This is a genomic window from Candidatus Baltobacteraceae bacterium (assembly GCA_036489885.1).
Classification (GTDB): Bacteria; Vulcanimicrobiota; Vulcanimicrobiia; order Vulcanimicrobiales; family Vulcanimicrobiaceae; genus JAFAMS01.
Map to the genome: position 1 here is coordinate 921,629 of DASXEW010000003.1, position 57,671 is coordinate 979,299.

At 60.9% G+C, this 57,671-nt stretch carries 52 protein-coding genes and 1 tRNA gene (2 of these 53 running past the window's edge); 30 read left to right on the forward strand and 23 right to left on the reverse strand.

The window, feature by feature from the left end:
* Both VGG22_10340 and VGG22_10345 read left to right on the forward strand, forming a co-directional pair.
* Window positions 1-1,651, forward strand: partial view of a 3-hydroxyacyl-CoA dehydrogenase NAD-binding domain-containing protein gene (locus VGG22_10340; GenBank protein ID HEY1728762.1) — the 3' portion only. Its footprint begins 440 nt before the window's first position; 1,651 of the gene's 2,091 nt are visible here — the last part of the coding sequence; its start codon lies off the left edge, out of view; its stop codon occupies window positions 1,649-1,651.
* Window positions 1,644-2,831, forward strand: a complete 1,188-nt coding sequence (locus VGG22_10345) for an acetyl-CoA C-acyltransferase (GenBank protein HEY1728763.1) — start codon at window positions 1,644-1,646, stop codon at window positions 2,829-2,831. The genes VGG22_10340 and VGG22_10345 overlap by 8 nt, the downstream gene beginning before the upstream one ends.
* On the opposite strand, the gene VGG22_10350 is transcribed toward VGG22_10345, so the two are convergent.
* The 10 genes from VGG22_10350 to tsaE all read right to left on the reverse strand — a co-directional run bounded on the left by VGG22_10350 (window position 2,828) and on the right by tsaE (window position 9,794).
* Complete coding sequence (locus tag VGG22_10350; GenBank protein HEY1728764.1) at window positions 2,828-3,493, reverse strand: GntR family transcriptional regulator; 666 nt, start codon at window positions 3,491-3,493, stop codon at window positions 2,828-2,830. The genes VGG22_10345 and VGG22_10350 overlap by 4 nt on opposite strands.
* Window positions 3,494-3,495: 2 nt before the next feature.
* A complete protein-coding gene (locus tag VGG22_10355) occupies window positions 3,496-4,398 on the reverse strand; it encodes a DUF5996 family protein (protein HEY1728765.1) in 903 nt (300 codons plus the stop codon).
* The gene (locus tag VGG22_10360) at window positions 4,398-5,135 is read right to left on the reverse strand and encodes a hypothetical protein (GenBank protein HEY1728766.1); all 738 of its coding nucleotides are present in this window, start codon (window positions 5,133-5,135) and stop codon (window positions 4,398-4,400) included. Before VGG22_10360 ends, VGG22_10355 begins: the two co-directional genes overlap by 1 nt.
* Before the next feature lie 74 nt (window positions 5,136-5,209).
* Entirely contained in the window at window positions 5,210-6,199 is a 990-nt protein-coding gene (locus VGG22_10365; GenBank protein HEY1728767.1) for a TPM domain-containing protein, read from the reverse strand.
* Window positions 6,200-6,376: 177 nt separating this feature from the next.
* A complete protein-coding gene (gene rsfS / locus VGG22_10370; protein ID HEY1728768.1) occupies window positions 6,377-6,712 on the reverse strand; it encodes a ribosome silencing factor in 336 nt (111 codons plus the stop codon).
* A gap of 1 nt (window position 6,713) precedes the next feature.
* Entirely contained in the window at window positions 6,714-7,361 is a 648-nt protein-coding gene (gene yqeK, locus VGG22_10375) for a bis(5'-nucleosyl)-tetraphosphatase (symmetrical) YqeK (GenBank protein HEY1728769.1), read from the reverse strand.
* Window positions 7,298-8,032, reverse strand: a complete 735-nt coding sequence (locus tag VGG22_10380; GenBank protein ID HEY1728770.1) for a hypothetical protein — start codon at window positions 8,030-8,032, stop codon at window positions 7,298-7,300. The genes yqeK and VGG22_10380 overlap by 64 nt, the downstream gene beginning before the upstream one ends.
* Window positions 8,029-8,544: a ribosomal protein S18-alanine N-acetyltransferase gene (gene rimI, locus VGG22_10385; protein HEY1728771.1), complete on the reverse strand. Its 516-nt coding sequence runs from the start codon at window positions 8,542-8,544 to the stop codon at window positions 8,029-8,031. Before rimI ends, VGG22_10380 begins: the two co-directional genes overlap by 4 nt.
* A gap of 97 nt (window positions 8,545-8,641) precedes the next feature.
* On the reverse strand, window positions 8,642-9,292 hold the full coding sequence (tsaB, locus tag VGG22_10390; protein HEY1728772.1) for a tRNA (adenosine(37)-N6)-threonylcarbamoyltransferase complex dimerization subunit type 1 TsaB: 651 nt from the start codon (window positions 9,290-9,292) through the stop codon (window positions 8,642-8,644).
* Complete coding sequence (tsaE, locus tag VGG22_10395) at window positions 9,285-9,794, reverse strand: tRNA (adenosine(37)-N6)-threonylcarbamoyltransferase complex ATPase subunit type 1 TsaE (GenBank protein HEY1728773.1); 510 nt, start codon at window positions 9,792-9,794, stop codon at window positions 9,285-9,287. Before tsaE ends, tsaB begins: the two co-directional genes overlap by 8 nt.
* Before the next feature lie 170 nt (window positions 9,795-9,964).
* Here tsaE and VGG22_10400 point away from each other — a divergent pair, with 170 nt between their 5' ends.
* Together VGG22_10400 and gyrA are read left to right on the forward strand one after the other, a co-directional pair.
* Complete coding sequence (locus tag VGG22_10400) at window positions 9,965-10,309, forward strand: hypothetical protein (GenBank protein ID HEY1728774.1); 345 nt, start codon at window positions 9,965-9,967, stop codon at window positions 10,307-10,309.
* 57 nt (window positions 10,310-10,366) lie between these two features.
* On the forward strand, window positions 10,367-12,868 hold the full coding sequence (gene gyrA, locus VGG22_10405) for a DNA gyrase subunit A (GenBank protein ID HEY1728775.1): 2,502 nt from the start codon (window positions 10,367-10,369) through the stop codon (window positions 12,866-12,868).
* Here the strand turns inward: gyrA and VGG22_10410 are convergent.
* A complete protein-coding gene (locus VGG22_10410) occupies window positions 12,865-14,337 on the reverse strand; it encodes a HAMP domain-containing sensor histidine kinase (protein HEY1728776.1) in 1,473 nt (490 codons plus the stop codon). The genes gyrA and VGG22_10410 overlap by 4 nt on opposite strands.
* Window positions 14,337-15,020, reverse strand: a complete 684-nt coding sequence (locus tag VGG22_10415; GenBank protein HEY1728777.1) for a response regulator transcription factor — start codon at window positions 15,018-15,020, stop codon at window positions 14,337-14,339. Before VGG22_10415 ends, VGG22_10410 begins: the two co-directional genes overlap by 1 nt.
* Before the next feature lie 139 nt (window positions 15,021-15,159).
* Between VGG22_10415 and VGG22_10420 the strand changes: the two genes are divergently transcribed.
* The 6 genes from VGG22_10420 to clpB all read left to right on the forward strand — a co-directional run bounded on the left by VGG22_10420 (window position 15,160) and on the right by clpB (window position 23,732).
* A complete protein-coding gene (locus VGG22_10420) occupies window positions 15,160-15,519 on the forward strand; it encodes a hypothetical protein (GenBank protein HEY1728778.1) in 360 nt (119 codons plus the stop codon).
* A 71-nt stretch (window positions 15,520-15,590) separates the two neighbouring features.
* Window positions 15,591-15,920: a thioredoxin gene (gene trxA / locus VGG22_10425; protein ID HEY1728779.1), complete on the forward strand. Its 330-nt coding sequence runs from the start codon at window positions 15,591-15,593 to the stop codon at window positions 15,918-15,920.
* A 19-nt stretch (window positions 15,921-15,939) separates the two neighbouring features.
* The gene (gene selA / locus VGG22_10430; GenBank protein ID HEY1728780.1) at window positions 15,940-17,283 is read left to right on the forward strand and encodes an L-seryl-tRNA(Sec) selenium transferase; all 1,344 of its coding nucleotides are present in this window, start codon (window positions 15,940-15,942) and stop codon (window positions 17,281-17,283) included.
* A 12-nt stretch (window positions 17,284-17,295) separates the two neighbouring features.
* On the forward strand, window positions 17,296-19,155 hold the full coding sequence (selB, locus tag VGG22_10435) for a selenocysteine-specific translation elongation factor (protein ID HEY1728781.1): 1,860 nt from the start codon (window positions 17,296-17,298) through the stop codon (window positions 19,153-19,155).
* A complete protein-coding gene (locus tag VGG22_10440) occupies window positions 19,155-21,020 on the forward strand; it encodes a hypothetical protein (GenBank protein ID HEY1728782.1) in 1,866 nt (621 codons plus the stop codon). The genes selB and VGG22_10440 overlap by 1 nt, the downstream gene beginning before the upstream one ends.
* A gap of 81 nt (window positions 21,021-21,101) precedes the next feature.
* Entirely contained in the window at window positions 21,102-23,732 is a 2,631-nt protein-coding gene (gene clpB / locus VGG22_10445; GenBank protein HEY1728783.1) for an ATP-dependent chaperone ClpB, read from the forward strand.
* Here clpB and VGG22_10450 read toward each other — a convergent pair.
* Window positions 23,729-24,865 (reverse strand): mandelate racemase/muconate lactonizing enzyme family protein, encoded by a 1,137-nt coding sequence (locus VGG22_10450; GenBank protein HEY1728784.1) that lies wholly within the window; start codon window positions 24,863-24,865, stop codon window positions 23,729-23,731. The genes clpB and VGG22_10450 overlap by 4 nt on opposite strands.
* Window positions 24,866-24,909: 44 nt before the next feature.
* Here VGG22_10450 and VGG22_10455 point away from each other — a divergent pair, with 44 nt between their 5' ends.
* The 9 genes from VGG22_10455 to VGG22_10495 all read left to right on the forward strand — a co-directional run bounded on the left by VGG22_10455 (window position 24,910) and on the right by VGG22_10495 (window position 33,576).
* A complete protein-coding gene (locus VGG22_10455; GenBank protein HEY1728785.1) occupies window positions 24,910-25,626 on the forward strand; it encodes an ABC transporter permease in 717 nt (238 codons plus the stop codon).
* A complete protein-coding gene (locus VGG22_10460) occupies window positions 25,623-26,438 on the forward strand; it encodes an ABC transporter ATP-binding protein (GenBank protein HEY1728786.1) in 816 nt (271 codons plus the stop codon). The genes VGG22_10455 and VGG22_10460 overlap by 4 nt, the downstream gene beginning before the upstream one ends.
* The gene (locus VGG22_10465) at window positions 26,435-27,427 is read left to right on the forward strand and encodes an ABC transporter substrate-binding protein (protein ID HEY1728787.1); all 993 of its coding nucleotides are present in this window, start codon (window positions 26,435-26,437) and stop codon (window positions 27,425-27,427) included. Before VGG22_10460 ends, VGG22_10465 begins: the two co-directional genes overlap by 4 nt.
* On the forward strand, window positions 27,427-28,095 hold the full coding sequence (pcaH, locus tag VGG22_10470; protein HEY1728788.1) for a protocatechuate 3,4-dioxygenase subunit beta: 669 nt from the start codon (window positions 27,427-27,429) through the stop codon (window positions 28,093-28,095). Before VGG22_10465 ends, pcaH begins: the two co-directional genes overlap by 1 nt.
* Window position 28,096: 1 nt before the next feature.
* Window positions 28,097-28,627 carry a protocatechuate 3,4-dioxygenase subunit alpha gene (gene pcaG, locus VGG22_10475; GenBank protein HEY1728789.1) on the forward strand — a complete coding sequence of 177 codons (531 nt, stop codon included), beginning with the start codon at window positions 28,097-28,099 and terminating at the stop codon, window positions 28,625-28,627.
* 192 nt (window positions 28,628-28,819) lie between these two features.
* A complete protein-coding gene (gene ilvB / locus VGG22_10480) occupies window positions 28,820-30,523 on the forward strand; it encodes a biosynthetic-type acetolactate synthase large subunit (GenBank protein ID HEY1728790.1) in 1,704 nt (567 codons plus the stop codon).
* A 115-nt stretch (window positions 30,524-30,638) separates the two neighbouring features.
* Window positions 30,639-30,866: a hypothetical protein gene (locus VGG22_10485; GenBank protein ID HEY1728791.1), complete on the forward strand. Its 228-nt coding sequence runs from the start codon at window positions 30,639-30,641 to the stop codon at window positions 30,864-30,866.
* Between the two features lie 49 nt (window positions 30,867-30,915).
* Entirely contained in the window at window positions 30,916-31,923 is a 1,008-nt protein-coding gene (locus VGG22_10490) for a TRAP transporter substrate-binding protein (protein ID HEY1728792.1), read from the forward strand.
* A gap of 63 nt (window positions 31,924-31,986) precedes the next feature.
* Window positions 31,987-33,576, forward strand: a complete 1,590-nt coding sequence (locus tag VGG22_10495) for a DHA2 family efflux MFS transporter permease subunit (GenBank protein ID HEY1728793.1) — start codon at window positions 31,987-31,989, stop codon at window positions 33,574-33,576.
* On the opposite strand, the gene typA is transcribed toward VGG22_10495, so the two are convergent.
* The 4 genes from typA to VGG22_10515 form a co-directional block, all read right to left on the reverse strand.
* On the reverse strand, window positions 33,577-35,403 hold the full coding sequence (gene typA, locus VGG22_10500; GenBank protein HEY1728794.1) for a translational GTPase TypA: 1,827 nt from the start codon (window positions 35,401-35,403) through the stop codon (window positions 33,577-33,579).
* Entirely contained in the window at window positions 35,393-35,968 is a 576-nt protein-coding gene (locus VGG22_10505) for a DNA-3-methyladenine glycosylase I (GenBank protein ID HEY1728795.1), read from the reverse strand. Before VGG22_10505 ends, typA begins: the two co-directional genes overlap by 11 nt.
* Before the next feature lie 15 nt (window positions 35,969-35,983).
* Window positions 35,984-36,736, reverse strand: coding sequence for a hypothetical protein (locus VGG22_10510; GenBank protein HEY1728796.1), 753 nt, complete (start codon window positions 36,734-36,736; stop codon window positions 35,984-35,986).
* Window positions 36,737-36,876: 140 nt separating this feature from the next.
* On the reverse strand, window positions 36,877-38,754 hold the full coding sequence (locus VGG22_10515) for a hypothetical protein (GenBank protein ID HEY1728797.1): 1,878 nt from the start codon (window positions 38,752-38,754) through the stop codon (window positions 36,877-36,879).
* A gap of 333 nt (window positions 38,755-39,087) precedes the next feature.
* Between VGG22_10515 and VGG22_10520 the strand changes: the two genes are divergently transcribed.
* Entirely contained in the window at window positions 39,088-40,335 is a 1,248-nt protein-coding gene (locus VGG22_10520; GenBank protein HEY1728798.1) for an adenylate/guanylate cyclase domain-containing protein, read from the forward strand.
* Here VGG22_10520 and VGG22_10525 read toward each other — a convergent pair.
* Window positions 40,328-41,056: a hypothetical protein gene (locus VGG22_10525; GenBank protein HEY1728799.1), complete on the reverse strand. Its 729-nt coding sequence runs from the start codon at window positions 41,054-41,056 to the stop codon at window positions 40,328-40,330. The two genes, VGG22_10520 and VGG22_10525, sit on opposite strands and share 8 nt — an antisense overlap.
* Before the next feature lie 19 nt (window positions 41,057-41,075).
* Here VGG22_10525 and VGG22_10530 point away from each other — a divergent pair, with 19 nt between their 5' ends.
* Window positions 41,076-41,918, forward strand: coding sequence for a class I SAM-dependent methyltransferase (locus VGG22_10530; protein ID HEY1728800.1), 843 nt, complete (start codon window positions 41,076-41,078; stop codon window positions 41,916-41,918).
* 294 nt (window positions 41,919-42,212) lie between these two features.
* Window positions 42,213-42,306 (forward strand) — tRNA-Sec (locus tag VGG22_10535).
* A gap of 230 nt (window positions 42,307-42,536) precedes the next feature.
* On the opposite strand, the gene VGG22_10540 is transcribed toward VGG22_10535, so the two are convergent.
* Both VGG22_10540 and VGG22_10545 read right to left on the reverse strand, forming a co-directional pair.
* Window positions 42,537-44,018: a sulfotransferase gene (locus VGG22_10540; GenBank protein HEY1728801.1), complete on the reverse strand. Its 1,482-nt coding sequence runs from the start codon at window positions 44,016-44,018 to the stop codon at window positions 42,537-42,539.
* Between the two features lie 563 nt (window positions 44,019-44,581).
* Entirely contained in the window at window positions 44,582-45,355 is a 774-nt protein-coding gene (locus VGG22_10545; protein HEY1728802.1) for a short-chain dehydrogenase/reductase, read from the reverse strand.
* On the opposite strand from VGG22_10545, the gene VGG22_10550 reads away from it, so the two are divergent.
* Genes VGG22_10550 through VGG22_10575 form a run of 6 tightly spaced genes read left to right on the forward strand, consistent with a single transcriptional unit; the run spans window position 45,321 to window position 53,231 of the window.
* Window positions 45,321-46,298: an ABC transporter substrate-binding protein gene (locus VGG22_10550; GenBank protein HEY1728803.1), complete on the forward strand. Its 978-nt coding sequence runs from the start codon at window positions 45,321-45,323 to the stop codon at window positions 46,296-46,298. The two genes, VGG22_10545 and VGG22_10550, sit on opposite strands and share 35 nt — an antisense overlap.
* Window positions 46,299-46,301: 3 nt before the next feature.
* Window positions 46,302-47,828, forward strand: coding sequence for a histidine ammonia-lyase (gene hutH / locus VGG22_10555; protein HEY1728804.1), 1,527 nt, complete (start codon window positions 46,302-46,304; stop codon window positions 47,826-47,828).
* On the forward strand, window positions 47,825-49,003 hold the full coding sequence (locus VGG22_10560; GenBank protein HEY1728805.1) for an aminotransferase class III-fold pyridoxal phosphate-dependent enzyme: 1,179 nt from the start codon (window positions 47,825-47,827) through the stop codon (window positions 49,001-49,003). Before hutH ends, VGG22_10560 begins: the two co-directional genes overlap by 4 nt.
* Before the next feature lie 5 nt (window positions 49,004-49,008).
* Window positions 49,009-50,238: an imidazolonepropionase gene (gene hutI / locus VGG22_10565; protein HEY1728806.1), complete on the forward strand. Its 1,230-nt coding sequence runs from the start codon at window positions 49,009-49,011 to the stop codon at window positions 50,236-50,238.
* Entirely contained in the window at window positions 50,235-51,896 is a 1,662-nt protein-coding gene (gene hutU, locus VGG22_10570; protein ID HEY1728807.1) for a urocanate hydratase, read from the forward strand. Before hutI ends, hutU begins: the two co-directional genes overlap by 4 nt.
* Before the next feature lie 3 nt (window positions 51,897-51,899).
* Window positions 51,900-53,231, forward strand: a complete 1,332-nt coding sequence (locus VGG22_10575) for a formimidoylglutamate deiminase (protein HEY1728808.1) — start codon at window positions 51,900-51,902, stop codon at window positions 53,229-53,231.
* Here the strand turns inward: VGG22_10575 and VGG22_10580 are convergent.
* Window positions 53,228-54,937, reverse strand: a complete 1,710-nt coding sequence (locus tag VGG22_10580) for a hypothetical protein (protein HEY1728809.1) — start codon at window positions 54,935-54,937, stop codon at window positions 53,228-53,230. The two genes, VGG22_10575 and VGG22_10580, sit on opposite strands and share 4 nt — an antisense overlap.
* A gap of 53 nt (window positions 54,938-54,990) precedes the next feature.
* Here VGG22_10580 and VGG22_10585 point away from each other — a divergent pair, with 53 nt between their 5' ends.
* Window positions 54,991-55,350, forward strand: coding sequence for a hypothetical protein (locus VGG22_10585; protein HEY1728810.1), 360 nt, complete (start codon window positions 54,991-54,993; stop codon window positions 55,348-55,350).
* A 1-nt stretch (window position 55,351) separates the two neighbouring features.
* Here the strand turns inward: VGG22_10585 and VGG22_10590 are convergent, their stop codons facing one another.
* Complete coding sequence (locus VGG22_10590; protein HEY1728811.1) at window positions 55,352-56,176, reverse strand: GNAT family N-acetyltransferase; 825 nt, start codon at window positions 56,174-56,176, stop codon at window positions 55,352-55,354.
* 48 nt (window positions 56,177-56,224) lie between these two features.
* Here VGG22_10590 and VGG22_10595 point away from each other — a divergent pair, with 48 nt between their 5' ends.
* Complete coding sequence (locus VGG22_10595) at window positions 56,225-56,944, forward strand: NAD-dependent deacylase (GenBank protein ID HEY1728812.1); 720 nt, start codon at window positions 56,225-56,227, stop codon at window positions 56,942-56,944.
* On the opposite strand, the gene VGG22_10600 is transcribed toward VGG22_10595, so the two are convergent.
* Window positions 56,928-57,671, reverse strand: the 3' portion of a protein-coding gene (locus tag VGG22_10600; protein ID HEY1728813.1) for an adenylate/guanylate cyclase domain-containing protein. The gene runs 375 nt beyond the window's last position; 744 of the gene's 1,119 nt are visible here — the last part of the coding sequence; its start codon lies beyond the right edge, outside the window — the gene reads right to left on this strand; its stop codon occupies window positions 56,928-56,930. The two genes, VGG22_10595 and VGG22_10600, sit on opposite strands and share 17 nt — an antisense overlap.

Sequence of the window (57,671 nt, forward strand, 5' to 3'; positions counted from 1 at the left end):
GCAATCGGCGCTCGAGATAATGCTCAAAGGCGATCTGATCGACGCAGCGCGCGCCCGTGAACTCGGCATTTTCGATGCGCTTGCGGAGGGTGACCTAATCGAAACCGCGATGCAGTTCGCGCGCTCGCCGCGCAAGCGCATATCGGCGCGCCGCGCCGAGCTCGGCGCAAAGGGCGGTTTGTTCGCCGGCCCGTTTGCCCTCGCGCTGGCGCACAAGTCGGTTCCATCTGAAGAGCGTGGCGGATTTGCCGCGCACAAGCTCATCGATGCCGTCGAAGCCGCGCTCGAGTTTGATTTCCAGCGCGGTCTCGCGCGCGAGTTCCGACTGTTCGACGAGTTAGTTGATTCGGCAGAAGCCCACGCGCTGATGCATGTGTTCTTCGCCGAGCGTGAGCTCGGAAAAATTCCCGGCCTGCCGGCTGCGCAGCCGCTCGAAATCAAGACGGCCGCCGTCATCGGCGGCGGTACTATGGGAACCGGTATCGGGCTCACGTTCGCGAGTGCCGGTATTCCCGTAACGATTGTCGAGCCCAGCGGCGAGCAGATCGAGCGCAGCAAGCAAACGGTGCTCGACACGTTCGCGTATCAGGTAAAACGCGGGCGCATGACCGAGGAAGAGGCGAAGCTTCGGACTGCGTCGATCGACTTCGAGCGCGATCTCTCGGCGGTCAAGAATGCCGACATCGTCGTCGAAGCCGTCTTCGAGAACATGGACGTCAAGAAAGAGGTCTTCGCAAAGCTCGACAGCCTCGCAAAGCCGGGCGCAATTTTGGCCAGCAACACGTCGACGCTCGACATCGACACGATGGCTGCGCAAACAAAACGCCCCGAGTACGTGATCGGAACGCACTTCTTCGCGCCGGCCAACATCATGAAGCTGCTCGAGATCGTGCGTGGGAAGACGGCGTCGCCGCAAACGATCACGACCGCGATGGCGCTGGGCAAGAAATTGCGTAAGGTCGGCGTGCTTTCCGGCAATGCCTTCGGGTTCATCGGGAACCGAATGTTTTTCGATTACTCGCGCGAAGCGATTGCGCTTGCCGAAGAAGGCGTGCCGCCGCATCGCGTTGATGCAGTCATGAAAAAGTTCGGCATGGCGATGGGTCCGTTCGCGACTTTCGATCTTTCAGGAATCGACGTGTTCTGGCGCATTCAACAAGATCGCAAAGATGCGGTCGGGAGGCGCACCAACATCATCGATCGTCTTTACCAACTCGGGAGATACGGTCAGAAAACCGGCGCCGGAATCTACAAATATGAAAAGGGACAGCGCGAGCCGATCCCCGATCCTGAAGTTGAGAACATCTTCGCCGAAGAAGCCAAAGCTGCGGGCATCGCGCCGCGAGCCGTCAATGACGAAGAGATCGTCAAACGCCTCGTCTACGCGCTCGTGAACGTCGGTGCGGAACTGCTTAGGACCGGCATAGCCCTGCGCGCCGGCGACGAAGACATAGTCTACATCTACGGCTACGGTTTCCCACCCCGCACCGGCGGCCCAATGTGGTACGCGGATCAAGCCGGCATCGCCAAGGTCTACGCCGACATCAAAGGGTTCGGATGGGAAGGTTCGCCGCTGTTGGCGGAGCTGGCGCAAAGCGGCGGAAAGCTTGCGGACCATCGTCCCACGTCAAAGGAGCTTGCTCATGCGTGAAGCTGCGATCGTCTCGGCTGCGCGGACGCCGATCGGCCGTGCATTCCGCGGTGCATTCAATCAAACGCACGGCGCGACGATGGCGGGTCACGTCGTCAAACACGCCGTTGAACGAGCAAAAGTCGATCCGGCCGAAGTCGAGGACGTCGTTCTCGGCGTCGGACTACCAGAGGGCGCAACCGGACACAATCTTGGGCGCGTTGCAGCGCTGCGCGCCGGCCTTCCGCTGCGTGTCCCCGGGACGACGATCAATCGCTATTGCGCATCGGGCCTGCAGTCGGTTTCGCTGGCTTCGCAACGCGTCATCGTCGACGGTGCGCAAGTCGTCGTCGCCGGCGGTTGTGAGTCGATCAGCATGGTGCAGCAGGTCGTCAACCGTCACAACTTCACAGAAGAGTGGATTTTGCGGAACGAGCCCGACATTTACATGCCGATGCTGCAGACCGCCGACAACGTCGCGAACCACTATAAGATTACGCGCGAACAGCAAGATCAGTTTTCGCTGCAGAGCCAGCAGCGAACGGCCGCCGCGCAAGCAGCGGGCCGGTTCGATCAGGAGATCGTCCCGCTCGAGACCTGGAAGGTTCTCGAAGATAAAGACAGTGGTTCTTTTCGCGAGGAGCGCGCGTTCCTGAAAAGGGACGAAGGCAATCGCACCGACACGACGCTCGAAGGTCTGGCTGCGCTCAAAGGCGTGATCGATGCAAAATCGACGATCACGGCCGGCAATTCATCGCAACTTTCCGACGGCGCCGCTGCCGTCGTCGTGATGGATGCGAAGCTTGCCGAGCAGCGCAATCTGCAGCCGCTCGGATTCTATCGCGGCATGGTGGTGGTTGGATGCGATCCCGGCGAGATGGGAATCGGTCCCGTCTTCGCAGTCCCCGAGCTGCTCAAACGCCACAATCTGCGGATTGACGATATCGGTTTGTGGGAGCTCAACGAAGCCTTCGCCGTGCAAGCACTGTATTGCCGCGACAAGCTGGGTCTACCGAACGAGATCTTCAATGTCGATGGCGGCGCGATCGCCGTCGGTCATCCGTACGGCGTGAGCGGAACGCGGCTCGTCATGCACGCACTGATCGAAGGCAAGCGGCGCAAAGCGAAGTACGTCGTCGTCACGATGTGCGTCGGTGGCGGTCAAGGCGCCGCGGGTCTGTTCGAAGTCGCTCTAAACTAACCGAGCTTGGCGTCGGCCGGCGCTTTGTCCGAAAGACGAATCTCGAGCGACTTCGAGACCAGATCGCGTCCGGCGTGCTCGGCGCGTGCCGCATCTTGTTTCGCGATCGCGTCGATCAAACTGCGATGACGCGCAGAAAGTTGATCGCGCCATTCCGGGTGCGTCACTGATAGGGCTCGATAGCGAAAGAGATCCGTAAGACGGCTGAGCATCTTGCGCAACGACTCGTTTCCGCTTGCCGCGGCCAGCGCGTGGTAGAACGCGCGAACGCGATTGTCGGCATCTTCACTCTCACTAAAAGCACAGGCGCGATCGATCGCATCGTTTTCTTCCTCGAGATGCGCGATATCGATGCGCGTCCGGTTTTGAGCCGCGAGACGCGCTGCGAGTCCGACTAGCACTTCGCGTACCTGATAGATGTCGATGAGCTCTTTGCGTCCGAGCTCACTGGCGACGAATCCGCCGGCCGTCGTGCGCCGTATCAAACCCTCGCCCTCGAGACGATGCAGCGCCTCGCGCACGGGGGTGCGGCTCATCTGGAAATTTCGGACGAGGTCGATCTCACGAATGACCTCGCTCGGCGGGTAGTGGCCTTCCGTGATCATCGTGCGCACACGCTCGTATGCTTGCTGGCTGAGATGATCTAGGCCGCCGCGTCGCATGGTTAGCGGCGCTCGAGCGCGGCGCGATCCCACTTTCCGAGATTGGCTGCCGCATCGTAGGTGGACTCGAAGAAGTCGAGCACGGCGCGATTAGGGTCCCTGGAAGTGCGTACGGCTTCGTAGGGCAACACGAATTCTTTGAGATTCGGATTCCACGATGCGGTACTAGGTTTGATCTTCGCCTCGGCAAAGCCCGCGGGCTCGGGATATGCGTACGCGTAGAACAGCGCGTCTAGTCCGGGCATTCCCGGCCAGAAGCCCACGCTCTGTTCTTCGTGCGAGTATGCCTCGCGGGTCGCCGAGTCCGGAAGATTCGGAATACCGCCGGGATGCGGCGGTGCGATGCGCCCGGAGAAGCGTGTCTCCGCGAGATCGAAACTTCCCCAAAAGAAGTGCACGGGACTCGCTTTGCCGAGAAAGCTCGCACGAAACTGCTTGCACAACTGGTCGGCTTGCTCGAGCACGCGCCAAAATCGCGTCGCGTATTCCTTATCGTACGAAGCGTGCTGCGTGTCCTGATCGAACCGTATCGCGTCGGCCACTTCGTTCGGCTTCATGTTAATGCGCACCGGCATCCCGAGCGCGTCCAGCTCGGACATGAGACGCTTGTAAAATTCGGCGACGCTCATCGGCTCGAGCGGGATCGAACGCACGGCGCCGTCACAATCACGGATGTATAGCGTATGATCGAGAAAATCAAACGTGATTTCGAAATCGTGCCCTTGGCTATAGGGCATGATCGAGGTCGTAAGTCCGCGTGGTGTGACGTAAAGCGTAACGTTCCACCAGTGATTGACGAGTGGTTGCTGTCGCAGACGTATCTTGCCGACGATCTGCGTCCACAATTGGAGCGTTAACTGCGTGTCATGCCAGTCGTCGTGCCGCAGACTGGGCCAGACCTCCACTAGCGCGCCGTGGAGTCGACGCCGATGTGTTTGGTGGCTTTTTCCGTGAAGACCGAATCGTCGATGGCGACGTTGATCTTGTACTGCGTATAATGTGCGTCGGCACGTGCGTGCGGAAACGGTGGCATCGCAATCAGTGCGTGCTCGTCGGAGAGCACTGCGAAGCCTTCCTCGTAACCGTAGATTTTGTCGACCGTGATGCGTCCGCCGCTGTAATAATAGTAGACGATTTCGTCGATCACCCAGTGGCGCGGATCGACCAGGACGGTTTCGTGATCGAGTGAACCGCGAACGCGCTCAACGAGGCGCAGGGCGATATCTTTTGTTCCATTGCGGTCTTGCTCGCCGTCGATCGTGCAGATGAATTTCTTGTCCCACACCGCGGGATCACTGACATCGCTATAGAGCTGTTCAAAACCCTTGGCGTACGAGGGCGATTTCGTGAAGATGACTTCGTGACGGTCGGGCTGCTTGAAATATGTCGTTCCCTCGAAGGTAGGATTGAGGAACGGAATGCCGGTGTGAAGACGGATATCGACATGCGCTTGGAATGTCGATAGCGCGGCGTTGCGTGCCGACAGATTCGAGACGACGTCGAGCGCCGTGACCGGGTCGCTGACGATCTGGTGCGTCCCCAAGGCGGGATGAGCGGCCACTCGTAGGCCGAGCGCCGTGAACATCGCCACAATGAGAAACGCTGAAACGAGTCGCTGTCTGACTTGGCGGACGCTAACCATGCTGCAGTATCCTAGGCCGTGGGGCTTAAACCGTGCTGAGACCTAGCTTTTCAACAATCTCTTAATCGAGTTGGTTACCAGCCGCCACCGCCGTCGCCACCACCGCCACCGCCGAAGCCGCCACCATCGCCGCCGCCCCAACCGCCGCTGTCGCCGCCGCCACCCCAGTCGCCCGAGCTGGCATTGCCCATGTCGATTTGCCCCGGATCGGACTGAAAGCCTGACTGGTCGCCGCCGGCGCCAGGATCGGTGCCGCCGAAGCCGGCGCTGCCGATGTTACCGCCAAAATTGTTGTGTTGGCCGAAGATCTCGTTTCCGAGCCAAGCGCCCCCCAGACCGCCCAGCAGGCCGCTCCAGAAGCCCCCGCCGCCGCCAAAACCGCCGCCGCCGTAACCGTAGCCGGGACCGGGCCCATAGCCCGTCGCGCCGGGACTCATCGGATAGGGGCCGCTGGTCGGGCCGACGACGCGCGGTGCGAAGAGTGCACGGTAGAGCGCACGCAGCACCAAAAACGCGACGACGATGATCAAAAAGAAGAATATCCAGCCCATACTAAAGCCCCCGGTTTGATGCCGAACGACCACTGCATTCGGATTGTACGAAGTACGCGCCGGCAGATGGCTGCGATAATAACTCATCGTCAGCGATACGCCGTTCTGCAAGCCCTCGTCGAAATTTCCCGAGTTGAATCCAGCGGCAATCGCGTCGCGAATTGCTGACGTCGTCCCCGCCGGGAAAAACGCATGCGAGGCGCGATCCGGATACACGCCGATCTTCTTGGGATCTTTCGAAATGAAGATCATGACGCCGTTGACTTGCTGCTGCGCGAAGATGCGCTCCGCGGCGCTATCGACGGTCGCACCATCGAGCGACGGCGTCGTATAGACGAGAATCTCTTTGCCGGTGGTCGCAGCAAAATCGTTGATTCGTGTGTTTGCCGCTTGGACTGCCTGCGTGGAGAACAAGTGCGCGTTGTCGACGACGTATTGGTCGCGCGCAACGGCGGGTGCGAGGTTGAGGGCAAGGACGACGAGCGCCGTGCCCAGAGCAGTCAAAATCTTCATTCTCGAGGTCTCCGGCTGCTGATACCCCCGGCCATGCGGGGGAGTTTCAGCGCGCTCGAACCGTTACGATGGCGACGCCGACAATGCTTGCAACGAAGAGCAAGAGGAACACCCAAATGCCCATTCGGATGAGCGACTGGCGAAACGCCCGACGGCTTCGCGTCTGGTAGCCGGGCACTAGGATTCGATCGCGCGTGCCGCGCGAGTGCCCGGACCCCACAACCGCTCGAGATTGTAGAACGCACGGCTCTCCGGTGTAAAAACGTGCGCAACGACGGACCCAAGGTCGATCAGAATCCAATTCCCGTCGGAATAGCCCTCGGTGCGCGCTACGCCGAACCCCTCAGCTTTCGACTTCTCGATGATCGCGTCAGCGATCGCTCGCGTTTGGACGTTCGAGCGGCCGGTGACGATCACGAACGTGTCGGCGACGATGGTTCGCCCGTCCAAATCCAGGACGGTGATGTCCTCGCCTTTCTTGTCTTCTGCGGCGGCCCGCACGGTCTCGATCAATTCAGGCAGTTTTCTTCTCCTCTGATGAAAACAGTTCGATGGCGGCGGCAGTTTCCGGTGCGATAGATTTTCCGGACGCGCCGTGAAAAGCTGTCGTGGCGAGCAGCGTCTCACGCATCGCTGCGTTCAGATTGTGGAACGAAAGCCGTTCGAGGTCGGCGCGTTCGTCGAAATCGCGGCCCGGTTCGAGAGAATCGGCCAAGTACACGATGGCATCGAGGGTATTCATCGAACCCGCGCCGAGCGTATGATAGCGGATCGCCGAGAGAATCCGCTCGTCATCGATTCCAAACTCTTCCCGAGCGAGCTCGGCGCCGATACGCGCGTGCAGAACCCGTGGGTGCGTTTCTTCGAAGGCGCCGATCGCAAGTCCGCGCGCGCGAGATTCCTCGAGCAGACGCTCCGGCGTGTACAAGCGCGCAAGATCGTGCAGCATGCCGGCCAGCATTGCACGCTCGACATTCTCACGGTACCGTCGCGCAAGCCGAACCGCCATGCGCGCGACGCGTAACGTGTGCGCGTAGCGATGCTGCTGGCCGATGTGCGCGTGCACGCGTTTGCCGAGCCGGACGAACTCGACGCCGGTCACCGCACCATCCAGAACGCGATCGACTTCACGGGGACGTTGTCGAATTTCGCCGGCGTCCATGACGTGTTGCGTACGTATGTGACTATGCGTACACGTTGCGCGGGAGTGAGAGAGCCGGCGACGATCGAGACCGCGTCGACGTGGCCGTCTTTGCCGATTTCGCAGCGCGCGACCGACATCGGCGCGACCGCGAGCACTGCGGGCGTGCGACGAATCTTCGGCGCGCTATACTGCAGCACGCGCAGCATCTCGCGGTCGGCCGGAACGAATCCGAGGCGCGCAACGTACCCGCGGTCTCCGAACACGGCGTGCGTCAGTTTTCCGGCGTCATCGAAGAAGAGCTCGAGGACGTGTTCGTTGCCGAGATCGTAGGTGCGAAAATCCGGACCTGAAAGGTCGGCCGTCCCCCGTTCAGCGTCGGCGCGCGCTTTCGTGTATCCGAACAGGTCGACATGCGCAAGTCGTTCGCCCGGTGCAAGCGGATGATCGTCGACGGCTTTAACGTTCATCGCGTCATCCGTTATGAAGCGCAAGAAAGCGTGCGGCGTGTGCCAAATCCAGGTGTGACCGCTATCGAGCGATTGGACGTCTTGCGGCATCCCGAAAGCGTCCACGGCGGACATCACGCTGTGGCCGAGCATCACGTCCGCCGGCATATCTTGCGCTTCGATCGCGGTATGGGACGCGAGTGCGAAGCCGGTGAGGGTTGCGAGCGCCGTCGCCCGCCTCACCCGTAGAGTGCAGCGCGCAATGCACGCAGCCGGTTTCGATAGAGCTCACCGCGGAGATTCCCGGCCCACATGACGACGGCATTCTCGTTGTTGTCGCTGTAGTATGCGCGCCGTACGCTAACGTTCGTGAATCCGTACTTGCGATACAATCGCTGCGCAACGTCATTGCTCTCGCGAACTTCGAGCGTGATCCACGATGCGCCGCGCTCCATCGCCTCATCGAGCAAGTGAATCAGCATTTGCTCGCCCAAACCTCGTCCGCGATGTCCCGGTTCGACGGCGATCGTCGTGATGTGAGAATCTTCGAGAATCACCCAGATGCCGCCGTAAGCGACGATCTTTCCGTCGATGCGTCCGGCGAAATAGTGTGCGAGCTTGTTTTCGCTCAATTCGTTCGAGAATGCGTTCGCAGGCCACGCCGTCGTAAATGAGACGGATTCGATTTGCAGGACCGCGGGAACGTCTTCCGTGCGCATCGCTTCGATCTGCAGGCGCTGCCCGATGAGTTTCATTATAACGGCGCTCCGCCCCAGGCTGCGCGCCCCCCATCTTTCGAGCCCATCATCATTGCGATAACGTTTACATTCCCCGAGGGAGCTCGTAACAACATTACCGTTGCTTCACCGCGGGGAGCTCACCATAATCGGGTGCGACCTCATGAACGCTGGTCGCAGGTGGACGCGTGCGTGCGATGCGGGCAAGGGTCGCAGCAGGGAGCTCGGTACCGACCGGGATGAGATGCACGGACAGACCGCGTTCGAGAGCCGCGCTCTGCACGTCCTCCGTGGCGCCGACGATTGCGATTTCTTCACCTTCGGAGGTGACCCGCGCAAGCGTCGCCGCAATCGGCCCGCACGCGACGCGTGTTCCCTCGTGTGCGGTGCGTCGCATGCACGCGATGCCCGGTCTGCCGTAGATCACGGTCACGCGCGGCAGCCGCGACTCGGCGGCTGCGCTGCCGTCCAATATATCGAAGGAAGAGATGCCCACGAGCGGGAGCTTCGCACCGAAGGCGAGCGATTTCGCAAACGCGATCGTGATACGCAGACCCGTGAATCCGCCCGGCCCGGTTCCAACTGCGATCCCGCCGAGATCGGCGAGCCGAAGCTTTCCCCCTTCGAGGCGCGCGCGTACCAAGCGCAGGCCTTCCTCGAGTGCCGCTTGCTTCGAAAGCGATTCCGCAAGGATTTCGCCGTCGCGCAAGAGCGCGACCGAAAACGAATCGAGCGCGCCTTCGAGTGCCAAGATCGGTTCACGCACCCGCGCGAATCGTGACCTCGCGTGGGGAATCGCCGCTGCCGCTGATCTGTACGCGCCATTTCGCGGTTCCGACCAAACTCGGAGCGCGTTCGGGCCATTCGACGATGGTGATCGAGTCAGTTGAGAAGGCTTCTTCGAGTCCAAGCTCGGCCAAGTCGGCTTCCTCCTCGATGCGATAGAGATCGAGGTGTTCGAGCTTGACCTTGGCGTCGCCGTAGCGATGCCAGAACGTGAAGGTAGGACTCGTGACCGGGTCGCCACCGACGAGCGCGGCCGCAAGGCCGGCGGCAAAAACCGTCTTTCCGCTGCCCAGCGGGCCCTCGACGGCGATGACGTCACCTCGGCGAACGTGACGCGCGAGCTCCGCAGCCAGCGCGCGCATCGCCTCTAGGGAAGAAACCGTAAGACGTGCGGGGAACGCCTCCAAAGTGTATTGGCGGCTGGGCGACATCGTAATTGGCATTATCTCCGGTGCGGTGTGTTCGGTTTTGGCAGCTTTCATCGAAGGCTTCATTGCGACCGTTCGTGTCTTTTCGTTTGGTCGCATCGGAGCATTCGGCGGGGAACTACTCATGGTAGCTTTAGCGGGCGGCTTGCTCGGCGGAATAATCGGACTCTTCTTCGGTAGAGTGGTAAAACCACACGAAGGACTCAGAACTGAGCGCCGCTAGCATGAGTACTGAGGATCAAGCTGCGCAAGCACTCGCCGACCTTGAAAGCAAGGTGGAAGCGAGCGTCGCTGCAGTTCGCGCGCGAGCGGCCGAAGCCAAATCGAAGCTCGAACGCGGCGTGCTGAATTTGCAGTCGCATTCCGAGACCTCGGCGGTCGCTGCCGAAGCGGCTGACGGAGCCGAACTGAATTGGGATTTGGAAGAAAGTTCGGCAGAAGCGCCACCGCTCGAAGAAGCGCCGCCGCCGCTTGATGACTTCTCGCTTGCCGCTCCTGAGCCGCCGCTCTCGTTCAAAGACGAGCTCGACGTCGCGACCGACGAAGACGGCATCCCACTTGGGGACTAATGGGTTCTATTTTCTGGGAGTAAGTAACAAATAGAGAACGAGCGTATTTCGACCGTCATGGTCAAAGACGAGATGGAGCGTTCCTACCTCGCCTACGCCATGTCGGTTATCGCCTCGCGTGCGCTTCCGGATGTACGCGACGGCCTCAAACCTGTGCAGCGTCGCATCCTATTCGCAATGCGCGAGATGGGCTTCACCCCGGACAAGCAGCATCGGAAGTGCGCCGGTATCGTCGGCGAGGTGCTCAAGTCGTACCATCCGCACGGCGACTCGTCGGTTTACGACGCGCTCGTGCGCATGGCTCAGGATTTCACGCTGCGCTATCCGCTCGTCGACGGACACGGAAACTTCGGCTCGATCGACGGCGACCCGCCGGCCGCATATCGCTACACCGAAGCACGTCTCGCGCGTGCCGCGCTCGATATGCTTGCCGAAATCGATCGCGAGACGGTCGATTTCATTCCGAACTTCGACAATCAAACGACGGAACCGACCGTTCTGCCGTCGCGCTTACCGAATCTGCTCGTCAACGGTTCGAGCGGCATCGCCGTCGGCATGGCTACGAACATCCCGCCGCACAACGTCGGCGAGATCTGCGATGCGATCGCGCTCTTACTCGAGAATCCGCAAGCGACCGACGACGAGCTGGCCGCAATCGTTCAAGGTCCCGATTTTCCGACCGCCGGCGTGATCATGGGACGCGAAGCGATTCGCGAAGCCTACAAGACCGGGCGCGGTTCGGTCGTCATCCGCGGTAAAGCCGAGATCGTCGAAGAGCGCGGCAAGTACAAGATCATCATCACCGAGGTGCCGTTCCAAGTTACGAAGTCGCGCATTGTCGAGGCGATAGCCGAAGCGTATTCCGACAAACGCATCGCCGGTATCACTGCGTGCCACGACGAGAGCAACCGCAAAGGCATGCGCATCGCAGTCGAGCTTGCGCGCAATGCCACGCCGAACGTCGTCTTGAACCAGCTCTACAAGCACACGCCGCTCCAAACGAGCTTCGGTTTCAATATGCTCGCGCTCGTGCCGGCCCAGACCGAGAGCGGCCAGCTGACGCTCGAGCCTCAAGTTCTTCCGCTCAAAGAGATGCTCGCGCACTTCATTACGCATCGTCGCGTTGTCGTTCGCCGGCGCACCGAATACGATCTCAAGAAGGCCGAAGAGCGCGCGCATCTGCTCGAGGGCTTCCGGATCGCGCTCGACCACATCGACGAGGTCATCAAGATCATCCGCGGCAGCCAAACGGTCGACGTCGCACGCGCGAGTTTGATGGATCGCTTCAAGCTCACCGAGATCCAAGCCAACGCCATCGTCGACATGCGTCTGCGCACGCTCACCGGCCTCGAGCGTCAGAAGATCGAAGACGAGTACAACGAGCTCAAGAAAAAGATCATCGACTACAAAGACATTCTCGCCAAGCCAAAGCGCATCGATGCTATCGTCAAGGCGGAAGGCGAGGACGTCAAAAAGCGTTTCGCCGACGAGCGCCGCACGCAAATCGTCGCGGCCGAGGGCGAAGTCTCGATCGAAGACATCATTGCCAACGTCCCCGTCGTCATCACCGTGACGGCCGGCGGCTACATCAAGCGTGTCTCGGTCGACACATTCCGCCAACAGAATCGTGGCGGTCGTGGCGTGATGGGAATCGGCAACCTCAAGAGCGAGGACGTCGTTCGCAATTTCTTCATTGCGAACACGCACGAAACGGTCTTGTTCTTCACGAACAAGGGCCGCGTTTTCCGGCTGAAGGCCTACGAAGTTCCGGAAACATCACGCCAAGCTCGCGGCACCAATCTCGTCAACTTGCTCACGCTTCCGCCGGGCGAGGTTGCTACGGCCGTGCTGCCGGTTCGCGCGTTCGATGACGACAAGTATCTCGTCATGGTGACGCGTCACGGCGTCATCAAGAAGACGCGGCTCGAAGATTTTGCAAATGTTCGCCGCAGTGGCTTGATCGCCATCAACCTCGACGAGGACGACGAGCTGCTCGCAGTCGATCTATCCGACGGGAAACGCGACATCATTCTTGCCTCGAGCGGCGGTATGGCGGTGCACTTCAATGAAACCGACGTGCGCGCAATGGGCCGGCCGGCGCGCGGCGTCAAGGCAATGACGCTCGGTCCGGGCGATGAGATCATGGCTATGGACGTGGTCGAGGACGACCGGCGCGAAGTTCTGATCGTCACCTCGCACGGCTTCGGCAAACGAACGCCGATCGACGAATACCGTCATACGTCGCGCGGCGGCAAAGGCGTCAAAGCATTTGCCCGTGAGCGCGCGATCGGCAACGTCGTCGATCAGATTCTCGTGCGCGAGAGCGACGAGCTGCTCATCATCACGAGCGCGAACAACGTCACGCGCATTCCGGTCAAGCAGATCCGGCGCGCCGGCCGCTCGACCAAGGGCGTACGGCTCGTGCGGCTCGCAGAAGGCGACGAAGTGCTCGCGGTTGCGAATCTCACGCAGCAAAGCAAAGAGATCGCCGAGATCACGGGCGAGCCGGCGCCCGTCCTCGCGCAACAAGCGGCAGACCTGCCGGCGGACGAAGACTAGACCAGCGCTTCTTCCCGGATTTGCGGCGCCGCCGGTAGCTTGATCTCGAAAACGGTCCGGCCCGGACGGCTTTCGAGCAATCGCAACGTGCCGTGTGCGCGGCTTACTGCGTGCACGGCAATTGCCAGGCCCAGCCCCGAGCCTTCGATCTCGCCGCGCGCCGCGCCGCGGAAAAAGCGATCGAAGATGTGTGACTGTTCGTCGTCCGGGATACCAGGGCCGGCGTCGACGACTCGTGCGATAACGAACGAGCCTTCGCGCTTCACCTGAAGCTCGATCGGCGCGCCGGCGCCATACTTGCGCGCGTTGTCCAAAAGATTGGCCAGCGCTTCGTGCAGCTCGGATTCTTCCGCGAGCACGTGCGCACCGTCGTCGAGCACGAGCGCGACCGGCGGATGTCCCGGAACGTCGCGTACCGCCTCTGCAAGATTGCGCGCGACTGCGGCGACGTCGACGCGCGCGAGCTGCGAGGGTTGGGGCCGTTCGAGCCGTGCCAGAACCACCAGCTTGTCGATCAGCGCGCGCATCCGCGCGCTTTCCGTATCGAGCGTCGCAAAGGCACGATCGCGCTTAATCGGATCGGCGAGCGCGCCGCGCTTGAGGACGTCGAGATATCCGCGAATGACGGTCAGCGGCGTGCGCAGCTCGTGACTCGCGTCCGCCACGAATTGACGAATGTATTCCTCAACGCGGCGGCGCTCGTCGAACGCGGCGGAAACTTGCGAAGCGGCGCCGTTGAATGCACTCGCCAGCTCGCCGACTTCGGTACGGTCCTGGGTGTCGATGCGTTGCGGCGTGAAATCACCGTCCGCAAAACGCTGCAGCGCGCCGGTCACCGCGATCATCGGCGCTAGGGCTTGATCGGCAAGATAGCGTCCGATCAGAAATCCGATCAAGCCGCACACGATCAGGCCGCCGAACGCGATCATCGCGTACGACGTCAGCAACGAACGGAAGACGTCGGGATCGGGGCTGACAAAGAATGTCGCAATCTTCGTGTCGATGCGCTCCGGATGAATCCCGATCAGATTCGAGATCGAGAAAAGCGTTCGATTGCCGGGATTGCGATCGCCGTCAGGGGGAGGTGGTCCACCCGGTGGCGATCCCGGTGGTGCCGGGCGCAGTCGGGGCTGCTGCGAAATCGGGACGTACACGGCGCGCCTGTGCGTTCCGAAGTGTAGCGGGGGACGGCCGACGGTCACGCCTTCGGGATGCTCGAATCCGATGATGTGCAAGCCTGGCCGCTCGACCATCTGATGCACGTTGCCGGCCAGCGACGTGAAGCCGGCGTTCGGGTTCTGCGCGACGATCTGGCGAATTTGGTTCGCGGCCGCCGCTATCGCATCGTTCGTCGCACGTGAATAGAACATCACTGCTTCGCGCGCGAGAACCGCGGCGACAAACAGAAACAGAATCATCACGAATGCCGTGTACGAAAACGTGATGCGACCACGAAGGGTCCGGAGCATTACTCCTCGCGCAAGACGTAGCCGACGCCGCGGACCGTGTGAATCAACTTCTTACGCGGCGGCGTGTCGATTTTCGCCCGAAGGTACGAGATGTACGTCTCAACAGTTCCGGTGCCGACTTCGCGGTCGCTGCCCCAAACCATGTCGAGGAGCTGCTCGCGCGTAAACACGCGGTTGGGTGAACGAATCAATGCGACGAGCAGGTCATACTCGCGCATCGAAAGATCGATTCGGCGGTTGTCCCGCATCACGCGGCGCGCGTCGAGATCGACAGTGAGGTCGGCGAAACGAAGCGTGTGAGGCTTTGCGAGCCGCGGCCGCCGCAGCGCCGTTTCCAGGCGCGCGAGCAGCTCGGCGAATTCGAAGGGTTTGGCCAGATAGTCATCAGCGCCGCTGCGCAGGCCCTCGATACGATCTGCGACTTCGCCTTTGGCGCTCAGCATGATGACGGGGACTTCCGTCAACTTGCGCACCATCGGCAAAAGTGCAATGCCGTCGACCTTGGGCATCATCACGTCCAGCACAATAATGTCGGGCGGCCATTCACGAATAAGCGCGAGGGCTTGTTGCCCATCGGCTGCAGTGCGAACAGCGTACCCTTCTTGCGTGAGACCGACTTCCAGCAGTTCCCGGACGTTGCGCTCGTCGTCAACGACCGCAATCCGGGCTGACTCCGGGTCCATGGACCGAGTATTGCGCGTCGACCTGGGAGGTTTCTGGGACAGGCTGCTTTGGGGCGGTTGCTCGGCGGCCTTTCCTTCTCAGGCAATTCGGAGAGACGAGGCGTAAGGTGGTTTCGTTACTGTCGGTGCGGAGGTTTTTGTGAAAGCGAATGCACGACGCGAGATCGTCCTTATCGATCTCGTCGGCGAACTCGATTCGACGATGAGTAAGATGCTCGATCGCAGCATTCGAACGCTGGATCAAACGATCTGCGCGACGATCGTCGTGCGATTGGAGCGTCTCGAGTCGACGCAGTGGTCGGGTTTGTGCGATCTCGGATCGATGATTGCAACGCACCGCCGCAACGGTCTCGACGTGCGCGCGGCTTCGCGTTTGCAACGCGTGCGTGCGGTGCTCGACGAGTTTGCGATTCCAACGGACGTCCCGCGCGACGATGCGCCCTTCATGCGCCGCCGGATGATCATCGCACGTACGCCCGCGCACGCCGTCGTCGCCTAGGGAGGCTGCTGCCAGGCCGCAACCGGGCACCCCCCGGAGGGGTTGGTGCTGACGGAGGTTTTCTGCCAACGATGAGTGCGCTTTCCGACGTAACACAGAGCACGTTTCAAGCTGAGGTGCTCGATTCCGACAAGCCCGTCTTAGTCGACTTTTGGGCGCCGTGGTGTGGGCCGTGTCGAATGCTGAGCCCGATCGTCGAGAAGGTCGCAGCGAAGACCGAATCGGTGAAGTTCGTCAAAATGAACACTGACGAGAATCCGTCAATCGCGGGCCAGTATCACGTCTCCGGCATTCCGTGCCTCATCCTCTTCAAGGGTGGCCAAGCGGTTGACCGGATCGTCGGTTACGTCCCCGAAAACGCGATCACATCGATGATCGCGAAGCACGCCGTCGCCGCGTAACTCGACGGCAGCACGTGCGCTGCCGGCCGTCCACCGCCTAACCGCGGATCCGCTTCTGGCGCGATATGCCGCGTCGCTCGGCGCGGGAACGGTGAAGCGTGCGATCGAGCGCGAGCTCGATTCGAGCCGGACGCTCGCTTTGCGCGAAGATCAAGCTCCGTCCTACGATGCAATTCGTGACGCTGTGGCGCGGATGCTCGCGCACCAGGCTTTGGAGGGACTCGTCCCCGTTCTCAACGGAACGGGGATCGTTCTTCATACGAACCTCGGACGTGCACCGCTTGCGCCCGAAGCGCTCGACGCGATCGCGCAGATCGCCGGCGGCTACAGCAATCTCGAATTCGACCTGGAGAGCGGACACCGTGGTTCGCGATACGCGCGTTCGCGGGATCTGATTCGCGAAACGACGGGCGCCGAAGACGGACTCGTCGTCAATAATTGTGCCGCTGCGATGCTGCTGATCTTGCAAACGCTGGCCTGCGGACGCGAAGTGATCGTGGCGCGCAATGGGCTCGTCGAGATCGGCGGCGGATTCAGGTTGCCTGAAGTTCTGGAACGCAGCGGCGCAACGCTGGTCGAAGTCGGGACCACGAACCGCGTGCGGCTTTCGGACTACGAGCATGCGGTCTCCCCGCGAACGGCGATGTTCTTGCGCTCACACGCTTCGAACTTTCGCATCGAAGGCTTCGTCGAAGACGTCGCGGTTAACGAGCTCGCGAATCTTGGGCGCCGCGTCGGCGTTCCGGTCGTTGAAGATCTTGGCAGCGGCGCGCTCGTTGATTTGCGCGGATTCGGCCTCGCGCACGAGCGGACCGTCCCCGAAGCGATTGCGGACGGCTGCGCCCTCGTAGCGTTTTCAGGCGACAAGCTGTTGGGTGGACCGCAAGCCGGAATCATCGTCGGCCGGAGCGCGATGCTCGCGCGCCTGCGCGCCGATCCGTTGATGCGCGCGCTGCGCGTCGATAAAGGGACGCTGGCGGCTCTGGGCGCGACGCTGCGACTGTACCTCTCGCCGCAAACCGTAACCCGCGTGCCGATCTACGGCATGCTTGCGGCCACACTCGATGAGCTGCGTACGCGCGCTTCGGCCCTTGCGAAGCGCATTGATTCGTCCCTCAAACCTCGGGTCGTCGACTCGGAAGCCTACGCCGGCGGCGGCTCGTTGCCGGGAGAGACGATTCCGTCGGTCGCGCTCGAGCTTGCGCCCGCGGATCTCGACGGGTTTGCACGGCGTGCGCGTACTGGGACGCCGTCGCTGGTTGCGCGTACTGAAGCTGCGCGCTACTTGATCGATCTGCGTACGATCCCCGCGAGCGGCGACGAAGACGTGCTTGCGGCAGTGGAGCGCAGCCGAGCGTCGTAACCCAAGCGAACCATGCACATTCTCGGGACGGCGGGTCACGTCGACCACGGAAAATCTGCGCTCGTCCGCGCGCTGACGGGAACCGATCCCGACCGCTGGCGCGAGGAACAGCTGCGTGGTATGACGCTCGATCTCGGATTTGCGCATCTTCGTTACGATGACGGCGTCGAAGCCGGAATCGTCGACGTCCCGGGCCACGAACGCTTTCTGCACAACATGCTTGCGGGTGCCGCGGGCATGGAGATTCTTTTGCTCGTCGTTGCAGCGAACGAGGGCCCGCGTCCGCAAACGCTCGAGCACCTCGCCATTCTCACGTATCTCAACGTGCGCAAAACGCTGCTCGTGCTCACCAAGCGCGATCTCGTCGATGCCGACGAGCTTGGGTTTGCGGAAGAGCTGACGCGCGAAGCGCTGCGCGGTACGGTCGCCGAGGGTGCAGAAGCGTATGCTGTCTCGACGCTCACCGGCGAGGGCATGAACGAGCTGCGAGCGGCGATTCACGCGGCGCTCGTCGCGTTGCCCGCACGCAAACCCGATGCGCCGGCGTTCTTGCCGATCGATCGCGTCTTCGCGCTTCCCGGTCACGGTACGATCGTAACCGGAACGCTGATGCAAGGGACGCTCGGCGCCGGCGACACGTTGCGATTGCAGCCGAGCGGGCGCGACGTTCGCATTCGAAGTTTGCATGTCTTCGGTCAGAAACAGCAAGAAGTCCGCGGCGGCTCGCGTGTCGCTGCCAATTTGCCGCAGGTCGACGTTGCGGAAATCGAGCGCGGGGAGGTACTTGCCAGCTCAGAGTTCAGCGTGCAGCGCCAGTTTGAGGTTACGTTCACGCCGCTCGAGGGCGCGCTGCCGCTGCTGCGCCGAAGAAATCAGGTGCGCGCATATCTCGGCTCGGCAGAAATTCTCGGCACGCTTTCGTTCGAGGAGACGCCGCGCGAAGCGACGCCAACATCCGGGCTGCTTTCGTTGCGCCGTGCGGCAGCTACGTATCCCGGCGAAGCTTTTGTCGTGCGGCGGCTCTCACCAAAGGACTTGCTCGGCGGCGGAACCGTCGGCGCCGGCGTCATCGCGGCGCAAGCCGATGAAGACGGTGCGCTCGATCCCGAAGAGCAGAATGTTCTTGCCGTACTCGCGTCGCTCGGGATCGCATCCGGGATCGCGACGACGATTGCGGCGCGCGCAAATCTGCGCGAGGAACGGACGCTCGTGATCCTCAATAGTCTCGTCGAGCGCGGCGTCGCACGCAAGCTCGCCAAACCCGTGGCATTCGTTGAAGGCCCTGCATCGGACGATTTGTACGCACGCGCGCTTTCGCTGCTCAACGTCTCGCATCGCGAACTGCCGTGGAAGATGGGTTTGACGTCGATCGCGCTTGCGAAAGCGCTCAGCGCGCAAGAAACGATCGTGGTTCGCGTTCTTGCGACCTATGTGGATGAAGGCCGGCTCGAATATCGCAACGGTTATTACGCCGCTCCTGGATTCACACCGGAGCTTACGTCCGAACAGCGCCAATTCTTCGACGTGACGGTTCAGCTCGATTCTCAAAATCCGCTCGTCCCAATTGCGTTTGACGATTTGACCTCGGCGCTGCGAACGACCAAGATTCGCGGTGCGCAAGAAGCATATGAGACGCTCCTTGCAACCGGTGCGCTCGTAAAAGTGCACGATGCCGTCTATCGCGGCACGCAAGTTGCCGACGTCCGCGCGCGCGTCGAGGGGATGCTGCGCAAGGAAGGCTCGATGACGATGGCCCGCTTCCGCGATCTCATCGGAACATCTCGCAAGTATGCGGTTCCGTTACTCGAGTGGTTCGACGCGGCCGGGATCACGATTCGCAACGGCGACGTGCGCACGTTACGCGCCGGTTGATGAAAGCGCTTTTTGCGGCGCTGCTGTTGATCGTTGTCTGTGCGCCGGCATCCGCGGACCCCTCCCCTTCACCCTCGCCGAGTCCGCGTGGATTCGCGATTAGCGTTGATGCGCACACGACATTTATTACGGACGGGACGCGGGGTCCGGGAGTCTCGCCGCCGGAAGGCCTCGGATTTGCTGCGGGCGCACCGCTCTCGCCACTGACGCCCTACGATGTGTTTTCGAGCGCGCCTCTGACGCCCGGCAACGCCTCGGAATCCGCCGCATATTTTCGTCCGTCGTTTACGACGCCGGGACTCGTCTTCTCCGCGACGCTCGGGGCGGGCTATGTTACCGGCAGTACGACGGCGGCTGCATATTGGGGCGAACCGCTTTTTGATACGCTCAATCCGCATTTGGGTTTTCAGCAGCTCGGCTTTCGTATCGCGTTCCCAACGCACGCCGGTCAAGATGACGGTACCGGCTTCGCTGTATCAGTTCTTTCGGGTTCTGTCGCAACGACTGACGGACGCATGCTGTTGCGCGGCGGCTGGTTCGATTTGCAGCAGAGCGATGGTTTTGTGTTCACGCAACCGGCAGTCACGAACTTTGCTCCGGCGATCGCGTTTGCGACGCCGGAAACGCTCGGCAACGGTTTACCGAATCTCGATTGGTGGCAAGCTTCCGACGGCGTTCTGCCCCTGCACGGCGTCGACGGCCTTTTCAAGGAAGGCTTGGGAACGCTCGAGCTGACCGACGCGGCGTTACCGTCACTGCCGGGAACCGGCGCACAACTGGAAATGGCGTCGTTCGTGATCGATCACGGAGAGGGAACGCGCTACTCCGCGGATGTGCTGCACGTTTCGACGGGCGGGACCTTGGTTGCGACAACCGTCCTCTACGGTAGCAATGCTACGCTCGCGTTTACGCCGCAAGGTGCATTGCCGTCGAGCCTGATCGGCGGTCAGGAGCAAACGATCTTCGGTGTGCGCGCCGCGTTTCACGCGACGAAATCAATCGACGGTGTTGCGGAATATGGTCATTCGACATACGCGGCAACCAATGTCGCGGAACCCGGTACCGGACAGCCCGGCAATTACTATCACGTCGGCTTCACGCAAAACCTTGCGCACGCGAACTTCGGGATCGACGCCTATCGTAACGAGCCGTACTATGCGCAGGCGCTCTTGCCATACGGCACGCCGGAAAACGTGTGGAGCGTCGCGTGGTCGTGGCCCGGCCAATGGCTCAAGTCGAACTATCAGCTGATCAACGATTTTCCGGTGAACATCAATCGCGAAGGCTATCGTGCGCACGCTGCGATGACGGGTGGACCGGTCGAAGTAAAGGTTGTCTACGGGAATTTTGGACAGATCACGCCGATCACGACAGCCAACGCGCTGCAGACCGGGTTCGTCGACGGCTTCTTCTTGCCGCAGAGCAATTTGTTCCCGACGCTCGGACGTCAGCATCAATATGGTCTTTGGAGCGCGTGGCATTCGAGCGCCGGCGATCTAACACTCGATTACGACGAAGACACGATGCGGCGGCTGGCAGGCCCGTTCAACGGGATCGACTCGGTCTCGTACGACGCGCCCTCGTACGTGCTGGGCTTCACGCACCATTTCAATCATCGATTGCTCGGATCGATCTCGTACGGACGCTACGCCATGCGTGGCAGCTTCGGCCAGGCGATCACCAACCTCGACTACGCCCAGCGCGTCGGGATGTCGGGCTTGGAATATGAGGAAGGCCCGACGACCGGAACTCTGATCTCGGTGCGCTGGTCGGGGCTGAACGGCATCCCCTCGGTCCCACCCACTGGCCCATCCCCCGCCTTCAGCGGTACGATGTTCGTCCTGGAGCAACGTTTGAAGATCTAGGCCGCTGAAGATCTAGCTGGCGCCTGCTTGCGTCGCTAGCGCAACTCAGCGCGTTAGCACTCGGTCATGGAGAGTGATAACATGAACGCAGACCGCATGACCCAACGCGTCCAGGAAGCGCTGAACTCGGCGTACACCAGGGCGCTGGCGGAACACAACCCGCAGACAACCCCCGAGCATCTGCTCGCAGCCTTACTCGACCAAGACGAGGGCGTCGCTCCGGCGATCCTCGAGAAGGCTAACGTCGACGTAGCCGCGCTCCGGCGCGCCGTCGATGCCGCGATTGGTCGTCTGCCCCGGTTGTCCGGCTCCAACGCCGACAACGCCCAGGTTACGGTCGCGCCAGCGATTCCGCGTGTGTTCACGCAGGCGGAATCCGAAGCCAAGCAGCTCGGCGACGAGTACACCTCCGTCGAGCACTTGCTCCTGGCATTGGTCGATGCAAACACGGACGCTGCAAAAGTGCTCCGTGATGCCGGCGTAACGCGCGACAAGCTGCTCGTCGCTTTGCGTACGATTCGCGGCAACCAGCGTGTTACCACGCAAAACCCTGAGGGCACATATCAGACCCTCGAGCGCTACGGTCGCGATCTCACGAAGGCCGCAGCGCAGGGGAAGCTCGATCCTGTTATCGGACGCGACGATGAGATCCGTCGCGTCGTTCAAGTTCTCTCGCGCCGGACGAAAAACAATCCGGTACTGATCGGCGAGCCGGGTGTGGGCAAAACGGCGATCGTCGAGGGACTCGCACAGCGCATCATACGCGGCGACGTCCCCGAAGGGCTCAAAGACAAGAAGATCATCACGATCGATATGGGCTCGCTTATCGCCGGCGCAAAGTATCGTGGCGAATTCGAAGAGCGCCTCAAAGCAGTTCTCAAAGAAATCACGAGCGCGAACGGCCAGGTCGTTCCGTTCATCGACGAGCTGCACACGGTCGTTGGCGCCGGCAAAGCCGAGGGCTCGATGGACGCCGGCAATCTGCTCAAGCCGATGCTGGCGCGCGGCGAGCTGCACATGATCGGCGCCACGACGCTCGACGAGTACCGCAAGTACATCGAAAAGGACGCTGCGCTCGAACGGCGATTCCAGATGGTGATGGTCGATCAACCCTCGGTTGACGATACAATCTCGATCTTGCGCGGACTCAAGGAACGTTACGAAGTGCACCACGGCGTGCGCATCAAGGATTCCGCTCTGGTTGCAGCCGCGATTCTTTCGAATCGCTACATCTCCGACCGCTTCTTGCCGGATAAGGCAATCGATCTCGTCGATGAATCCGCAGCCAAGCTGCGCACCGAGATTGATTCGCTGCCGCAAGAGATCGATGAGATTTCGCGCCGCCAGATGCAGCTCGAGATCGAACGTGAGGCGCTCAAACGCGAAACGGACGACGGAAGTAAAGCGCGTCTTGGGAAGATAGAAACCGAGATCGCTGCGCTCCGCGCCGAAGGCGACGAGATGCGCGCGCATTGGAACAATGAGAAGACCCAAGTCGTCAAGCTACGCGAGCTGCGCGAACGAATCGACGTTGCCAAGCGTGAGATCGAGCAAGCCGAACGCGCCTACGATCTGAACAAGGCGGCAGAGCTTCGATATGGGACGTTGGCGTCGCTCGAGAAGCAGCTGAAGAGCGAGGAAAGCACGCTCGACGGTAAGCCGCGCCTACTCAAAGAAGAAGTCGACGAAGAAGACATCGCCGAGATCGTCAGCAAGTGGACCGGAATTCCGGTGAGCAAGCTGCTCGAGGGCGAGATTCAAAAGCTGCTCAAGCTCGATGAAGAGCTGCACAAGCGCGTCATCGGTCAAGACGAAGCGGTCACTGCCGTTGCGGAAGCGATCGTTCGTGCGCGCTCCGGTCTTTCAGATCCGAATCGCCCGATCGGCTCGTTCATCTTCCTCGGACCGACCGGGGTCGGAAAAACCGAGCTTGCACGTGCCCTAGCTGAGTATTTATTTGATGACGAACGCTCGATGGTTCGCATCGACATGTCGGAGTACGGCGAGCGTCATTCGGTCGCACGTATGATCGGTGCGCCGCCGGGTTATGTCGGTTACGACGAGGGTGGACAGTTAACCGAAGCCGTGCGGCGCAAGCCGTTCTCGGTCGTGCTCTTCGACGAGATCGAAAAAGCGCACGCGGACGTCTTCAATGTCTTCTTGCAGATTTTGGACGAAGGCCGTCTCACGGACGGGCAAGGCCGGCTGGTCGATTTCCGCAACACGATTCTGATCATGACCTCGAATATCGGAAGCCATCGCATTCTCGATTATCACGGCGGGGTCGACGATGCCGCGTATGCAGTCATGCGCGCAACCGTGCTGGATGAATTGCGTCAGCACTTTCGTCCGGAGTTTCTCAATCGCGTCGATGAGACCGTGGTGTTCCACGCGCTGACAGAAGACGAGCTCAAGACGATCGTCGACATTCAGATCGTGCGCGTGCAGAAGCGTTTGGACGACCGGCGCATCAAGCTCGAAGTCTCCGATGCGGCGAAGCGGCATCTCGTCAAAGTCGGATACGATCCGGCCTACGGTGCGCGTCCGCTCAAGCGGACGATTCAAAAAGAGCTGGAGACGCCACTCGGCCGGAAGATTCTGGCAGGCGAAATACGCGACGGGCAAAGCGTGAGCGTTGGGTTCGACGAGAATCGCGGAGACCTAACCTTTATGGTCATCCCGACGACTGTCGCGGAAATCGTTCGCGCCTAGAGCTTCGCGCTGACCTCGAGCGTTCGGTAATGCGCCAGCGCGTCGAAATCCGGTTCGAGCGATAGTCCGGGACGGTCGTCGAGAACGGCAGTTCCGTCGACGATTGTATCGAGCGGTCCGGAGAAGATCGTTCGAAGCGGATTAGGATTCGCATCGATTTCGAGCCGGCCGTCGCCACCAACCGCTGCAAGGAAATGCGCAGACGCGGCGAGTCCGATTGCTCCGCCGAGAAAGTGCGGGCAAAAGCGCTTGCCCGCGCGCCGCGCTTGGATTGCAATCGGTAGGCATGCGGAGAGGCCTCCCCACTTGCTGACATCGGGTTGAATCACCGCCGCGCTAGTGCCGCCGATGGCTTCATCAAACGCGGAACGGGAAGTTAGATTCTCGCCGAGCGCGAGTGGAGTTTCGGTACGCTGCGCAAGAGTTTCCCATTCCTGGCGTGGTGCATCGGCGCGCAGCGGCTCCTCGAGCCATTCGAGCTCGAACTCCGCGAGTGCTCGGACGGCATCCGACGCCTCAGCCAGATTCCAACCTTGATTCGCATCCGCCATCAAAGCGCACGAACTTCCGACGGTGGTCCGAATCGCGCGAAGGTTCGCTGAGTCTCGCTCGAGGCCGAAGGCTACCTTGAGCTTGAACGCGCGGTAGCCGGCGTCAAACATCTTCCGGGCCAACACCTCGGGCTTATCGGGATTGAGACCGCTTGCATAGACGCGAATTGCCGGCTCAGCACCACCGAGGAGTTTATAGAGCGGTTTGCGTTCTTTGCGCGCCTTGAGATCCCAAAGCGCGACGTCGATCCCCGAGATGCATTGCGCGATCGGTCCCGCTTCACCCGATTGAATGGCGAGCACGCGCGTGCGCGCGGTGAGCATCTCGAAGAGCGCGGCCGGATCTCCGGCGTCTGCGCCGTTCAGCAGCCCGGAAAAGACCGAATCGAGGAGACGTGCGCGATGCTCGGCGCCGACCGAGGGAAAATTGCACCAGATTTCACCCCAGCCCATAACTCCGTCGATGTCTTTGAGACGTACGACGAGCATCGGACGATCATTCATCACGCCGAACGACGTGCGAACCGGAGCTTCTATCGGCGCTCGAAGGACGAGCGCACGTAACTCACGCAGCTTCGCCATAAGCTATGTCGCGCTTTGGTGTTTGGCTGCTCCCCTGGGTAGGCTTGATCGTTCTTTGGTACGCCCTGCGAATGTCGGGAGTCGTGCGTCCCGGCCTGATTCCCGCGCCCGACGAAGTCGCAACGACGCTCATTACGCTCTTTGCCACCAAGGGCTTGTGGTTCGACGTGCTGATTTCGTCGGCACGCGTGCTGGCAGGTCTGGTCCTCGGCATCATCCTCGCGGTTCCTGTCGGCTTCTTGCTGGGTTGGTATCACCCCGTCGGCCGTCTTTTCGATCCCGTCATCAATTTCTTCCGTGCACTTCCACCGATCGCGCTGATTCCGCTTGTCATCGTTTATTTTGGAATCGGCGAGCCGGCGAAGGTAATCATCCTTTTCTATGCGGCGTTCTTCTCGGGCGTTATCGTAATGTACGAAGGGATCGCGCAGCTCAATCCGCTTTTCGTCCGAGTATCGCGCACGCTGGGCGCTCGTGACGCGGAAATATTTCGCTACGTCATCATCCCGCTTTCGATACCGCATGTGCTAACTGCACTACGTGTCGCTCTGGGTGTCACCTGGGCGACGCTCGTCGCTTCCGAGCTCGTTGCTGCTCAACGCGGGCTTGGCGCGGTGATTCAGAACGCATCCAACTACTTTCAGATCAAAGTGATCTATGCCGGCATCATTTGCATCGGCCTCGTCGCGCTCCTGATGGATGCCGCCTTGCGTGCGATCTCGCGCCGCCTTCTCGCATGGCAAGAGCGCATCGCCACATGACCGTCCGCTTGATTCTCGAGCATGTCTCGAAAACGTTCGATGAGGGTCCACGTCATGTCGCGGCCGTCGATGACGTCGATCTGCAGATCGCCGACGGGGAGTTCATCTCGATCGTGGGACCCTCGGGCTGTGGAAAGACGACGCTTCTCAACATGATAGGCGGCTTCGTGATGCCGACGACGGGCCGCGTGCTTTTGGATGGCGCACCGATCGCCGGGCCCGGCTCCGACCGGGGCTTCGTCTTTCAAGACTATGGCGTCTTCCCGTGGCTAAGCGTCCGCGACAACATCGTTTTCGGACTCAAGCTGGGCGCGAATTTTGTCGCGCCGGGCGAACGCGCTGCGATCGCAGACCGTTATCTCGACGTGATGGGCCTGCGCGATTTTCGCGACGCATATCCCAAGGCGTTGTCGGGTGGGATGAAGCAGCGCGTCGCATTGGCGCGTAGCTACGCCGTTCGACCGCAGTTTCTGCTCATGGACGAACCCTTCGGAGCGCTCGATGCGCAAACGCGGTACGCCATGCAAGATCTGCTTCTCGACCTACAAGCACGCGAAGGGAAGACGATTCTCTTCGTCACGCACTCTGTTGAGGAAGCGCTTTACCTATCGTCACGCGTAATCGCCGTGACTGCGCGTCCAACGCGCATCCGCCGCGTTCTCGAGGTCCCGTTCGCATATCCTCGAAACGACACGCTTCGGCACGCTACTGAATTTCAAGCTCTGGTTGCCGAGCTGGAATCGGTCGTGATGAGCGAGTATGCGGCGCAACAACGCCAAACCGCAACATTAGCCAAAGAGGGGAATACATGAAGAAACTTGCCCGTCGTTCGGCGCTGAGCTTGCTCGCCGCAGGCTCTGCCTCGGTGTATTTTTCGGTACCGGCCCGCGCCGCAACATCGGTTCGAGTCGGCTACTTGCACACGCTCGCCGTTGATGGCCAGATGTGGCTCGCGCAGTCGCTCGGCTCGTGGCAACGTGAAGGCATCGATCTGCAGCTCACACGCTTCGATACAGGCATCGGGTTATTTCAAGCGCTTGTCGGCGGCAGCATCGACGTGCTTTCGACCGGTGCCGTGATCTCGAACTTTCCCGCACGGGGCCAGGGCAAGGTCTTCTTGATCAATGACGTCGAGTGGGCGACGGCGCAGTTGTGGGCGCGTCCGGACAGCGGCATCAAATCGTTCGCGGACTTGAAAGGCAAGAAGATCGCGACGACCGCGGGTACCACCGCCAACGTCTTTCTCTACGAGGCGTTGCGTGCAAACGGTCTCGATATCGCAAAAGACGTGGAAGTCGTCAACCAGCCGATGCCGCAAGCCGTCACTGCCTTCATCGCAGGTGCCGTGCCGGCCGTCGCGCTGTGGGTTCCCTTTAATCTCCAAGTCGAGCAGCAGGTGCCCGGCGCGAAGATGCTGGTCGATGCGTCAAAATATTATCCGCAGGCGGCGATCGTCGACGGGTGGGCAACCCGCGACGACTATTATGGCGCGAACAAAGATTTGCTGCGCCGCTTCGTTCACGGCTGGATCGTTGCCAACGATACGCTGATCAAAGATCCGGAACGCTCGCTCGCGACGATCGGCAAGCAGTACGACGGCATACCAAGCGCGCAGCTTGAGACGATGTATAAGGCCGAGAAGGTGTTCGCGGCCAAAGACTGGGCCGCACGCTACAAAGACGGAACCGTAACGAAGTGGCTGCAGCATGTCACCGATGTCTACGTCGCGCTCGGCGCAATGCAGAATCCGACACCGGCGGCACAGTACTTCGATCCGAGTCTGTTTCTTTCAAGTACCTGATGCAGCCGCCCTACGATCATCCGGGCTACCGCAGCACGGAAAAGCGCGCGCCTAAACAGCCGCTCTTAAAATTTCCGCATACCGCATCGGAAATCACAGGTCCCGGGTTCGATGAGAAATCGATCGGCCGGCCGCTGACCGATCTCACGCAGGCGCTCGGTGGTGAAGCGCAAGGCGAACGCATCATCGTTGCGGGACGTGTGCTCGACGATCGTGGCGCGCCGCTGCGGCGGACGCTAGTCGAAGTCTGGCAAGCGAATGCGGCCGGGCGCTACCGGCACGATGCGGATCAACATGCGGCTCCGCTCGATCCGCACTTCATCGGCAAGGGCTACGCGCTCACCGACGATGCCGGCGCGTTCCGTTTCATCACGATCAAGCCGGGACCGTATCCCTGGCAGAATCATCCGAATGCATGGCGTCCTTCACACGTGCACTTTTCGGTTTTCGGCCCGGGTTTCGGCTCGCGGATCATCACGCAAATGTACTTTCCCGGCGACCCGCTCATCCCGATCGATCCGGTGCTCAACAGCATTCCGGACCTGGGCGCGCGCGAACGGCTGGTCGCACGGTTCGACCACGACGCGCTCAGTGAAGAAGGTTTTGCGCTCGGCTATCGCTTTGACATCGTGCTCAACGGGCGCGATGCGACACCCCGCGATAACTGACGTGCCCGAGTTCATTCCGACCGCGTCGCAGACTGCCGGACCGTTCTTTCGCGGTGCGCTCCATCGCCCGGATTGGGAAGATCTCACCGCGCACTTAAAAGGGAAGCCGGTCCAGATCTCGGGTCGCGTTCTCGATCGTGACGGTGCCGGCGTGTTTGACGCCATGCTCGAGCTATGGCAAGCCGATTCGAATGGACGATATGCCGACGGCGAGGTCAGCGGCTTCGGTCGCGTGTGCACCGCCGAAAACGGAGATTTTACATTCACGACCGTCGTGCCGGGCGCGGTTGACGGACAAGCGCCGCATATCAACGTGAGCGTGTTCGCGCGCGGCTTGCTCAAACGGCTGGTTACGCGCATCTATTTTGCCGATCGCGCAGGCGAAAATGCGAAGGATGCGATCCTTGCGGCCGTCCCCGAGGGGCGCCGCTCGACGATGCTCGCCAAGGCCGATGGGGACGGGCGGTATCGCTTCGATATCAAGCTGCAGGGAGAGGGCGAAACGGTGTTCTTCGAGCCCCCGACGGGTTGACAGGGGCGCAGGCAGCCTGTTAAGGTCGGAAGACCTTATGATTTCGGCCCAGTCCCTTATTCTCGTCGTCCTTATTAGCCGTCCCGTCGGGATCGGTTGAGGTTGGCGCGTGTAAGGTAGCTGGTAGCCCAAAACACACAAGCCCCTAGCCGGTCCCGGCGGGGGTTTTTGATTTTTTCTCTGGGGAGTTTTATGTCCGCCGCAGCCACGGAAAGAACCGGATCGCAACTCGTACTGGACGCTCTCGCCGACGAAGGCGTTGACGTCGTCTTCGGATATCCCGGCGGTACGATCATGCCGGTCTACGACGCGCTCTTCTCTGAGCGTCGCATGCGGCACATCCTCGTACGTCACGAACAAGGCGCGGCATTTGCAGCCGGCGGGTATGCACGCTCGTCGGGCCGCGTCGGTGTGGCGATCGCGACGTCCGGACCGGGCGCAACCAATCTCCTCACCGGGTTGCTGGACGCGAACATGGATTCCGTTCCGGTCGTCGCGATCACGGGACAAGTCCGCAGTCAGCTGATGGGCAGCGACGGATTTCAGGAAGCTGACGTCACCTCGATGGCGCAGCCGGCAACGAAGCGTGCGTTCCTCGTGCGCAACGTCGACGACATCTATCAAACGGTTCGCGACGCTTTCGCGCTTGCGCGCGGACCGCGACCGGGCGCCGTGCTCGTCGACATTCCGACTGATGTTCTCAAAACCAAGACGCGCGTGCAGCCGGTGTGGGTGCCGGTTGCAGACGCCACTCCACTACCGGCGTTTGACGAAAGAGCGATCGAGGCTGCCGCGCAACTGCTCGCATCTGCGCGCCGCCCGCTCGTCATCGCCGGTGGTGGAGTAAAATTTGGTGGCGCGACCGGTGCATTTCGCGAGCTGCTGCGTTTGCTCGGCGCACCGCACACCGCGACCATCAATGCGCTCGGCTGTGCCGAGCCCAGCGATCCGAAGTTCCTCGGGATGCTCGGCATGCACGGAACCAAACGCGCCAACCGCGCCGTCAATGCGTGCGACGTCGTGCTTTCGCTCGGTATGCGATTCGACGATCGCGTCACGGGGCGCGTTGATAAGTTTGCGCAGCAAGCCGAGATCATTCATTTCGACATCGACGGCAGCGAGTTCGGAAAAGTCGTCGATCCGACGGTCGGCGTTCGCGGCTGTCTGGGTGCAACACTGCCTGCGCTCGTAAACGCAATGCGCCGCTCGCCACCGCGCTCGTACGCGAAGTGGCTTGGCGAGCTCGAAACATTCTCGAGTCCGTTGCCGGTCGATCGCGCGGAAGACGGTCATCTTTCGGCGACGAGCGTCCTCGACATGTTCTTCGCGAAGACTCCACGCAATACGATCGTTACGACCGACGTCGGCCAACATCAAATGTGGGCGGCTCAACGCGCCAACTCGGACGGACCAACGCGCTTCGTCACGTCGGCCGGGCTCGGGGCGATGGGTTTCGGTTTGCCCTCGGCGATCGGCGCGAAGATGGCAAATCCGGATGCGACGGTCGTTGCGATCGTCGGCGACGGTGGATTTCAGATGACGATGAACGAGCTCACGACGATCAATCGCGCCGGCGCACCGATCAAGATATTGTTGATCGACAACCAGCGCCTCGGTATGGTGCGTCAGTGGCAGCATCTGTTCTACGACAAACGCTACAGCGCGACCGACCTGTCCGATAATCCGGATTTTGTGATGATTGCAAAGGCCTGCGGAGTACCGGGTCGCATCGTCGAGCGGCTGGAAGATCTCGATGGCGCGCTCGACGAGCTCTTCGCGAGCGAAGGCCCGATGCTGTTGCACGCCGCGTGCTATCCGCATGAGAACGTCTGGCCGATGATCCCGGCAGGTGCGGCACTCGACGAGCTCATCGAAGCGGAGCCCCTCAAAGCATGATGTTGTTAAGGGCCCCCTCGGGGCATGATTACATTTTCGCAATGATGATGGGTCCTGAAGCTTGGTGGCCCCATGCAATGCATGGGGGGTGCGTAGCTTGGAGCGGAGCACCGTTATGACTGTAGAGATCGAAGCCGATGATGGGCGCGTGCTTGCGCGCGTGATCAATCTCGCAGCGCGCATCGGTTGCACGGTCGAGCGTTGCGAGATGGCGCAGGATGAGGGCGGCGCGCGCATCACCGCGTCGTTTTCGGGCGATGACCAACAGCTGCGGCGCCTGAGCGGACAGCTTTCGCGGATGCTGAGCGACGAACGCGCTCAGGCGAGGTTTTGCACGGTTTAGCGCAAAGTCGGACCTTCTTGGGCGTTTAAGAAGAAGGGGTTCCGAAAGCATGAAATCCGTCTCGCGTCGTCAATTTTCCGCGGGCGCAGCGGCTGCCGCGACATTCAGCAGCATTGCGATCATCAAATCGCCGGCTGCCGCGAGGTTCAATTACAAATACGGTAACGACCAAACCGACATCTCGCCGGTCACACGCCGCGCGGAAGAGATGTGGCAGGCCGTCGAACGCGAGACGAACGGTGCTTTGCACGTCGACACGTTCCCGAACAGCGTGCTTGGCGGCGACTCACAAATGATTACGCAACTGCGCAGCGGCGCGCTGCAATTCCTTACCGAGCCCGGCGCGCTTTTGCAAGGCGTCGTACCCGAAGCCGCAATCGATGGAGTCGCGTTCGCATTCAAAGATACCGCGACGGCCTTCCGCGCGATGGACGGCAAGCTCGGTGAGTTCGTCATGGACTCAATCGCTGCCAAGGGCATGGTGTGTTTGCCCAAACCGTTCGATAACGGAATGCGGCACATTACCGCCAACAAGCCGATTCACACCGCCGCCGACGTCGACGGCTTGAAGATTCGCGTGCCTGCAAGTGCGATCTTCGTCGACATGTGGAAGACGCTGGGTGCATCGCCGACGCCGATCAACGTCAGCGAGCTGTACAGCGCGCTGCAGACGCACATCGTCGAAGCTGAAGAAAATGCACTGATCAACATCGAGCAAAGCAAACTGTACGAAGTGCAGAAGACGCTGAACTTCTCGGGGCACGCTTGGTCGTGCTGGTGGATGATCGGGAACAAAGATGCGTGGGACGCGCTCGGCAAAGATATTCAGGGCGTCGTGACGCGCAACATGGCAAAGTATGCGACGCTGCAGCGTCAGGATTTTGCCGCCTTGGACCTTTCGCTTCGGGGCAAACTCAAAACACAAGGTATGCAAGAATTTCAGTGCGACGATGCGACGTTCAAAGCAAAGCTGGGACCGTACTACGCCACATGGAAGGCGAAATTCGGTCCTACTGCTTGGGACGCGTTGGAGAAATATACCGGAACCCTCGCGTAGTCGCGCTTGTCACCCCGAGCGAAGTCGAGGGGCAGCGAGCATCGTTAGGGTAAATAACTCCAGGTGGCTTCAGGACTAGGTACACTCGGCCGGGGGTTCGGCGGCGCAAGCGATCGGTTTCGCGCGCTGCTCAACGTCGAAAACCCGCCGGTTGTCCTCGTCACCATCACGGTCATGCTCGGCATGATCATGGCGATCATCGATCTTACGATCGTCAACGTCGCGTTGCAGACGATGGCCGGAAATCTGGGAGCGACGACCGACGAAATCGCGTGGGTCGTCACCGCCTACATTTTGGCGGCCGTCGTCATCATGCCGCTCAACGGTTGGCTGACCGCGATGTTTGGGCGCCAGAAGTTTTACGCGTTCTGTGTAGCGGCGTTCACGATCTCGTCCTTTCTCTGCGGGATCGCGGGGAGTTTGTGGATGCTGATCGTCTTCCGCATTCTTCAGGGCATCGGCGGCGGCGCGTTGCAGCCGACGGCGCAATCGATTCTTTTCGAATCATACCCGCCCGAGAAGCGCGGTAACGCAATGGCGATTTTCGGTTTGGGTGCAATGGTCGGCCCTGCGATCGGTCCGGTGCTCGGCGGCTATATCGTCGACAATTGGAATTGGCCGATGATCTTTTTCATTAACGTTCCAATCGGCATCGTCGCATTCGTGATGACGTTTTTGTTCGTTCGCGATCCGCACTATATTGAAAAGCCGAAGGGCGGCATCGATTGGACGGGCCTCGTCTGCATGACGTACGGTTTGGCCGCGATCCAGTACGTACTCGAGCGTGGTCAACGCGAAGATTGGTTCAGCTCTGCGACGATTGTGATCTTGTCGGCGACGTCCATTCTCGCACTCGTGTACTTCGTCGTGCGACAGCTGCGCATCAGCAACCCCGTCGTCGATCTTTCCGTCTTTCGTTTCATCAACTTCAGCGCCGGTAACGTCATCGGCGTCGTGAGCGGCTTCGGTCTTTTCGGTTTGAACTTGGTCTTGCCACTGTTCTTTCAGAGTGTGCTCGGGTTTAGCGCCTTGCAAGCCGGACTTGCGCTGCTCCCCGGCGCGCTGGCAACGGCGATTTCCATGCCGATTGCAGGGAGACTGGTTTCGAAATTCGATCCGCGTCCGATCATCGGCGGCGGTATCCTCGTTTTCGGTCTGGCGTCCTGGTGGATGGGCGGTCTGGATCAGTACGCCGGATATTGGGATATCTTCTGGCCCCGTGCGTTTCAAGGGTTTGCACTCGGGTTTCTGTTCGTGCCGCTCACGACGCTCACGCTTTCCGGACTGCCGCGTCACGAGATTCCGAACGCCAGCGGCCTCTTCACGCTCATCCGTCAGATCGGAGGCAGCCTCGGGATCGCGATTCTTGCGACGCTCCTCGAGCGTCAAACCGACATGGCGCAGAGTGTACTCGCGTCAGGCGTGACGCTGGCTTCACCGATGGTCCGCGATTACTTGAGTAATCCGGCGACGCATCATCAGGCGCTCCAGCAGCTCAATGGGATGGTGCAATTAAACGCGACCGTGATCGCGTATGATTTCTTGTTCCGCTTCTCAGCGATTCTGTTCTTCCTCTCGCTGCCGACGCTGTTTCTCTTGCGTCCGCCTCCGAGGGGTGCCGCCAGCGCTCCCGCACCGACGGCAGCCGACTAGCTAAACTGCTTTTTGTTCGCGCTTCCGCGCGCGGAGGCGATCGGTTTCGTCGAGCATGCGCTTGCGCAAGCGAATCGATTTCGGCGTAACCTCGACGAGCTCGTCGTCTTCGATGAACTCGATCGCGCGCTCGAGGGTCAACTCATCCGGCGGCGCCAGCTTGACGTTTTCATCCGAGCCGGCTGCCCGCATGTTCGTGAGCTTCTTTGCGCGCACGACATTGATCGCGACGTCGTGTTCGTCGGTTGCGCGCCCGACGATCATGCCTTCGTAGATTGCTTCGCCTGGGCCGATGAAGAAGCGGCCGCGTTGCTCGAGCCCCATGAGCGCATAGCCGGTTGCGGTTCCGGTCTCGCTTGCGACCAGCACGCCGGTGCTGCGTCCGGGGATCTCGCCGCCGATAGGTTGATGCTCGTAGTAGGTGTGCGACATGACTGCCGTGCCGCGCGAGAGCGTGAGCAATTCGCCGCGCAACCCGAAGATTGCGCGCGTCGGCATGACGTATTCGAGCCGCCGCACATCACCCAGCACCAGCATGTTTTTCATCTCGGCGCGACGTTTGCCGAGGGCTTCGATGACAGGGCCCGCGTGTTCGTCGGCGACATCGATGACCACCCACTCGACGGGCTCCATCTGCACGCCGTGCCGCTCGCTAAGAATGACGGTTGGCTTGCTGACCGCAAGCTCGTAACCTTCGCGGCGCATCGTCTCGATCAAAATCGACAGATGCAGCTCGCCGCGTCCGCGCACTTCAAAGGTGTCGGCGGATTCGGTCTCGCTTACCCGCAATGCGACATTGCTTTCGAGCTCGCGCATCAGCCGCTCGCGAATCTGACGCGAGGTGAGATAACGGCCCTCTTTACCGACGAACGGCGAAGCGTTGACGGAGAAGAACATCGCGACGGTCGGTTCGTCGACCGCGACCGCGTCGATCGCCTCGGGGTTCTCGGCGTCGGCGAGCGTGTCGCCGATGTTGATGCCTTCGATGCCGCTGACGGCGACGATGTCGCCGGCCTCCGCAGCGGGAATCTCAATGCGTTCGAGTCCCGCAAAGGCCAGCAGCTTCGTAAGACGATGGCCGCCCTCGACGGTTCCATCCCGATCGACTTTCGCAACCGGTGCGTTCACCGACGCGGATCCGCGGAACACGCGGCCTACACCGATGCGTCCGACGTAAGGATTGTGGTCGATCGCCGAGACGAGCATTTGGAACGGGCCCTCGTCGGCGGGCGGCGTCGGGATCGCTTTGACGATCGTCTCGAAGAGCGGGGCGAGAGTGGTGCTGTCGTCCTCGAGTTTCCGACGCGCGACACCGGACTTGGCGTTGGTGTAGATCACCGGAAATTCAGCTTGCTCGTCGGTCGCACCAAGTCCGATGAACAGATCGAAGACTTCGTTGACCACTTCTTGCGCGCGCGCGTCTTTGCGATCGATCTTGTTGATGACCACGATCGCGCGCAGATCCAACTCGAGCGCTTTGCGCAGCACGAAGCGGGTCTGCGGCATGACGCCCTCGGCCGCATCGACGAGCAGCAAGACGCCTTGCACCATCTGCAAAACGCGCTCCACCTCGCCGCCAAAATCGGCATGGCCCGGCGTATCGACCAAGTTGAGCTTGACGTCGCCGAAATGGATTGCGGTATTTTTTGCGAGGATGGTGATTCCGCGCTCGCGTTCGAGCGGATTGGAATCCATCACGCGCGTCTCGACGCGTTGACCTTCCCGGAAAACACCGCTTTGTTTGAGCATTGCGTCGACAAGCGTCGTTTTGCCGTGGTCCACGTGCGCGATGATCGCGACGTTGCGTATATCGGCTCTAGTGGGCACCGGTTCTGGGACTACTTTTTCGGCTCGAAGGTTGCGCTTTCTTGGTTCTCGGGCCGCCTACGTCGCGGCCCTCGTTGGCCGCGACCAGCTCGCGCATGCGTGGGTGCGCCTCTCCCGTCTGCTCGGACCACTGCTCGAAGCTCGGGAAATCCGGCGTCCTCGCACCGCTTATGTAAAGAAAGTAATACGCGCCGAACGTCTTGCTTAGGTACTTGAAGCGCTTGCTGACGTCGCGCGTCGCCTCGACGTAGGTCTTGAACGATTCGAGCCAAGCGCGAATCGTTCCGAACTCGCGCTCGATCGCAACGAGCGCCTTCGCGTTCTCGACGGTCGCGGCCATCTTCTTGCGGCTCGCATACAGCCTGGGGTCGGCGGTTAAGCGGTCGATCGCCGCATCGTCGTACGCAGCGATTCTTGTGGGATTGAAGCCTTCGAAGGCGGCCTCGAATCCGTCCCACTTACCGTCGACGAACGCCCAGGACAAACCGGCCGAAAAAACAGCGCGCGAAATGATATTCAGATATTCTGCCGGCACATTTGGATGGAGCATCCGCGGCGACGGCATCGAGCTATCGAATCGCTAGGGCCGTCTGTGCACCGAGTTGATCGTCGGCGGTCCCGTCAGCGTACACACGAGTGGCGTCGTGTAGTCTGGGAAGTCGAGCTCAACAGGTCCGACCGCGAGTTGCGTCTTGGTGTCGATCTCACCATAGAGCGATACGATCGGGCTGGAGTTAACCGACTTGAATTCGACAACGCTGCTATACGTGTTGCCGCCCGTCGTAATCGGAGCGATCGCGCCTTCGAACGTTGTCGTGAAGTTGCCGACGCCCGGAGCCAAGTACGTGCTCATTTGTCCGACCGTCTCGTTCGTGCCGAATTCAAGACCCGGCGTCGTCAGCGTCGTCGTGGTGGGACCGAACACCCACTGATAGACGGACGTGTTGCCGAGGCCGTCATTGGCTTCATCGGCAGTTAGCGTGTAGGTGGCCGGCGGCCCCGGATCGGTCACGGTCAACGTATCTGCAAGCGTTTGTACGCCCTGCAAAATCGGACCGGTCGTAACGTTCTTCGCCGCGGTGACTGAAGCGTTGCACGCGTAATTCCACACATCGTTATTTGCCAGCGGCTGATATGACGTCGGCGTCGGGGACGGTGTCGGAGTCGGACCGCCCGGAGTCGCCGTTGGAATCGCCGTGCATCCCGCACAGGTCGGAACCGGGCTCGGCGTCGCCGCCGCAATCGTCGAATTGTTGTGGCAGCCGGTCATGACCGCGCCGGCAATTGCGGCTGCGACGAATAGTGCTGGTAAAACGGTCCGATTGAGCGTCATTCAAACCGCAGGTTATGGCATGCCATAGTGCCCACCTGCAAAGCGAGCGAGCCTAAAAGCGCTCTTCGATTACATGACGATGAGAAACGAAAAGAGGGCAGACGTTTCCGTCTGCCCTCGGTGTTTGGACTCCGCGAGGTTTAGAAGGGGTGTGATCGATGTGTCATCTTGAGGAATTTCGCCATCGACACAGCTCCCCCGCGCGCCGCACGTGCGGCGGCACTAAATGAAGTGTGGCGTCTCAGTGATGTTGCGGATTCCTGATAACCGTTGTAGAGCACGATCGCCGTCTCCGCTTGCGACGTTATCTGCGTTGCAGTTGTCGCTCCCGGAGCGACGACGAACGTGGCATTCGCACCGGTTGCCGGCGTGACTGGGAAACTCGAGACGAAGAGCGTTCCATCCGGGTCCGCGACTAGGGCGACGGGATTCGAGACGCTGATTCGCCGCAAGACGGAAGTTCCGCCTGGAGCGAACACTTCGATTTCATTCAACGTGTCTGAGAGCGGGTTGTAGCTGTTGTTCGAGTCATAGCCGGCGTTATCGACGGCTACGTAGATGTTTCCGACTGCGTCGATATCGACGCCGTCCGCGCCACATCCATTCGTGCTGTCGAGCGCAACGAACTTTTCCGGTCCGTTTGGCGGATAGATGTAGAGACCGCAAAGTGGGTCAGGCTGGATTAGATTGTACTCGGTGACGTACATCGTTCCGTCGGGACCGACTGTCATGTAGTTCGGACTGAAGCCAATCTGATTGCCGATAGGGACGACCGTCTCGGAGACAGTTCGTGTAGGTGTTGAGCTGCCGGGCGCATACACGAGATACGACGCCACACCAAGTGTGTTCTGCGAGAGATAGATCGTACCGTCGTGCTGAACGTCAAACGTGAAGTTTCCGGACTGATCGGCCGCAAGCGTGTAGGCTGGCGTTCCACCGGTCGAACCGGATTTCCAAACGTCGAGCGCTATGCCGAAGCCGCCGTTACCTTGATCCGTCCCGTTCAGGGCATTCGTGTAATAAACACCGGCCATCTCACCCGCGCCGCTCGTCGAGAGGAAGCAGGTCGCTACGCCACAGCCGTTTGGAGAGACATTCGGATTGGTCGGGGCGCTCTCGGTAAAGGTGGCGCTTGCCGTCGTAGAGCCCGCAGGGAACTTCTGAATTACCGACGGCGGGATCGTTGTACTTGGTCCCGGAGAAGGCGGTACATAGTTGTTGTACATGTTGCCGCTGTCATCCAAACCCACGTCGGACGAATTGATGTTGATCGTTTGCTGCAGCGTTCCGCCTGTGGTGTAGACGAGAATGCCGGCCGTACCTTGCGAGAGGTAAGCCACCGTTTGGTTCGTCGATGGAGGTGGCGTTGAGGATCCACTCACCGAGAACACACAGAAGCCGTATGCTTCGCCTTGCTGCAACGTGAATGAACCCACTGTCCCGCTGAACGTGAGGCTCGCGCCGTCACTCGTCGTCACGGGACCGGATATCGTCTGCCATGCCGGCGACGCTTGCGTGCTGTCATAGAAGGCGAGGTAGTAGTTGGTTCCCGTCGAGAGCGTGCCGGTCGGGAACGATTGCGTAAAACTCACCGTGCCCGCGACCGTGATCGACGCGCTGGGGCTGATGACGTCGTAGTAAATCGGGTTGTTCTGACCGGAGACCATGGGTCGCACCTTGCCCATCGTCTGCACGGTGCCGCCGCCGGATTTTGTGGCGAAGCCGAGGGCCGGAACGCCCGTCGGATTCGAGTTGCCTTCCTTAATTGAAACGGTTGTGTTGGCGGCGGCTGTGACGAGCGCCGCTGCGAAGCTTTGAGAGTACCCCGCCGGTGCGGGGACTGAAGTGGCAACGGGCTGCTGAGCCAGCGCCGTCGCTGCTAGCGGCGCGCTCGTTTCCAGCGAAACCGATGCCGGCGTAACCTTTAGTGTGCTCGTGGTCCCGCCGCCACATGCGGCCAGAACTCCGAGTCCGAGGGCAACGCCAAAAAGCGATGCGATAAAACGATGCGTCCGCATGAACTCTCCTGAAAGCAAGTATCTAGGCGCCTATTGCGCCTAGTAAATTTCGGACCCTTGCTGATTATTGTCTGAGTTCAGTCAAGCCGCTCAAGAGCAGAGCAGTCCAAGAATACGGGCGCAAGGAAACCTTCCCAGCAAAATAAGCTCCCGAAATTGTTGCGTTCGATCACTCCTCGACCCGCAGGCGCGTGTGCCTCAGGGGAAACAAGCGGCCTACCGCCGCAAAATAGGTGTTCGGAGGACGGCCGTTTGCCCCAAGACCGGATTCTGAGGGTCGGTGGTCAGGAAGCTGACAACCGTACCCTGGAAGCTTTGCTCAAAGCTGCTGGGATGGCTGACGTAAAATTCGTTACGCCGGGCGAAGCTTTGTCGCTGATCACCGGGCATCACTGCGACATTATGGTCCTCGACTTGATGCAGTCGAGCGGCGAGGTCCTCAAACTGCTTCGCGCAGCATCTCCGACCGACGACACGGCCAACCGCGTTCCCGTCGTCGTCACTGCACCGTCCACAGCGACCGATCGTATTCAATCGTGCTTGCAGTACGGCGCCGAAGATTTCATTCTCACGCCTGTCGATCCGAAGACGCCGCTCATGGTGACGCGGCGCATCGCGCTTGCATTACAACGCCGGCGTATGGCTGATTTCAAAGTCAGCATCCACTCATCGGCTCAACAAGTCGATGAGACGGCTGTGCTCAAACTCGCGGATGATGCGTTCTTGCGATTCGTCCCGCGCGAGTTTCTCGATAACCTCGATAAGAAATCGCTCTCGGAAGTTAGGCTCGGCGATCATGTCCAGCGTGAGATGACCGTGTTCTTTTCGGATATCCGTGATTTCACATCGCTCTCCGAGCAGCTCACGCCGCAAGAGAACTTCAAATTTCTCAACTCGTATCTCCGAAACGTCAATCCGATCATTCGCTTGCACAAGGGCTTCATCGACAAGTACATCGGCGATGCGATCATGGCGCTTTTCCCGAACGATCCGGACGACGCGCTTCAAGCCGGCGTCGATTTACAAAAGGCAGTCTTCAAATACAATCAAGGCCGTCGTATGGCCGGATACGTTCCGATTCAAATCGGAATCGGCATCCACCGCGGCGAGTTGATTCTCGGCACGATCGGTGAAGACGAGCGGATGCAAACGACGGTCATTGCTGACGCCGTCAACGTCGCTTCGCGCCTCGAGGGACTCACGAAAACGTACCGCGTTGGCCTGCTCGTTAGCGGCGCGGTCGTCGAATGCTTGCAGCCGACGCATCCGTTTAAGCTGCGCCATCTCGGCGGCGTGAAGGCCAAGGGCAAAACGCAGAGCGTCGAGATCTATGAGTGCTACAACAACGATCCGGCCGAGCTTATCGAGCACAAAGACAAAACGCAAGATGCCTTTGACGGCGCGATGGCCGAATTCCGCAAAGGCACCTTTCTTACCGCGGGCCGGATCTTCGGACGTATTGCAGAGCTCCATCCCGACGATGCGCCGGCTGCATTCTTCCGCGACCGTTGCTCGCTTACGGTCGTGCACGAACGTGGTCCGGGCGCTTGGGACGGCGCCGAGAAAATCGAAGTTAAGTAAACAGCGCCGCGACGCCGACGCAGGTCACGACCGCACCGCTCAAAACCTCGCCGTAGCGCTCGAATTTCCCGAGCGAAAGCCGCTCGAATCCGCCCAGTGCGGCAGTCGAGAGGACGACGTACGTCCCGATCGTCGAGATCGAGAAGACGACCGCCATTGCGCCTAAGAGCGGCGCTCCCTGCGATGACGCCGCAAAGAATGCGGGCAAACCTTCAATCATCGGCGACGAGCCGAGAATAAGCAGAAGTGCAGCGCGGCCGGTGACGCTATGCGCATGTTCGTGTAGCACGATCCCACCGCCATTTGTAGCGTGCCAGGTGAGGTCATCGTGGTGGTGCCGGTGCACGTGTTCCGTTCCATCGGGGTGACGATGGGCGTGCGCGTGCGCATGCTGCCGGTCATCGCTTGCACTCGTGACCTCGTGCCACCCGGCGTAAGCGATCCAAAGACCGAACGCGATGAGCGCGATCGCTGAAATGCGATTGACGAGGTAGGCGTAGTGTGCGGCCGCGATCGTCCCGATCGCCCACGCAGCAAATCCGAGCAAGAGCGTGGAGGTGACGTGGCCGAAGCCCGCCAGAGCCGCGGCACGAGCCGTCCGCCCGCGCGACCAGCCTTGACCGCGCGCGAGCACGGCGATCGGTGCCCAGTGATCCGGGACCATCGTGTGCAGCACGCCGACCGCCGCTACGGTCGCTATCAACAAGGTAGCGGACGTCATTCCGGTAGACTTCCCCAGAGTGGCAAACGATCAACGCGAGTATTGGAACAACGAAGGCGGCGCACGCTGGACGAAATTCGCGGCGAGCACGACGACCCTTTTCATTCCGCTGACCGACGCGCTGTTGAACTCTGCCGACGCTGAGCCGGGCGAGCACGTCCTCGACATCGGGTGCGGAACCGCACGCACGACGGTCGAGCTTGCCAAGCGCGTACGCCCAGGCCCGGTGGTCGGCCTCGATATCTCGGGCGTGATCCTGGATGCAGCGCGAGAGAACGTGGCGCGCTCCGGCGTGGGCAACGTCGAGTTGATCTTAGCCGATGCAGCGACGCACCCGTTTGCCGAACCCTTCGATCTCGTGTTTTCACAATTCGGCGTGATGTTTTTCGAAGATCCCGTCGCGGCGTTTGCGAATTTGCGTCGCGCGCTCAAACCGCACGGCCGCCTTGCGTTCGCATGTTGGCGTACGCTGGAAGAGAATCCATGGTTCGCGGTCCCCTTAGCGGAAGCCAAGCGCTTCGCGCCGCCACCGCAACCAACGCCGCCTGATGCGCCCGGACCGCTTGCGTTCGCCGATGCAAAGCGCGTCGAGCGTATTCTCACGGACGCCGGCTTTTCAGATATCGTGATGGCGCCACACGACGAACACCTGTTGATCGGCAATCTCGATCAGTTGGCTGATGCGAAGTTCATGTTGTCACGCATCGGTCCGGCCGGCCGGCTACTTGATGCGGTTGACGAAAATGTCCGACGAGCGGCGGAAGACGCGATCGGCATCGCACTGCAAAAGCGCGCGTCGGATTCGGGGATGCATCTCGGTTCAGCAATTTGGCTCGTGAAAGCGCGAAACGGTAACGGCTAGCGCTTGTATGTCCGGTGGGTTCCATCGCGCCGAGCGGGTTCCACGAGAGAACACTGTTCAGATCCAGCGCGACGTAGTAAAGATTGCCGTGTTGGTTCCGTAGCTGGCCGTGCCGTGCGTTGAAGTATTGCTCGATCCAGCACCTGACGTACCGGAATTTGATCCAGAAGAAGGCGCTGAGCCTCCGCCGCCGCAACCGCGCCGGCTATAAATCGCTGCTGCACACGCTACACTGAGTCCCCGCTCACAGGATTGCAAAAAGGGCGGTTATAACGGGTTGCGTTACTGGCGCATGGGAGCGTACGGGTCTGGTGGCTCGCACGGTCTTCAAAACCGTTGAGGCCGTCGCAAGGCGGCTGGTAGGTTCGATTCCTACACGTTCCCGCCAAAGAGCTTTCTTTTTGGTCTGTTCGAGCGCCCACACCGCGCGGAAAAGCGCGTAAGATCGACGTTTAATGGACCGTGGCGGGAGCGTGAAAGTCTCTCAAGGTTCATAGTGCGACATCAGAGACTCTACGAAACCACGAGTCGTAGAGTCTGGTTCTGGCGCTTAATGGCAGGATAGTGGCAGCCTCGGGCCGCGGGTCAATGGCGAGTCTGAACGTTCACACCCGCACGTCAGTTGGTCAGCGCGTCGCGCAGCGGCCCGAGGTGCGCCGCAAATCGCCGGCTCCGTCCAACTGCACTGCGATAGAGCGGCCGGCGCACTTGAACTTTGCTCGCTGTAAACACCGAGCCACGCACCTCGTGAAAAGCAAGCGTACGCGCATCCCAGGGCAGGCCGCAAAACGCGACGAGACGCCGGGCTTCGGCTTCGAAATCATTGATCAGGGACTCGTAGTCGACCTCGATGAAGCGATCTGCGGGGAGGAGCGCTCGCCAGTTTGCCATCAGCCCTTCGTACGCTCGATAATAGCGCGCGAGCTCGCCGAGATCGTAAGCGTACGGGAGCGCTTGACCTGCGAAGAGCGTTGCGAAACAGGATAGACACGTATCGAGACGATCGCGCTTGACGTGAATCATTCGCGCATTCGGGAGCGCGAGATGGATCAGTGGGGCGAGAGAAAAGTTATGCGGTTGCTTGTCGGTCAAGCGTGGGGCATTCCCCGCGATCACGTCAGTGGCGCTCAGGTAGCGGTCGCCGATTGCGCGAATTTGGCGGCGTATCATGCTCACCGGTATCTCGCCAAATCCGGCGTCCGTCGCCGGCCATAGCTCGCTTCGTCGTTCGTGCAATGCGATCTCGAGAACCGGAAGTTCGCCCGCCGCGATGACGGTCGGATGGGCGCTAAGAAGCTGTTCAACCAGCGTCGTTCCTGATCGTGGCATGCCAAACACGAAGATGGGCCGCGGCGAAGGATTGCCGCATTCACGCAGCGTGCTGCAAGATAATAGCTGGGTGAAAACCTCTTTGAGTGCCGCCAGCAGCTGATGGGTAGCCGTTTCGTCGTAACGGATCGCGTCGCGCTTGAGGAGATTCCCGGCGCGCAGTTGTTCGAATGCGTCATCGTAACGTGCCACGGCTTCGTAGGCGCTGGCTAATGCGAAGTGAAGTTCGACTCGCTCTGTTCGTGGGAGCGTGTCGATTTCGTCGCGGAGTCGCTCCATGTCTGCGAGCTTCTGTTGGTCAATCGAGCCGGAGCGGCTGAATACGAGGTACCAATGGAAGCGGACGTTGCGCGGTTCAAGCGCGAGCGCGCGCTCGAAGCATTCGATCGCGGCATCGATGTCGCCGGTATCGAGCAGCACTTTGCCGAGGCTGCACGCGGCGTCGGCGAACTCGGGATTCAGCGCGAGTGCGCTACGGAATGCGCCTGCTGCTTCGTTACTACGGCCAAGCCGGTCCAAGACTGTGCCGAGCCCGTTGTGCGCTCGCTCATTCTTCGGCGCCAACCGAATCGATTCTTCGAAAGCAACCTGCGCGCTCGCGTATCGTTGCTGCGCCAAGAGCGCGTTGCCGAGTTGAGTGTGAATCTCCGCGTTTGCGGGCTCGGCGACAGCGGCTCGCTTGTGCAGCGCGATTGCTTCGCCGTCCCGCAGGCGCGCCAAGATTAGGCCGACGTTGCTGAGTGCTGCCGTGCGCGTGTCTCCGGAAGCCAAAGCCTTCGCCACGACGACTACGTCGCGATCAATTCGTCAGCGCACGCCGGGTGCAAGCAACCGGACGTCGTGGCGCTATCCTGGTCGAGCTGGTTTTGCTGACGCCGGGCATCCTTGGCCGTCCCTTTTGAACCGTGGGAAGCGCTTCTGCGATAAACGCCTGGCGTTTAGCCTAGTGCCTGCGGCGGCAGTCGTCTATCAGGAACTCCTTACCTGAAGGCGCGAACCCGCCCCAGATCGACATCCGCTTCGTTGGGCACCTTGCGGATCGGGCGCAGCGGCAGACGGCCGCAGTGCACCTCTTGCTGGGCAGCTGATTATGCCGAGTTTTCTGAACTCGTAAAGCGCGCGCGTGCGCGCGTGGCGTTTTTCAAACGGGCTAGGTGCAAAGGTGGGTAACGACGGTTGCAAAACGGTTGCAGTCCGAGGCACCGGTGCCTAACCGTGGATGACCGTCATGGTCAAAAGAACCAGTATTTTCTGACTTCCGTGACCGATGCTAACCCACGGTGCCCTGCGGCGCGCTTATTCGATCCTACACGTTCCCGCCAATAAAAACCGTATCAGTGACGGATCGCGAGTCCGCCGTCGACTGAAAGTACTTCGCCGCACACGCCCGACGCGCGGTCCGATGCAAGAAAGACGACGACGTCAGCGATCTCTTTTGGCTCGAGCATACGCTGGGCCGGAAGATTTTTCGTCAGCTCGCGCCAGCGTTCGGCGTCGCCAAACGCGGTCTCGGCGCGGCGGCGCATCAATCCCGTTGCGCGTTCGGTCGCGACGTAGCCGGGATTCACACCGAGCACGCGTACGCCGCAATCGAGACTGTAGCTGCCAACCGCGCGAGTGAGCGCCACGAGTCCGGCGTTTCCGGCCGAGCCGGCAGCATAACTGTAGTCAAGCCGTTCGGCCGCGACGCCAATGATATTGATGATGACGCCGCGGCCGCGCTCTTTCATCGCCGCATAGTATCGGCGCGTTAGATCGATGTAGCCGAAAACTTTCGATTCCCATCCCGCACGCCATTGCTCATCCGACAGCGATAGCAGATCACCGCCTGGAATGCCGCCTGCATTATTGATGACGATATCGGGAGCCGGACACGCTTTGAAGAGCGCTTCCGTTACATTTGGCTGTGCGAGATCGAGCGCGTGCGTCGACGCATCGACACCATGATCGCGTGCGATCTCTTTCTTCGCTTCTTGCAAGCCCTCGAGTCCACGCGCGACCAGGTGTAGAGCGGCGCCTTCGGCTGCAAAAGCGTCCGCAGTGGCTCGGCCTATGCCTCGCGAAGCACCGGTGATGAGAACCGTGCGACCCTTTAGTCTAAGATCCATATTCTCGGGTCTTTTGGCGCTCGCGATGTGTACGTCATCCTCGGCACAGACAACCGATCAAATCCAGGTCGCGATCGAATACGGTCTTGGCTACGCGCCGCTCTACGTCGTCGCGAAGAAGCCGGAGTTCATTCACAAGTATCTGCCGGGTGCCGAGATCAGCATTCAACATCTTGCCGGTGGACCCGCGGTACGCGACGCGTTGCTCGCCGGCACCGTCGATATCGGAGGACTCGGCGTCGCGCCGGTGATCCAGGCCGCCGACAAAGGCGTCGATCTGAAGATTGCCGTCGGTATGGCGTTCGTTCCGACCGCGCTTATCACGTATCGCGATGACATCAAGTCAGTGCGCGACCTTAAGGCATCCGACAAAGTGAATGTCGTGTCGAGCAGCTCGCTTCAAGCCATGGAAATGAAGATGGCCGCCGACGCGTATTTCAACAATCCCAGTGCGCTCGACGGAAACATGGCGACGATCTCGCATCCCGCCGCCGTCACCGCCGTGGAAAAACACGAGATGACCGGCGAATTCGCAACGCCGCCATTCATTCGAGCGCTCCTGCGCGAGCCGGGGATGCATGTGATCCTCAGCAATCACGATTTCGCAGCCGCCGATTGCATGCCGATTCTTGCCGCCGCGTCCGGACATTTTCACGATAGAACGAAAGAATACGATGCCGTCGTCCACGCGATCGGAGACGCGATTGCGTGGATGAATGCGAATCCGAAAGCCGCAGCAGACTTTCTCGCGGCCGACCAGGGCGGAACGATGACTGCCGCCGATTGGCTGGCCGAGATCCAACAACCCGGAGTCAAATTCTCGACAGTCCCGAAAGGCGAAGCTGCGCTCGCCGCATTCATGCAGAAGATCGGGATCGTGAGCAAGGCCGCATCGTACGATGATTTGACATGGCCCAACCTGCACGGTCTCGGAGGGACCTAAGCGGTGCTCCTCGCGATTGACGGCAGACACTTGCCGCTCGAGTCGATCGAAGACGTTGCGCTGCACAATGTTCCGGTCGAAGTAACGGGTGCGGCGCGAAACAATATCGTGCGCGCGCGCGAATCGGTCGAGCGCCAGTACGCGCTTGGCGCGGCAATCTATGGCGTGACGACGGGCTTCGGGCGAATGGCAAATGTCCTCATCGCGCCGAACGAAACCGAGAAACTTCAAGAGAATCTCGTTCGAAGCCACGCGGCCGGAACGGGGCCGCCGCTCAGCATTCCGCAAGTGCGCGCAGCCGGAGTCTTGCGCATCAACACGCTGGCTGCCGGACATTCCGGTGTGCGGGCTTCAACGGTCGATCTCTTGACGGCGATGCTCAATCACGACGTCACGCCCTACGTGCCGTCGCAGGGCTCGGTCGGCGCCAGCGGCGATCTCGCTCCGCTTGCGCACATGACGCTGACACTGATCGGCGAGGGCAAAGCCTACTACGAAGGCCAGCTCTTCCCAAGCGAAGTCGCGCTGCGCAAGGCCGGGCTCGAGCCGATACGCCTCGGCGCAAAGGAGGGGCTCTCGCTCGTTAACGGCACGGAAGTGATGACCGCGATCGCAACGCTCGCGCTCTTGCGCGCGGAACGATTGATCAAAGCGGCCGACGTCATCGGCGCGATGTCGCTCGAAGCATTTCTCGGAACCGACCGCGTGTTCGACGAACGCATCAATGCGCTGCGGCCGCATCCCGGTCAATCTCAAGTCGCGACGAACCTGCGCGCGCTCCTAGCCGAGTCGGTCATCATGCTCTCGCATCGCGATTGCGGACGCGTTCAGGATCCGTACTCGTTCCGGTGCATCCCCGTCGTCCACGGTTCGGTGCGCGACGCAGCACGCTACGCGCGCAGCGTTATCGAGATCGAAGCCACGTCGGTCACCGACAACCCGCTCGTTTTCGCGGAGCACGACGAGTTCCTCACCGGCGGAAACTTCCACGGTCAGCCTATTGCGACGGCCAGCGACACGCTCAAGGCAAGTCTCGTAACGCTTGCGAGCATCAGCGAACGCCGATCGTATCTCTTGCTGAACGGTGAAGAACGCGGACTGCCGCTCTTCTTGGCGCAAAACCCCGGTTTGCAATCAGGATTGATGCTCGTGCAGTATACGGCCGCGTCGCTCGTGAGCGAAAGCAAGGGGCTCGCGTTTCCCTCGGGCGTCGATTCGATTCCGACGTCGGCAGGGCAAGAAGATCACGTCAGCATGGGAACGATCGCGGCGCGCACGCTCGATGCAATCGTCGACAATCTCGAAGGCGTCCTGGCGTGCGAGCTGCTGGCGGCGCTTGCGGCGACGGATTTTCGGCGGCCGCGCGAATCGGGCGCCGGCACCGGAGCGGCATACGAATGTGCGCGGGAAACGATTGCCCCGCTGCGTGACGATCGCGTCCTCGCCGATGACATTGACGCCGCACGCGAGATTCTGCGCTCTGCGGCTCTGATAAATGCAGTAGAAAATGCAATCGGAGGTCCACTATGAGCACGTACCCCGACGCGTCCTCACGCTCGGCGAAATTGTTCGAGCGCGCGAAGCGGGTTTTTCCCGACGGGAGCACGCGCCGCACCGTTACGTTCGACCCGTATCCGCTGTATGCGATCTCGGGACGCGGCTGCATGGTGACCGACGCCGACGGCGTCGAGCGCATCGACTTCATCAACAACTATTCCTCGATGATTCACGGGCATTCGCATCCGAAGATCGTTGCCGCGCTCGCGGAGCAAGCCGGAAAGCTGATTGCGGTCGGCATGCCGACCGAATCGGATATCGAGCTTGCGGAACTTCTGGTCGCGCGCCTTCCGACCGTCGAGCATCTGCAATTTTGCAATTCAGGAACGGAAGCGGTGATGCTCGCCGTCAAAGCTGCGCGCGCATACACGGATCGTCCCAAGGTCGCGCGCGTCGAAGGCGCCTATCACGGCGCCTATGATTTCGACGCCGTCATGCTTCCGTGCAATGACGTCGACCGCGCGTTACAGCTTCTGGAAGGCAACAAAGCCGAGCTGGCCGGCGCGATTTTCGATCCGATCATCGGACGCCTCGGATTTGCCGAGCTTACGCCGGAGTACATTCGCGCGTTACGCGACTGGACGCGTAAGAACAACAAGCTGCTCATCATGGACGAAGTCTTTTCGTTTCGCATCGATTATCACGGCGCGCAGGCCCGCTATAAAGTAGAAGCCGACCTCACGGCGCTTGGAAAGATCATCGGCGGCGGCATCCCGATCGGTGCGCTTGGCGGTAGTAAAGAAGTGATGTCGGTATTCGGTGACGGCAGCGCGCATCCGAAACTGCACCACCATGGCACGTACAATGCCAATCCGCTCGCGATGCGAGCCGGCAAGGTGTCGATGGAGCTGCTGAGCGCGGACGAAATTGCACGTATCAATGCACTCGGCGACCGTCTCGTGCGCGGCATCGATCGAATCTTGAAGGACGCAGACGCGCCGGCTAAGGCGCAAGGCGCCGGCTCGATGGTTGCTATTTCGCCGATCAACACATCGTTCACGGATCGCGTTCACCGCGAGATGCTCAACCGTGGCGTGCTGATGATGGCGCGCGGTGCGTTCGTCATCTCGACGCCGATGCGCGAAGCCGAGATCGATCGGACGATCGCCGCACTCGCGGAGTCGTTGCAAGCCGTCCCGGTTCGCTAAAGACTGTGTCGCAATGGGACACGCTCTGGGTCGGCGGCGCGATCGCGACCATGGTCGGCGATCAATACGGCCTGATCGAGGATGGTGCAATTGCGGCAGACGGCGAGCATATTGCCTGGGTAGGGTCGCGCTCGGAGCTTCCTGATGCTCCGGAGCGGATCGCGCGCGAGGTCGTCGATCTCGGCGGGAAGCTCCTTACACCCGGACTGATCGACTGCCATACGCACCTGATCTACGGCGGCAGTCGGGCTTCGGAATTCGAGCTGCGCCTCGGCGGAGCGACGTATGCCCAGATCGCAAAGGCGGGCGGCGGGATTCAGAATACGGTCGCAAACACGCGCGCCGCATCGTTTGAGGATCTTTTCGATGCAGCCGCGCAACGCGTAACGATGATGCGTGCCGGCGGCGTTTCGACGATCGAGATCAAATCGGGCTACGGACTCGATCGAGAAACCGAGCTGCGCATGCTGCGCGTAGCGCGTGCGCTCGGCGAACGCTTTCCGGTGACGGTGAAGACGACGTATCTGGGCGCGCATACCATACCGCGTGAGTTCGCATCGGATCGCGATGGTTACATTGGGCTCGTGTGTGAGGTACTACGCGAAGGCGCGCGCGAGGGCTTGATCGACGCCGTCGACGCGTTTTGCGAGAATATCGCCTTTTCACCGGAAGAGGTGCAGAGTATTTTCCGCGAGGCGAAACAGCTCGGCATTCCCGTAAAGCTCCACGCCGGTCAACTGACCTACAACGGCGGACCCGAACTCGCGGCGGAGTTCCACGCGCTCTCGGCCGATCATTGCGAGCATTTGACGCCTTCAGATATTCAAGCATTTGCGCGTAGCGGCGTCGTGGCCGTCCTCTTGCCGACCGCATCGTACTTCATCGGCGAGAAGGAGTTGCCACCGGTCGAGAGCCTGCGCATCGCGGGTGTGCCGATGGCGATCGCGACCGATTGCAATCCCGGTACGTCGCCCAATCCGTCGCTACTCATCGCGCTCAACATGGCGTGCGTTCGGTTCGGCTTGCAGACGACCGAAGCGATGCGCGCAGTAACTTTGCATGCAGCCCGTGCGCTCGGAATCGGGGAGCGCGCCGGTTCGCTGGAGAAGGGCAAAGACGCCGATTTTGCGGTGTGGGATGCGAAGCATCCGTCCGAGTTGCCGTACAGCTTCGGACAAACGCAGTGCATCGGCGTCGTCAAACGCGGACGCTATTTCGCAGGGAAAACACTATGACCGCAGTTGCATCGCATCGCGTCGTTCGTGCTCCGCGCGGCACGACGCTCACCGCAAAGAGCTGGCTGACCGAAGCGCCGCTTCGCATGATCATGAATAACCTCGATCCCGAGGTTGCCGAGAATCCCTCGGAGCTGATCGTTTATGGTGGTATCGGAAAAGCCGCGCGCAACTGGGCGTGTTTTGATGCGATCGTCGACGTTCTCAAACGCTTGGGAGCCGATGAGACGCTGCTCATTCAATCCGGCAAGCCGGTCGGCGTTTTCAAGACGCACGCCGACGCGCCGCGCGTATTGATCGCGAATTCGAATCTGGTCCCGCACTGGGCGACGTGGGAAACATTTAACGAGCTCGATCGCAAGGGGCTGATGATGTTCGGCCAGATGACGGCCGGCTCGTGGATTTACATCGGCTCTCAAGGAATCGTGCAAGGGACTTACGAGACGTTTGCTGAGGTTGGCCGCAACCACTATAACGGAAGTCTCGCCGGGAAATGGATTCTCACGGCTGGTCTTGGCGGAATGGGCGGCGCGCAGCCGCTCGCCGCGACGATGGCCGGTGCATCGATGCTCGTCATCGAGTGCGATCCGACCCGAATCCAGCGGCGTCTCGATTCGAAGTATCTCGATGTTCGTGCCCGCGACCTGAACGATGCGCTCGAGCGAATTACGGAAGCGTCGCGAACGAACCGGCCAACGTCGATCGCGGTCCTTGGAAATGCCGCTGAGATTTTTCCCGAGCTCGTGCGCCGCGGCGTTCGTCCCGATGCGGTCACCGATCAAACCAGCGCGCACGATCCGATCAACGGCTATCTTCCCGCGGGTTGGGATCTCGAACGCGCAGCGAAGCTGCGTAAGTCGGCCCCGCGCGAAGTCGAGGTCGCGGCGCGCCGCTCGATGCGCGTGCATGTCGAGGCAATGCTCGCCTATCACCGGATGGGCGTTCCGACATTCGATTACGGCAACAACATCCGGCAGGTCGCGTTAGAGGAAGGCTTGCAAGACTCGTTCGCTTATCAGGGCTTCGTGCCGGCGTACATACGGCCGCTGTTTTGCCGCGGCATCGGACCGTTTCGCTGGGTTGCGCTCTCCGGTGATCCCGACGACATCTACAAGACCGACGCAAAAGTCAAAGAAGTCGTTCGCGACGACAAGAAATTGCATCAGTGGCTTGACATGGCGCGCGAGCGAATTGCGTTTCAAGGATTGCCGGCACGCATTTGCTGGCTCGGACTCGGCGATCGCGCGCGCGTCGGCCTTGCATTCAACGAGATGGTCGCTCGCGGTGAGCTGAAGGCACCGATCGTCATCGGACGCGATCACCTCGATTCCGGCTCGGTGGCGAGCCCGAATCGTGAAACCGAAGGCATGCGCGACGGATCGGATGCCGTGTCGGATTGGCCGATGCTCAACGCGCTCTTGAACTGCGCGAGCGGCGCGACGTGGGTGAGCTTGCACCACGGCGGCGGGGTCGGCATGGGTTTCTCGCAGCATGCGGGTGTCGTCATCGTCTGTGACGGTACCGAAGCTGCAGCACACCGCATCGAGCGCGTGCTCACGAACGACCCGGGGACGGGTGTAATGCGCCATGCGGATGCCGGATACCAAGAAGCGATCGACTGCGCTCGCGAGCACGATCTCGATCTACCGATGCGTTAGCTGATGCCGGCTTACGTCGCTGATCTTGCGCTGTTGCCGTCGGGTTGGGCGCGCGACGTTCGCATTGACGTCGATGCCCGCGGATCGATCGAACGCATCGAACCGAGCGCGAAGGGCGACGGCGCGGCGAGACTCGCGGGCGCTGTCGTTCCCGGAATGCCCAACGTGCACTCGCACGCGTTTCAGCGCGCGCTCGCCGGCCGTCTCGAGCGTCCGGCGACGGGACGCGACAATTTTTGGACGTGGCGTGAAGGCATGTACGATTTGGCGTCGCGCGTCGAGCCCGACGACGTTCAAAGCATTGCGGAATATCTATACGTGCAAATGCTCGAAGCCGGCTACACGTCCGTCGGTGAATTCCATTATCTTCACAACGATCCCAGCGGCGCGCCGTACGCGAACCGCACGGAGATGTCGGATCGCATCGTTCAGGCCGCACAGAGTGCGGGGATCGACCTCACGCTACTCCTCGTGCTCTATCGCCATGCAGGTTTTGGCAGCGAACCCGTGCTTCCGTCGCAGCGCCGCTTTGTTACGACCGTCGACGATCTGGTTGCGATGTTCGAATCGTTGCGCAGCCGCACGCGCGCCGGCATTGCACCGCATTCGTTGCGCGCAGTCACGCAGCACGAGCTGCGCGACTTCCTCAGCGCGATCGGAAAACACCAGGGTACGCCGATTCACATCCATATCGCCGAACAACGGCGCGAAGTCGATGAGTGCGTGCGGCGTTACGGCAGCAATCCGATCGCGTGGCTTCTCGCAAATGCCGCGGTGAGCAGCTCGTGGACGCTGGTGCACGCGACGCACGTCGAGCCGAACGAGATACGCAAGCTCGCGCAAACCGGCGCTGTGGCCGGAGTCTGCCCAACGACGGAAGCAAATCTCGGCGACGGCATTTTCCCGGCCGAGGAGTTCTTGCGCGCGGGCGGCACGATCGCAATCGGTTCCGATAGTCACGTGACGGTCGATCCGGCCGAAGAGCTGCGGCTACTCGAATACGGTCAGCGCTTAGTTCATCAAAGCCGGACGCTGCTCGAGCAACACTACACGCGGGCTGCACGCGGCGGCGCGCAGTCGCTTGCGATCGAAGCCGGAACGCTCGAGACGGGAAAACGCGCCGATCTGGTCGGACTCGATCTCGAGAACGTTGCGCTTGCAGCGACCCCGCCGGAGATGATCCTCGATGCGTGGCTCTTCGGCGGCGAGCGCAATCTCGTCAAAGACGTCGTCGTGGGCGGAACCCATCTCGTTCGTGACGGCCGCCACGTGCGCGGCGAAGAATCGCGCGCACGCTACACCAAGACGATGCGTCGCTTGTTCTCTCGCCCTTAGCGCCAGTGCACCGGCGTGTGAATGGTGTTCGGTTGGAGACGATGGGTCGAGCTCGACGATCCACCGCAACCGCTGCCGCTTTGCAGCAGCAGCATGTAGCCGTCGGGTGGGCCCAGCGCCATCGATCCGCTGAACGTTCCGCGTCCCTCGATGTCCGAATAGCTGTTGCCGGCCGGCAGCGTCACGGATTGTTGGGTGTAGCTTGCGTTGACGATCGCAAGACCGTTCTGAAATTGCCGCATGTAGACGTTGCCGTTCTGCGTCGCGGCACCGCACGGTGCTCCGTATGTTGCCGCATATTCCGGCCGCCAGCTGTAATTATCGATGTTCGCCGGTGAGATGTAGACGTCGGCTCCGCCGTTATTCGCGATCGCATAGGTTGAGAGTGCCCAATCAACTTGCGCTGAGGATAGGGTTGACGGATCGTACGAACAGGCTGCCCCCGGATCGCCGTTCGCATCGGTCGGGACGTGGCCGTCCTCGCAGTAGTAATCGGTGATGAAGACGGCCTTGTTACTTGCTTGTGCGTACTGCATCCAGCTCAGCGTCTGGGTGAAGAGTCCCGGCAATCCCGCATACATGTAGAGGCCATACTTCGTGAAGCCGTTCTCGACCACGATGCCGTCGACGTATTGCAACATCTGCGATTCGAGACTGTTCGGTGAGCTGTCGAAGACGGGATGATTGACGAGCAGCTTGAGACCGGCTGCAGCCAGCGCGGTGTGCGCAGTGGAGAGCCAGTTCAGAACATCGTTGTTGAATGCCGTATCGTTCGTGTTGTTGCGATCGCTTTCGCCCGGTCCGCCGTAGCGGTAGACGAAGGAACCGTTCGCGCCGCTATAGCTACCGCACGCGTACCAGGTCGAGCACTTGCTGGGATCCGACGTCGGGCAGCTTTCGTTGAACTCCGGATTTGGCGCCAGCAAGAAGTTCTCGAATGTCACTTGGTCGACGGCAAGTGCGTTGTACCCGTTGGCTTGCATGTACGCGACCAGCTGATTGACCTGATAGTTGACCACGTTCTGATTGTGGATGTCGAGCGGGACGTCGTTCGCGAAGCCGCTGCCAGTCCACGGAAGATCTTGAGTCGGATTCCCATTGCCATCGCAGGCGTACAGGATCCAATCGGGATGTTGCGCCTGCCAGCACGAGAGATTGCAACCTGAGACTAGATACTCGTCCTCGAACGGAATCTCATAGCGCGAAAGTATTTGGCCGGGCTCGCGATTCGGCGCCCCGATCCAAGTCGACGGTTCGAACGCGCCCCACACGGCGTCGTAGTGCGCCGATTCGGTTTGAATGTTCGATGCGGACATAGGGCCGAGAGGTTGACCGCTGTCGTTGTTGCCGTAATTGTCGGTCAACTGAATCATTCCGAATCGCCCGGTCGTATTCGGGAGAATCGTCGGACCTTGCGGCGCAGTCGATGCGGTCACCGTGGGAGCCGGCGTCGGCGTGGGAGTCTGCGTAACTCCCGGTCCCGGAGTCGTCGATGGCGTACTTGAGACGATCGGCGCGCCGGGATTTTGCGGAGCCGTTCCGGGAGTTGACGAACCGCCGCCGCCTCCGCATGCCGTTAGTAGCGCGATAACGATCAATGTTGCGAGCACGCCCGCTCGCCGTAACCCCGAATTTTCCAACGTCTGGCCCCTTGTGTAGCCAGCATACGGTGCGCCGCCGTTCGCGAAGAACAGACGTTTGGGCAAACGCCGTAGGACTTTGGCCGGGGCGTTAGGTACGGTCGGCGAACGGCGGCCGTATGAGGTACCTATTTATTCTCGCTTGCAGCATTGCGCTTGTAGCAGAGAGCCCGTCGCCGCTGCCGTCACCGCCGCTACTGGCGCCGCGGCACGTCATCATCGACAACCCGCGACCGCAAACGCCCGCCGCTGCGTATTTTCCGACCGGGCAAATCACCGGCGTATGGCAAGGTTGCGGCCCGTCGCAGAGCATGGGTACGATCGAGGATTTTAACTCCGATCATCCTCGCGCGCGGATCGTACAAGTCTTCATCGACGCGAGCGTTCCGTGCAAGACGCCGACCGCTCACACATTTGTGATCGTCTATCAAGAACCCGCGCCGGTCATCCGCCGCGCAATTCGTAAACCGATGAAGTAGTTTAGGGGTCGTTAAACAGATACGTCGTGAATTCGCCGACGCGCTCGAATCCGACGCGTTCGTACAGCTCGATCGCCTTTGTATTGAAATCGTTCACGTAGAGTGAAAGGGTCGGCACATCGTTGAGCAAGCGACGGCAAATCGCGCGCATCGCGCGCGTCGCATATCCTTTCCCGCGTTGAGAAGGCGGCGTCCAGACGCCTTGCACTTGCGCCGTGCGTGCCGTGCGCGAACCGATGTTGCACTGGAACAGCAACTCGCCGTCCTCGATCCACACCCACCACCAGCCACGGTCGATCAAGCGTGAGACTCCGTGCATGAAATTGCTCCGGTGCTCGCGCGGATCGTAACCCAGCTCGCCGATCATCATCTCGGCCGAGTTCGCCGCGACCATCTCGAGGTCGCTGGCACGCGCTTGTCTGATTGGTATGTCGTCACCGCCGGCCGGCATGTGTTCGATCGCGTAGAGGGGCTGCGATGCGCGGATGAGCGAGGGCTCGCGATACCAGGACTTGATTCGAGCCCAAAGGTGGTTGGTGATATGACGCGGTCCGACGATCATGCGCGCCCGCGGCCGTTCCCGTGCTTCGATCGCAAAGCCGTCGATCGCCGCGACGTCGTCGACAGCTACCGCGATCTGCGGGCCGAAGAACGCGACGCCGCCGACGAGACGATCGTAGGAACGCCACACCGCGATCGAGTCGTACGCAGTCGCCATACCGAGACCACCCTCGACGATCCACTGCGTGAAGGCGTTCTCGTAGGGACGGCGCGACAAGTACGAGATGACTTCCGTGCGCGCTACGCGGCTGAGGGATTCGATCATTAGCTAACATCGCGAGGTTCGTCATGCGTAGGCGCGAACCCGGCGCAGATGATCGACGAGATCGCTCGCCGGCTGCAACTCGCAAAATCGGTTTTCGTGCTGACCGGCTCGGGCATCTCGGCCGAAAGCGGGCTTCCTACGTTCCGCGGAGTCGGTGGGCTCTGGCGCACGCATCGTGTCGAAGAGCTTGCTTCTCCCGAGGGCTTCGCGCGCGATCCGCATCTCGTCTGGAGCTGGTACAACGAGCGGCGTGCGGCACATAAGCGCGCGGAACCTAGTCCCGCGCACCTCGCGCTTGCGCGTCTGGAAGCGCGCTTCGAAGAATTCACACTCGCGACGCAAAACGTCGACTCGTTACATCTCCGTGCGGGATCGCAAAATGTGCTCGAGCTGCACGGCAATCTACGGGAAGCGTACTGTAACCTCTGCGCCCAGACGCTTTCGATCGAAGACGGGTTGCCCGTCGAGCGGATCGAGCACGCTTGCGGTGGTCTCTTCCGTCCGCGTATCGTTTGGTTCGGCGAGTCGCTTCCGCAGCGTGAGTGGATCCTTGCTGCCGAAGCGGCTTCGCGCGCGGACGTCAAACTCATCATCGGAACGTCGGCAATCGTTCAACCCGCCGCGTCGCTCGCGTTCGGCGGCGATGCCTGGATCGTGGAGATAAATCCGGAAGCGACCGCGATCTCAGATCACGTCGATGCTTCGCTCCGGGCGCGCGCATCCGACGCGCTGACGGAAATCGAGTCGCGCCTTACGGTGGAAGCTTGAGCGGCGGACGGCCGCTGTCGTCCTCGTAATAACCTTCGGCAGCGATCGGGTCCGGTAGCGCCGGCGAATTGTCATATGCGCCGAATCCAGCCGTCTCCGGAATATCGAGTCTCTTTTTTGCGGGCGGCGGAGGCGGTGTGCGGCGCTTCTGCGGGGGCGGTGGCGGTGGCGTCTTGGGAAGTGGCGTGCGCGGCTGCGGTTCGCTAAACTCGCGCGGTGCATTCGGATCGCGTTCGGGTAAACCGGCGATGCGCTTGTCGAACGTCGCTTGTCCTTCGATCGGATCGTCGATGCGCGTGCGCGGAAAGGCCTGCGGCGGCGGCAAGAGGAGATTGTCTTTCTCTTCCGGTTTTGCCAAGCCGCGAATGACATAGCACTTCTCGTTGCGCTTCATTCCACGTAGCGGGACGGTGCCGGCCGAGACGTTGATGAACATCGTGCGCACGGGTTCGAGCGTCGATTCGGTCACGATAATGTACGCGCTCATCGGCTCCGTGCGTTCCTGGACGCGCGTGGCGACGATCGCCGGCAAACCGACCACGGTGTACTCGCGGCGTTGCGGATAGCCAACCTCGCCTGCGACGACATTTCCGCTGTTGATGCCGATCCCGACACGCATCGGCTTGCGGCCCTCGCGAGCCCAGCGCTGATTCATGCCGTCGACGAGACGGATGATGTCGATCGCAGCGCGGATCGCGTGCTCTTCCTGTAATGGGTCCTCGAGGGG

What these genes read in the sequence shown, in the direction of transcription:
- VGG22_10525 (HEY1728799.1), bottom strand. Translation starts at nt 41,056, where the DNA reads ATGACGTCCGCTACCTTGTTGATAGCGACCGTAGCGGCGGTCGGCGTG.
- VGG22_10465 (HEY1728787.1), top strand. Translation starts at nt 26,435, where the DNA reads ATGAAGAAACTTGCCCGTCGTTCGGCGCTGAGCTTGCTCGCCGCAGGC.
- gyrA (HEY1728775.1), top strand. Translation starts at nt 10,367, where the DNA reads ATGGTCAAAGACGAGATGGAGCGTTCCTACCTCGCCTACGCCATGTCG.
- VGG22_10595 (HEY1728812.1), top strand. Translation starts at nt 56,225, where the DNA reads ATGATCGACGAGATCGCTCGCCGGCTGCAACTCGCAAAATCGGTTTTC.
- VGG22_10450 (HEY1728784.1), bottom strand. Translation starts at nt 24,865, where the DNA reads ATGGCGAAGCTGCGTGAGTTACGTGCGCTCGTCCTTCGAGCGCCGATA.
- VGG22_10485 (HEY1728791.1), top strand. Translation starts at nt 30,639, where the DNA reads ATGACTGTAGAGATCGAAGCCGATGATGGGCGCGTGCTTGCGCGCGTG.
- clpB (HEY1728783.1), top strand. Translation starts at nt 21,102, where the DNA reads ATGAACGCAGACCGCATGACCCAACGCGTCCAGGAAGCGCTGAACTCG.
- tsaE (HEY1728773.1), bottom strand. Translation starts at nt 9,794, where the DNA reads ATGAAAGCTGCCAAAACCGAACACACCGCACCGGAGATAATGCCAATT.
- VGG22_10560 (HEY1728805.1), top strand. Translation starts at nt 47,825, where the DNA reads ATGAGCACGTACCCCGACGCGTCCTCACGCTCGGCGAAATTGTTCGAG.
- rimI (HEY1728771.1), bottom strand. Translation starts at nt 8,544, where the DNA reads ATGAAACTCATCGGGCAGCGCCTGCAGATCGAAGCGATGCGCACGGAA.
- yqeK (HEY1728769.1), bottom strand. Translation starts at nt 7,361, where the DNA reads ATGGACGCCGGCGAAATTCGACAACGTCCCCGTGAAGTCGATCGCGTT.
- trxA (HEY1728779.1), top strand. Translation starts at nt 15,591, where the DNA reads ATGAGTGCGCTTTCCGACGTAACACAGAGCACGTTTCAAGCTGAGGTG.
- VGG22_10575 (HEY1728808.1), top strand. Translation starts at nt 51,900, where the DNA reads ATGCCGGCTTACGTCGCTGATCTTGCGCTGTTGCCGTCGGGTTGGGCG.
- VGG22_10520 (HEY1728798.1), top strand. Translation starts at nt 39,088, where the DNA reads ATGGCTGACGTAAAATTCGTTACGCCGGGCGAAGCTTTGTCGCTGATC.
- VGG22_10345 (HEY1728763.1), top strand. Translation starts at nt 1,644, where the DNA reads ATGCGTGAAGCTGCGATCGTCTCGGCTGCGCGGACGCCGATCGGCCGT.
- VGG22_10360 (HEY1728766.1), bottom strand. Translation starts at nt 5,135, where the DNA reads ATGGTTAGCGTCCGCCAAGTCAGACAGCGACTCGTTTCAGCGTTTCTC.
- VGG22_10410 (HEY1728776.1), bottom strand. Translation starts at nt 14,337, where the DNA reads ATGCTCCGGACCCTTCGTGGTCGCATCACGTTTTCGTACACGGCATTC.
- VGG22_10440 (HEY1728782.1), top strand. Translation starts at nt 19,155, where the DNA reads ATGAAAGCGCTTTTTGCGGCGCTGCTGTTGATCGTTGTCTGTGCGCCG.
- VGG22_10460 (HEY1728786.1), top strand. Translation starts at nt 25,623, where the DNA reads ATGACCGTCCGCTTGATTCTCGAGCATGTCTCGAAAACGTTCGATGAG.
- VGG22_10365 (HEY1728767.1), bottom strand. Translation starts at nt 6,199, where the DNA reads ATGAAGATTTTGACTGCTCTGGGCACGGCGCTCGTCGTCCTTGCCCTC.
- VGG22_10545 (HEY1728802.1), bottom strand. Translation starts at nt 45,355, where the DNA reads ATGGATCTTAGACTAAAGGGTCGCACGGTTCTCATCACCGGTGCTTCG.
- VGG22_10490 (HEY1728792.1), top strand. Translation starts at nt 30,916, where the DNA reads ATGAAATCCGTCTCGCGTCGTCAATTTTCCGCGGGCGCAGCGGCTGCC.
- VGG22_10510 (HEY1728796.1), bottom strand. Translation starts at nt 36,736, where the DNA reads ATGACGCTCAATCGGACCGTTTTACCAGCACTATTCGTCGCAGCCGCA.
- VGG22_10515 (HEY1728797.1), bottom strand. Translation starts at nt 38,754, where the DNA reads ATGCGGACGCATCGTTTTATCGCATCGCTTTTTGGCGTTGCCCTCGGA.
- hutU (HEY1728807.1), top strand. Translation starts at nt 50,235, where the DNA reads ATGACCGCAGTTGCATCGCATCGCGTCGTTCGTGCTCCGCGCGGCACG.
- VGG22_10415 (HEY1728777.1), bottom strand. Translation starts at nt 15,020, where the DNA reads ATGGACCCGGAGTCAGCCCGGATTGCGGTCGTTGACGACGAGCGCAAC.
- ilvB (HEY1728790.1), top strand. Translation starts at nt 28,820, where the DNA reads ATGTCCGCCGCAGCCACGGAAAGAACCGGATCGCAACTCGTACTGGAC.
- VGG22_10350 (HEY1728764.1), bottom strand. Translation starts at nt 3,493, where the DNA reads ATGCGACGCGGCGGCCTAGATCATCTCAGCCAGCAAGCATACGAGCGT.
- pcaH (HEY1728788.1), top strand. Translation starts at nt 27,427, where the DNA reads ATGCAGCCGCCCTACGATCATCCGGGCTACCGCAGCACGGAAAAGCGC.
- VGG22_10550 (HEY1728803.1), top strand. Translation starts at nt 45,321, where the DNA reads ATGAGAACCGTGCGACCCTTTAGTCTAAGATCCATATTCTCGGGTCTT.
- selB (HEY1728781.1), top strand. Translation starts at nt 17,296, where the DNA reads ATGCACATTCTCGGGACGGCGGGTCACGTCGACCACGGAAAATCTGCG.
- VGG22_10505 (HEY1728795.1), bottom strand. Translation starts at nt 35,968, where the DNA reads ATGCCGTCGCCGCGGATGCTCCATCCAAATGTGCCGGCAGAATATCTG.
- VGG22_10590 (HEY1728811.1), bottom strand. Translation starts at nt 56,176, where the DNA reads ATGATCGAATCCCTCAGCCGCGTAGCGCGCACGGAAGTCATCTCGTAC.
- VGG22_10400 (HEY1728774.1), top strand. Translation starts at nt 9,965, where the DNA reads ATGAGTACTGAGGATCAAGCTGCGCAAGCACTCGCCGACCTTGAAAGC.
- VGG22_10585 (HEY1728810.1), top strand. Translation starts at nt 54,991, where the DNA reads ATGAGGTACCTATTTATTCTCGCTTGCAGCATTGCGCTTGTAGCAGAG.